We start from the raw sequence: 57,671 nt of genomic DNA on the forward strand, positions 1-57,671 counted from the left end.
TAAGATCCCTCAGAGAAGATGAGGTGGATAGGTCCGGGGTGGAAGCGTGGCGACACGTGCAGCTGACGGATACTAATCGATCGAGGACTTAACCTTAAAAGTTATGAAGTACGGTTGAACTTGAAGTTCAGCGACAATGTTGGTTTTATCCGGTTTTGAACGAACAAGAGTCGTTCATATATGTCTGGTGACGACGGCGAAGAGGTCACACCCGTTCCCATACCGAACACGGAAGTTAAGCTCTTCAGCGCCGATGGTAGTAGGGGGCTTCCCCCTGTGAGAGTAGGACGTCGCCGGGCAACCCATTCCTTTTCGATAAGAATGTCAATAGGTTAGAATTGATCAAGTATAATGAATTTGCAGTTAAAGAACCTTGCATTCTATCGAAAGGTATACATACGGTCCCGTGGTGTAGCGGTTAACATGCCTGCCTGTCACGCAGGAGATCGCCGGTTCGATCCCGGTCGGGACCGCCATCTTAATTTAAACTGTCAACCGATTATGGATTCATTCCAGAATCGGTTTTTTGTTATTTAATTATAGATCTCCACCAAACCCTATGGCTTTCGAAATCGCCTTATTTTCGGTACACTGAAACAAAGTGGAGATGAAAGGATAATACGATGACTATACAATTCAATGTTCGTTCCTTGGCGGAAACTGAACAGATTGCGGATACATTGGCAGGCCTGCTTTCCCCTCCGGACGTCGTGACGTTGGAAGGCGATCTCGGTGCCGGGAAGACGACCTTTACGCAGGCGCTTGCACGCAGCCTCGGCATCACTCGGACGGTGAACAGCCCGACATTTACGATCATAAAGCAATACGAAGGCAAGGTGCCATTTAATCATTTGGACGTCTATCGATTGGCGGACAGCGATGAGGATCTTGGCTGGGACGAGCTGTTTTATGGAGATGCGGTTTCCGTCGTTGAATGGGCACATCTGATCGAGGATGACTTACCTGAAGAACGCTTGGAAATCCGGATCCATCATACCGGAGAAACTTCAAGAAAGATTGTCCTCGTTCCAATAGGGGAGCGTTTTGAAAAGATTTGTGAGGCGATGACGTTATGATATGGTTAGGAATAGATACGGCGAATACACCTTTATCCGTTGCAATTGTGAAAGATGGGGCCATCTTGGCCGAGGTGAATTCGTCGATGGCTGTCAATCATTCGTTGCGGGCTATGCCTGTTATCGAAGAACTGTTTGCGACGGTGAAGCTGCAGCCGAAAGATATTGATGCAATCGCAGTTTCGGAAGGACCTGGCTCTTATACGGGAGTCCGCATCGGGGTGACGATTGCGAAGACGTTGGCCTGGACATTGAAGAAGCCGCTGTTTGGTCTCTCAAGCTTGAAGGTCCTTGCGGCGAATGCTATCTATTTTGACGGGTTGATCTGCCCGATTGTGGACGCACGAAGGAATAATGTGTACGCAGGGGTTTATGAATTCGTGGATGGCGGGTTGACCGACATCGCGGAGGATGGGCATTTTGCGATTGATAATCTGCTGGATGTTTTGGCAAGCAAGGAGCGCCCGGTTCTTTTTGTCGGCAAGGATGTAGCGATGCATGAAGAGCTCATAAGGGAAAGATTGCAGGGGAATGCGGTCATTGCTCCGTTTCCGCTGCAGCTTCCGCGGGCTTCTTCGTTGATTTTCATTGCGGAGCAAAGCGGACAGGAAGAGAATACACATGCATTTACGCCGGAATATCGTCGGATCGCTGAGGCGGAGGCGAATTGGCTGATGCAGCAACGGAAGGAACAGGGCAGTGAATAAACCTATCGAATATCGGAAGATGACTATAGAAGATATCCCGGCGGTTGTCGAAATCGAGCAGGAGGCATTCGCGACGCCTTGGACGCAGGAGATCTTCGAACATGAGATGGCCGGAAATGACTATGCCCATTATATCGTTGCAGTCGTAGACGGCGAGGTGATCGGGCATTTCGGGATGTGGGTCGTGCTGGATGAGAGCCATATTACGAATGTGGCGGTGAGGAAGCATATGAGAGGCCATGGAATCGGCGAGGCGCTTATGCGCAAGGCGATGGAGCTGTGCAAGGTGAATGAGGTTCGGCTGATGACGCTCGAAGTCCGCGTGAGCAATCATACCGCGCAGAACTTATACCGCAAGCTTGGCTTCCAAGATGGCGGCATACGGAAAAACTATTATACGGACGACCATGAAGATGCGCTCGTCATGTGGGTGGAATTGTAATGAATAAAGATATGTATATTTTAGGAATTGAAACGAGCTGTGATGAGACGGCGGCCTCGGTTGTAAAGAACGGACATGAGATCGTCTCGAACGTCGTCGCTTCGCAAATCCAGAGCCAGCAACGGTTCGGCGGTGTCGTGCCTGAAATCGCGTCTCGGCATCATGTTGAACAGATTACGCTCGTCATCGAGGAAGCATTAGCGAAGGCGGAATTATCGCCATCTGATCTGGATGCGGTCGCTGTGACGGAAGGACCTGGGCTTGTCGGTGCATTATTGATCGGCATAAATGCGGCGAAGGCGTTCGCATTTGCCAACGGGCTGCCGATTATAGGCGTCCATCATATCGCGGGACATATTTATGCGAATCAATTGATGCAGCCGATGGAGTTCCCGCTGCTTGCGCTCATTGTTTCCGGTGGGCATACGGAACTGGTCCTGATGGAGAATCATGGGTCGTTCAAATTGATTGGCGAAACGCGTGATGATGCAGCTGGGGAAGCGTATGACAAAGTGGCGCGTGTCCTTGGGTTGCCATATCCGGGAGGTCCGCATATCGATAAGCTTGCGCTTGGGAGCGAGGAAGCGGTCGACTTCCCGAGAGCCTGGCTCGAGCCGGATTCCTATGATTTCAGCTTTAGCGGTTTAAAATCCGCGGTCATCAATTATAAGCATAATCTGGAGCAAAAAGGTGGCGAAGTGAATCCTGCCCATGTAGCAGCGGGCTTCCAGCAAAGCGTCGTCGAAGTGTTAACGGATAAGACGTTAAGGGCAGCGAAGGAATACGGCGTGAAGCAAGTCATCGCGGCGGGCGGTGTTGCGGCGAATAAAGGCTTGCGGGCTTCATTGGACGCTGTGTTTGAAAAAGAAGGGATTCCGTTTTACGTACCGCCGATTTACCTATGCACGGATAATGCGGCAATGATTGCGGCTGCAGGATCTTCAATGTTCGAAAGCGGGAAACGGGGATCAATGGAAATGAACGGCAGGCCGGGCATGGAGCTAGCTTCATGGAATGAATGAACGAATGAATGATGGAAATCGTCGAGATGTGACGATTTCCGTTTTTATTTGTCCTACAACCAATTCGAGTTGTCAAGAGGGAACGTTCGTACTTATGCACAATTGTTGATAAGTTGTGGATTGTTAAAAGATTCTTGTGTATGACCACTTCATGTTTTGGATAACTATGTTGGTAATTGCAACGGAAAATGTGGATAACGTGGATAACTATGTTCATATCCCATTATATCAACGTAGATGATGTTGATAAGGTTGTGGAAATTAAATGGTTGGGCTTGTCGAAAACTAAAAAAGCTGTCGAAAGGTGTCATACCCTTCGACAGCTACAATCAAACTTGTGAATTCAGGTTCTCGAGCTCTTCCTGCAAATTCAGCCATTCCTCCGACAGGTTGTCGTGCTGCATTTGCAGTTCGTCAATCTGTTCCTGCAGCTCCATCAGTTTCACATGGTCATCGGCAAAGGCGGGGTTCAGCAATTCTTCTTGCAGAACAGCGATTTCGGTATCCATTTTGCCGAGGGATTCTTCAACTTCGGCAATCGCCCTTGTCAATCGACGCTCCTGCCGTTTGAATTCCTTATCCTCTTCAGTACGTCCGTTTCTCGGCTGTTTTGGCTGTTCCGAAGTCCTATGTTCCGCCTTCAGCTCTTCCAGCTCGTTTTTCTTTTCAATGAAATAATCATAATCGCCGAGGTACTCGGTGACGCCTGCAGGACCGACATCGATGACCTTTGTCGCGATCCGGTTGATGAAATACCGGTCATGGGAGACGAAAAGGATAGTGCCTGGAAAGTCGTCCAGCGCATTTTCCAACACTTCCTTGCTGTCGAGGTCGAGATGGTTCGTCGGCTCGTCCAGCACGAGCGTGTTCGATTTTTGAAGCATGAGCTTCGCCAATGAAAGACGAGCCTTCTCGCCACCGGACAATGAAGCAACGGGCTTCTCTACGTCCTCCCCTGTGAACAGGAAGCGGCCAAGCACCGAGCGGACATCCTTTTCATTCATCATCGGCCACTCATCCCATAGCTCATGAAGGACTGTCCCCGTTCCGAGGATTGTCGCCTGGTTCTGGTCATAATAGCCGAATTGGACATTCGTCCCGTAGCGGATCGTCCCGTCGATCGGCTCCTGTCTTTTCACGATCGTCTTCAGTAGTGTCGACTTGCCGATTCCGTTCGGTCCGATGATTGCGATCCGGTCGCCTTTGTATGCGTGCATGTTAATATGCTCGGAAACAGGTTTGCCGTTATAGCCGACAGCGATGTTTTCCAATTTGAGCACATCATTGCCGCTTGGCCGCTCGATGGAGAAGGAGAAGCTTGCGGACTTTTCATCCCCGTCGGGCGCGTCCATCCAATCCGTCCGTTCAAGCAGCTTCCGACGGCTTTTCGCCATTTTGGAAGTCGAAGCGCGGGCGATATTCCGTTGGATGAAATCTTCGAGTTTCGCCCTTTCGCTCGTCTCGCGCTCGTACAGCTTCTTGTCCCGCTCATAATTCTTCGCTTTCTCGACCAAATAGGCACTATAGTTGCCGACGTACTTCGTCACTTTCATCCTTGAGACTTCGTAAGTGATCGTCACGATCTGGTCAAGGAAATACCGGTCATGGGAAACGATGAGGATCGCCCCTTCATAGGAGACAAGGTATTTTTCGAGCCAGCCGAGCGTCTCGATATCCAAATGGTTCGTCGGCTCGTCCAAAATGAGGAGATCCGGTTTGCTAAGCAGCATTTTTGCGAGCGCCAGCCGTGTCTTTTGTCCGCCCGACAACAGATTGACTTGCTTCTCGTAGTCCTCTGGATAAAAGCGCATGCCGTGGAGGACCGAACGCATGTCGGATTCATATTGATAGCCGCCCGAATCCTTGAAATCGATTTGAAGCGCATCATAATCCTTCATGACCCGCTCGTATTCTTGCGGATTTTCATAAACGGATGGCTCCGCCATTTGCGCTTCGAGACCGCGCAGCCTTTTTTCCATTTCAAGCAGCGGGCCAAAAACGGTCAGCATCTCCTCCCAGACCGTCAGTGGGGAATCAATGCCCGCGTGCTGTTCGAGATAGCCGATTTGTACACCTTTCGGCATGATCAAGTCGCCGGAATCGGCGGTCATCTCTCCGGCTATGATTTTGAGTAATGTCGATTTGCCCGCGCCATTTCGTCCGACGAGCGCAACCCGATCCCGGTGCTGCACTTCGAGGCGGACATTTTTCAATATGTCAGTTCCTGAAAAGGATTTCGTTATTCCGTTCACTTGTAACACGATCATTCAGCACACCTCTATTCCACTTTAAGTTTAATCGAATGGGCTTGTTGGTGCAATGGTCGGCTTTACATCAGCAAGCATCTAGAGTACGATAAAAAAAGGCTTATTGCACGTACAGGAGGTAAGAGATGACTGGAACGACTCAGAGGATTCCACAGGCGACGTCAAAACGTCTTCCGTTATATTATAGATTCCTACAAAACTTCGCGAACGCAGGCAAGAGGCGCGTCTCTTCCAGCGAGTTGAGCGAGGCGATGAAAATAGATGCCGCCACGATACGCCGCGACTTCTCCCATTTTGGGGCACTCGGACGGAAAGGCTACGGATATGATGTGAATGATCTCCTTCTTTTCTTCCGCAGGGCGCTCGACCAGGATGAAGAGACGGATGTAGCATTGATCGGCGTCGGGAGTTTAGGGAACGCATTTTTAAAGTATAATTTCCAGAAGAACCATAATACGAGAATCGTCGTCGCGTTCGATCCGAAAGCGCCAAGGGAAGGGAAGATGATCAGCAATATCCCGGTTTTCCATCCGGATATGATGGAGGAAAAGATCAAGGAGCTGGGCATTAATCTTGTCATCTTGACGGTTCCGACGAGGGCGGCGCAAGAGATTGCGGATCGGATGGTCGATATCGGCGTGAAAGGGATTCTTAATTTCACACCCGTCCGTCTGACAGCGCCCGACTGGATGCGTATCCACACGATCGATTTGTCGGTGGAGTTGCAGACGTTGATTTATTTCATAAAAAATGACGAAAAACATTCACAAATAGAATGAACTGTTCAATAGTAATACAAGCTGTTTTCATGTAAAATGGAATACATACGAAGGAGGTGTCCGAAATGGCTCCAGGTATTGGAAGTTTACTTATAATCGCAGTCATTGCATTGCTCATTTTTGGACCGAAGAAGTTGCCGGAAATCGGAAAGGCATTTGGATCTTCATTGCGTGAGTTCAAAAACGCGACAAAAGGCCTTGCATCCGATGATGATGAACCAGTGAAAAAAGTGGAAGACAAGAAAAATGATGTGCAATAAGTAAGGATGTCTGTCCGATGAAAGAAAAAAATTTAACAGTCATTGAACATATAGATGAAATTAGAAAACGACTGATGGTAATCGTCGTTTTCTTTGTTATTGCGGTAATCGGCAGCTTTTTCATCGCGAAGCCGATCATCAAGTTTTTACAATCCGAGGCGGGGTATGAGGAATTCCACGCATTCAATGTCGTCGATCCGATTGCGTTGTACTTGAAGGTCATTATCTTTTTGGCAATTGTCCTCATTTCACCGATCATCATGTACCAGTTCTGGTCGTTCATCTCGCCGGGGCTTCATGAGACGGAGCGGAAGGTGACGTTGAGCTATATCCCTTTCGCGTTTATGTTGCTGCTCGTGGGGATTGCGTTTTCCTATTTCGTCCTCGTGCCGTTCGTCATGAACTTCATGAAGGATTTGTCTGCGGAATTAGGGATTACGCAGACGGTAGGCATAAACCAGTATTTCACGTTCCTGTTCCAAATCCTGATCCCGTTCGGAATTGTATTCCAGCTGCCAATCGTCCTTTTATTCCTATCTAGGCTCGGTATATTGGATCCTGCGAAGCTGGTGAAAATTAGGAAATACGCCTATTTCACGCTGTTTGTCATCGCGGCATTCATTACGCCGCCTGATATAATGTCACACTTGTTGGTGACTGTGCCGTTGTTCATACTTTATGAAATCAGCATCGTCATTTGCCGCGTCGGGTATCGGAAGTTCCTAAAGGCAGAGGAAAAACGGAAGCTTGAAGAAATAAAGGCTGAACAACAGCGTCAAATTGACGAAGTGATGGGGAATTTGGAAAAATAAAATGAATCCCGCCTCCCGGGTGATAGAGGCGGGATTTTTTTATTTTGTAATGAAATTCCAAAATGATTCCAGTATGATAGGAAGAGTGGGACTGACATATACATAATACGTAAAGGGGGAATACACATGAATCCATTGCTCTCCATATGGAGCCGGCCGACGGAGACGCTGCGGTATATGCTTGAGAAGAAGTCGATCGGTTATGGTTTTTTAATTTTTTTATTAGGCGCAATCAGTACCGGGGTTATGGCTACGGCAACAGCGGGTTGGTTTAATGGTTTGCCATTATTTTTAATTGTTTTCCTATCCATTGCAACGACTTATGGCGGGTCGTTGATCGGATGGGTGATCGTGTCTGCGTTGTATACATGGATCGGGAAATGGCTTGGGGGGACTGGAAGGTACTCTGACATGATCCATGTGACGCCAGCCTCAACGATTCCGATGATCTGGCTCGCGCCGATGAACTTTCTTATACTAGCGATCTACGGATCCCGTTTATTTGAAGTGCCGACGGGGAATCTCGGGATCACTAATCTGCCGCTCGGGGTATATTTCTTAATGAACTTCATCTCATTAGGTGTGAGCATCTACGGTACGGTGATCTCCTGTAAGGGGATTGGACTTGTCCATAATTTCTCAGCGTGGCGTGGATTGGGTGTCGTTGCAATTCTCATGGGGATTGGCATTGTGCTTGCGATCGTGTTCTCGTTAATTATCGGCATGATCCTCTTTTCTTTATTTTCAACGTTTGGATGAAATGAAAAACGACCTCCCAATGGGAAGTCGTTTTTTTATTGAAGGAAAAAGATAATTGATTGCTTCATGTTTTGAAATTGCTCGAGCTTTTCGTAATTGAGCTGGACGATCATGACGAACCCGTTCATGAGGAAGTGGGAAATCATCGGAGCCCAAATCCGCTTCGTGTGGTGATAAAGGAAAGCGAATATGAAGCCCGGCGCCATATAGATGAGCAGGTGCTCGAGCTCTCCATGGACGGCCGCGAATACAACTCCGCTCACAATCGCCGCGATCCAGAAATTCGTCTTCGTGTAAATGCCTCCGAATAAGACCCGTCTGAAAACGATCTCCTCGAGCAGCGGAGCGAAGATGACAATTGAAAAGATGATGATCGGCGACAGTTTGGCGACGTCGCTCAGCAAGGCGGTATTTTCGGAGCCCGGCTCGATGCCGAGCGCTATTTCAATGATGCCGGCAATCATTTGTCCCGCCATTGCCATGAAGAATCCTAATATTCCCCAGAGGATTGTCATCCAAGGCGTCGCTTTCTTTCCTTTAAAGATATCCCAGAACCGTTTGTTGCGCGTCGTCATGAAAAGGATGATCGGGGCAGCGATCAGGTTGGTGATAAACAGCGCCAAAGCGAAGGCGTAATAGGCTGCGTCCTCCTTTTCCATGCCGTCGGTGTTTTGATAGTAATGGAAGAATCCTTTTGAAACAGGAATACTTCCGAATTGCATTGCTATATATAAGAGAACGATCCAAATAGAGATTTTCCAATTTTTCATTGCCAACTTCCTTTCTTCTATTGTCCATTTTAGCTGTTTCAATGAAGACAAGCAAAGAGAAAAGGAAACGTCGATCGCACTTGACCTATATGCTTTGAAAGGGGGAAGCCTGCCGTTTTGTTTAATGTTAAAACAGATAAGTATTTTGCTTGCAATTTTTGGGCAACTTTATTATGATAATAAATGTATTAGCACTCTAGTTAGATGAGTGCTAAAAAGAAGATAATATGTCGAGGAGGTTGTTTCACTTGTTGAAACCATTAGGTGACCGTATCGTAATCGAACTAATCGAAGCAGAAGAAAAGACGTCTAGCGGTATCGTATTACCGGATTCTGCGAAAGAAAAACCGCAAGAAGGAAAAGTTGTAGCGGCAGGTACTGGACGAGTTCTTGAAAACGGCCAGCGTGTTGACCTGGAAGTGAAAGAAGGCGACCGCATCATCTTCTCAAAATATGCTGGAACTGAAGTTAAATATGAAGGCAATGAATATTTGATCCTGCGTGAAAGCGACGTTCTGGCCATCATCGGTTAAGTCGCCCTTTATAAATAAGTACAATCAAAACCAGGAGGGAATTCATAAATGGCTAAAGAAATTAAATTTAATGAAGACGCGCGCGGCGCAATGCTACGCGGTGTAGATACACTTGCTGACGCTGTTAAAGTGACGCTTGGACCAAAAGGACGCAACGTTGTTCTTGAAAGAAAATTCGGTTCTCCGCTCATCACAAACGACGGTGTAACGATCGCAAAAGAAATCGAGCTTGAAGATGCATTCGAAAACATGGGTGCGAAACTAGTGGCGGAAGTCGCTTCCAAAACGAACGAAATCGCTGGTGACGGTACGACGACTGCAACAGTTCTTGCACAAGCGATGATCCGTGAAGGTTTGAAAAACGTAACGGCTGGCGCTAACCCTGTCGGTATCCGTAAAGGGATCGAAAAAGCGGTAGCAACGGCAATCGAAGAGTTGAAAGGCATTTCCGATGAAATCGAAAGCAAGCAGGAGATCGCACAAGTTGCGGCTATCTCTTCAGGCGACGAAGAAGTCGGCGAATTGATCGCTGAAGCGATGGAGCGCGTCGGCAACGATGGCGTCATCACAATCGAAGAATCAAAAGGCTTCACGACTGAGCTTGACGTCGTTGAAGGTATGCAATTCGACCGTGGGTACGCGTCTGCTTACATGGCGACAGACACGGATAAAATGGAAGCGGTTCTTGACAACCCTTACATCCTGATCACAGATAAGAAGATTTCTAACATCCAAGAAATTCTTCCGGTTCTTGAGCAAGTCGTCCAACAAGGCAAGCCGTTGTTGATGATTGCGGAAGACGTGGAAGGCGAAGCGCTTGCAACACTTGTTGTGAATAAACTTCGCGGTACATTCAACGCGGTAGCTGTTAAAGCTCCTGGCTTTGGCGACCGCCGTAAAGCGATGCTTGAAGATATCGCAATCCTTACAGGCGGGGAAGTCATCACTGAGGACCTTGGCCTTGACCTTAAGTCCGCTGATATCAACCAGCTTGGACGCGCTGCGAAAGTCGTTGTCACAAAAGACCATACGACAATCGTTGAAGGAAATGGAGATTCTGAGCGAATCGCATCACGTGTCGGCCAAATCCGCGTACAACTTGAAGAAACGACTTCCGAGTTCGACAAAGAGAAGCTGCAAGAACGCCTTGCGAAACTTGCTGGCGGCGTAGCAGTCATCAAAGTCGGAGCGGCTACTGAAACTGAATTGAAAGAGCGCAAACTTCGCATCGAAGACGCATTGAACTCAACTCGTGCGGCAGTCGAAGAAGGAATCGTTTCCGGCGGTGGTACAGCGCTTGTGAACGTCTATACAAAAGTTGAAAAACTTCTTGAAAGCACAGAAGGCGACGTTGCAACTGGCGTGAAAATCGTTCTTCGCGCACTTGAAGAGCCGGTTCGCCAAATCGCAACAAACGCTGGTCTTGAAGGCTCCATCGTCGTCGATCGCCTAAAACGCGAGGAAGTCGGCATCGGCTTCAACGCAGCTACAGGCGAATGGGTCAACATGATGCAAGCCGGTATCTTGGATCCTACAAAAGTTACGCGTTCTGCACTTCAAAACGCGGCATCTGTAGCGGCAATGTTCCTATCTACAGAAGCAGTCGTTGCAGATATCCCTGAACCACCAATGGCAGGCGGCATGCCTGACATGGGCGGAATGGGCGGCATGATGTAATAAAGAGAAGATACCCTTGGTAAGTAAGGGTTTTGGGAGTGTTGTTATAACACACGACCACTTTTTGATCACTTCAATGTAAAAAAATGCATATGACTAATTTTAAAGAAGGTCTTTCTTCAGTTTACTAAACTGTTGGGAGGCCTTTTTTCTGTGCTTCTTTTGTCGTATGTGCATAGATGTTCATTTTAACTTAATAAATAATCGTCCAATAAAAAGTTCGTGTCATTTTCTATTTCCGAAACTTTTAAACTTCCTTTGTAAAACCGATTAACGTCGCTATAGAGCAAAAAGGTCCCTGTTGTGACAGGCTGTAATCACTGCTATGATTATAATAAATACCTCGGACTCGCCTACGAAGCTAGACAGACATCGACATCATGTTGTGAATAAGGAAGAGCGTGGAAGAGTATTCTCTTTGGCATTAATTTAAAGCTCCTAGCGTAAATCGCAGATATGAACATCCTGAAAAAGGAGGGCTCGTGTTGAGGATTCATTTGTTGGCTAAAGATAATTTGGAGGCGGAGGGAATTCGTTGGCTTGTTGAATCTCAAATGACTGGAATTGATTTATTCAAATGGGATTCCATCGAAGAATTTGCGAAGATAGGCAATGAAGAGGTGCCGGATTTACTTCTATTAGATATGGATGCATGGATGCAAGAAGGTGAAAGTTTTGGAGAACTGCTTAAAAAAAGTAATGTCCGTTGGTTGGGTATTTCATCTGAGCGCATTTTTCAAACAGCTTACCGTGGTCTTCGTTATCGAGCAGAAGATGTGTTGTTTCGTCCTTTTTCTCCAGTCGACTTAATTAAGCATATTCAACAAATTCGATACCAATTAAGAAGTGAACGGCATCGGCATATAATAGATTCACATAAGGAAGACCAAACAATGAGGATTGACTACTCAGACCTTTTTCTAACGGGAAGTGTGAGTAATCAATCGATCACGATGATTGCGATTGTAACGCCTGATACAACCACATTGCCACGTTTATATGATGAGTTGCATCAGTTTCCATTTACGACGGAACAGCAAATATTTGCGTTATCGGACTGTGTTTTATGTGTTCAGCATACGCAAGAAACCGAATTGTATCAGGAGGAGTATCATGCATTTCTTGCTGGGTGGAAAGAAGATACGGGAGAATCGCTTGCCATTGTGATTAATGACTCCCCCTCTTTACATTCGTTGAAAGAAACGTATGCACAAACAAAGCAACTAAAAGAAAAGATATTTTTTGAGGGTTATGATATTGTTTTGTCGAATAGCGAATATAGAAATTGGTCGGCTATGGATCCTTTTTTGACACCTTTAGAGCAAAGGCAATGGATTGAAATGCTTGAGAAAAGGGACGCGAAAGAGATTCGGAAATGGGTGGAACAGGAATTCTTCACGTATGAGGAACCTTATCCCGATCCTGAAATGGTGCGGATACGTCTGACAAGTGTCCTTGCTCAAGTGCGTCGATATATGAAATCTTATAACATGCGTACGCTAGAGTGGGAAAATTCCTACCATGCGGTTTTTCAACAGATAATTAGGAAACCGGTCATACACGAAATCGTGAAAGAGTTACTTACGTTCATCACGAAACTTCTTTTACATGGAGATGGAGACGTACATTCGCAAGCGGAAGAACAATCACTTGTTGAAAGAGTACAGACATTGATAGAGGCCAACTATTGGGATGCACAATGGAATTTAACTGCTTGTGCAGATGCACTGAGGCTAAACAAAAGTACACTGAGCCGACGATTTTCCGCAGAATCAGGACAATTATTCAGAGATGTGCTACACAAAGTCAGGATTCGGGAAGCTAAACGATTATTAAAGGAGACCGATTTGTCATTGGAGGAGATTTCCAGACTAACGGGCTACTCCAATCAAAGTTATTTCACAATGAAATTTAAACAACTTGAAGGAAGAACCCCTTCCTCCTATCATTTCAATGTTTAAAGGAACTTTACATAGGTAAGGTTCTTTTTTTGATGAAAATAAAAACATATAAAGATAGATAAAACAGAAAAATTGAAACATATTATAAAATTGGATATGAAATACATTTATAAATATATATAGAATATAAAAATGACAACAATTAATAAAAATTAATTAGAATCTTCTATGTATAATGAAGGGACAGAAAAGAGGAGGTTTTTAAAAATGACTACAATAGCTGAAGAAAAAGTGATTCGCTATAGAGGCTCTAATTTGAATACGAAAGGATGGCTTCAAGAAGCTGCACTTCGAATGTTAATGAACAACTTGGATCCTGAAGTGGCTGAGCATCCTGAAAATCTCGTGGTCTATGGTGGGATTGGAAAAGCGGCTCGGAATTGGGAAAGTTTTGATGCAATCGTCAAGTCGCTGAAAGAACTTGAAAATGATGAAACATTGCTCGTTCAGTCAGGTAAGCCAGTAGCTATATTTAAATCACATGCGGATGCACCACGTGTCCTAATTGCGAATTCAAATATTGTTCCTGCCTATGCGAATTGGGAAACGTTCCATGAACTCGATAAAAAAGGGCTAATGATGTATGGACAAATGACTGCTGGAAGTTGGATTTACATCGGTTCTCAAGGAATTGTGCAAGGGACGTATGAAACATTTGTAGAACTTGGGAAAAAGCATTTCAATAGCAATTTGCAAGGAACGATTACGGTAACAGCGGGGCTCGGGGGCATGGGTGGCGCACAGCCACTTGCGGTCACAATGGCTGGTGGTGTTTGCATCGCGATTGAGGTGGATGAGACGCGCATCGACCGTCGTATCGAAACACGCTACACAGATTTGAAAACGGATTCATTGGATGAAGCAATTCGTCTAGCGAAAGAAGCGAAAAAAGAAGGAAAAGCATTATCAATCGGATTGTTAGGAAATGCTTCTGATATTTTACCAGAGATGATTGCACGCAACTTCATTCCAGATGTACTGACAGACCAAACGTCTGCGCATGATCCGTTAAATGGTTATATTCCATCTAAGATGTCACTGGAAGATGCTGAGATACTTCGCATAAATGATCCAGAAGAATATGTGAAACGATCAAAAGCATCCATGGCTAAACATGTCCAGGCGATGCTTGACATGATGGATAAAGGTGCAATTACTTTTGATTATGGGAACAACATTCGTCAAGTTGCAAAAGATGAAGGCATTGAAAATGCGTTCGATTTCCCAGGATTTGTTCCTGCTTATATCCGTCCGCAATTTTGCGAAGGAAAAGGGCCATTCCGTTGGGCTGCATTGTCAGGAGATCCAGAAGATATTTATAAATTAGATGAAGTGATTTTACGTGAATTCAGCTACAATGAACACCTTTGTAACTGGATTCGTATGGCACAGGAGAAAATTGAATTCCAAGGACTTCCTGCCCGTATTTGCTGGTTTGGTTACGGAGAGCGCGCACGCTTCGGGAAAATCATAAATGACATGGTAGCAAGCGGTGAGTTAAGCGCGCCTATTGTTATTGGGCGTGACCACTTGGACTCAGGTTCTGTTGCTTCTCCGAACCGTGAAACAGAAGCGATGAAGGACGGATCTGACGTAGTTGCGGATTGGCCAATTTTAAATGCGATGATCAATGCAGTTGGGGGAGCAACGTGGGTATCGCTTCATCATGGCGGTGGGGTCGGTATGGGTTATTCGATGCACTCGGGAATTGTAATTGTTGCAGATGGGACAAAGGAAGCTGCTGCTCGTATTGAGCGCGTGTTAACTACGGATCCAGGCATGGGGATAGCGCGTCATGTCGATGCAGGTTATGAAATAGCTAAAAAAACAGCTTTGGAGAAAGGCGTTAATATTCCAATGCTCAAAAAAGGAAATGAATTTGAATGAAAAAGATAATTTGGATTAAACATGCTTCCCAGCTGGCCACATTGGCATCTGGGAAGCAAGGCCCGCGGGCAAAAACAGACATGTCGGAACTTGGAATCATTGAAGATGGTAGTCTGTGGATTGAAAACGGTTACATACAAGCTGTAGGAACAACAAGAGAGCTTGAAGGGAAATATGGTGAAAGAGCAGAAGAGGCAGAAATTGTGGATGCATCGGGATGTCTTGTGACTCCAGGTTTAGTGGATCCACATACACATGTCGTTTATGGGGGAAGCCGTGAGCGTGAATTTGAAATGCGTTTGGAAGGTGCGACCTATATGGACATCATGAATGCGGGAGGCGGTATTCATGCAACGACACGTATGACAAGGGATGCATCGGAGGCAGAGTTAATCGAACAAGCAACACGTCGACTTGACTCGTTTCTTGCGCATGGAGTCACAACAGTGGAGGGGAAAAGTGGTTATGGAATGAATCTGGAAACCGAACTAAAACAACTCCGTGTGATGAAAAAGCTTCAAGAAACACATCCGATTGACCTTGTTCCAACTTTCATGGGGGCACATGCCGTACCTCTTGAGTATAAAGGGCGAGAAGATGAGTTCATTGATTATTTAATTGAAAATGTATTGCCAGTGGTGATGGAAGAAGGGCTAGCTGTATTTAATGATGTGTTTTGCGAAAAAGGTGTTTTCACACCTGAGCAATCCGAAAGAATGTTGGAGGCTGGGAAACGGGTTGGACTGATTCCGAAAATCCATGCAGATGAAATCGAGTCTTATGGCGGAGCAGAACTTGCAGCTAAAGTAGGCGCTATTTCAGCTGAACATTTATTAAAAGCATCGGAAGAAGGGATTCAGGCAATGGCTAAATCGGGTACAATCGCTTGCCTTCTGCCTGCTACAGCACTCTATTTACGAGAAGAAGCGGCTGCGGGAAGACGCATGATCGACGAAGGTGTACCTGTGGCCATCTCAACAGACTGCAACCCGGGATCTTCGCCAACAACTTCAATGCCGCTTGTGATGAACTTGGCCTGTATTTCAATGCGTTTAACGCCAGCAGAGGCTTTGACAGCTGCTACATATAATGCAGCCTGCGCTATTAAAAGCGAGGATAAGGTCGGTTCGTTGGAAATCGGCAAGCAAGGTGATGTCGTGTTATGGGATGTTAAAAATTATCAGGAACTGCAATATTTATTCGGTGTGAATCACGTCAAGTCTGTTTGGAAAAAAGGCGTGCAAGTCGTTGGGAAAACAACGAATTAAAGTGAATTAGTCACTTTTTATAGCAAGTTTTAAAATGTAACAGAATCGAAAGGAGACAGGAAATATGGTTGTATTGAATGGACAGACAATGGTTGTATTGAATGGACAGACTTTGAATTTTTCAGAGGTGCATCGCATACTTTATCATGGAGATAAAGTCACTTATTCAGAAGAGAGCATGAGAAAGGTTCAAGAAAGCCGAAGAGCCGTAGAAAAAATCGTTGCAGAAGAAAGAATCGTATACGGGATTACAACCGGTTTTGGTAAATTCAGTGATGTGTTCATCGATAAGGACGATGTTGGGGCACTTCAATTGAATTTAATCCGCTCACATGCTTGCGGAGTGGGCGATCCTTTTCCGGAGGTTGTTTCAAGAGCGATGACTCTACTTCGAGCCAATGCATTATTGAAAGGGTTTTCAGGGGTGCGTCCCGTTGTCATCGAAAGGCTTTTGGATTTAGTTAATGCACATATCCATCCGGTAATCCCGCAGCAAGGATCACTAGGAGCAAGCGGTGATTTGGCACCTTTATCACATTTGGCCCTTGTTTTGCTCGGGGAAGGGGAGGTCTTCTATAAAGGAGCAAGAATCCCTGCGAAGGAAGCGCTGGCTCAAGAAGGGATCGAACCAATCAGCTTGACGGCAAAAGAAGGACTTGCACTTATCAATGGTACACAGGCAATGACTGCAATGGGTGTAGTAGCCTATTTGGAAGCGGAGAAATTGGCATACCAAGCTGAACATATCGCGTCCTTAACGATTGAGAGCTTACAAGGCATCATAGATGCATTTGACGAAGATATTCATCTGGCACGAGGATATAGAGAACAAGTGGAAGTGGCAGAACGAATCCGTAATCTACTGTCCGATAGTAATTTAACAACAAAGCAAGGTGAAATACGTGTTCAGGATGCGTATTCGCTCAGGTGTATCCCTCAAGTGCATGGTGCAACATGGCAGGCGATGAATTATGTAAAAGAAAAATTGCTCATAGAAATGAATGCGGCTACAGATAATCCGTTGATTTTTGATAACGGTGATAAGGTACTATCCGGGGGGAACTTCCATGGACAGCCGATTGCATTTGCAATGGACTTCCTAGCAATCGCCATAGCGGAACTGGCAAATATCTCAGAACGCAGGATCGAGCGTTTAGTAAATCCACAATTAAATGACTTGCCACCATTTTTAAGCCCTGAACCCGGATTACAGTCTGGCGCGATGATTATGCAATACGTTGCCGCTTCACTTGTCTCTGAAAACAAAACATTGGCTCATCCCGCCAGTGTCGATTCGATCCCTTCATCGGCGAATCAGGAAGACCATGTCAGTATGGGTACAATCGGGTCTAGACATGCTTATCAAGTGATAACGAACACACGCCGTGTGCTGGCAATTGAAGCGATTTGTAGCATGCAAGCAGTGGAGTTCAGAGGAAAAGAAAAAATGGCTGCCGCCACGAGGGAGTTCCTTGAAAACGGCAGGAATGTCGTACCTAATATCTTTGAAGACCGAGTGTTTTCTACAGATATTGAAGCGATGAATAAGTGGTTGAAAGATGGGGATTTCAGTTTCTGAGGCGTAATCAATTGGGGGAAGAGTGAGAGGCGAAATTCAATTCACTTTATCGATTAATAAGTCAGGAAAGGAAGACAGCATACTTCGGAATGTGGCCATTAATTTTTATAATCAATGGCCGCTTCCTTTTCCTGGATCAGATTGATTATTTTCAAAGGGATAAAACCATATAAAGAGAAGGGGTGGATTTATGTTAGGTACAGTTGTAATTTCAGTTATCGTAATGTCTGTATTGAGTCTTCTCCGCGTTAACGTTATGTTTGCGATTTTAGTCGCTGCGGGTGTCGCCGGGTTGATGGAAGGCCTGTCCTTGACGGAAACTACGAACATGCTTGTTTCCGGAATGGGGGGGCAAGCGAATACTGCATTAAGTTATGTTTTGCTTGGAATATTTGCTGTCATGATCGGGTACTCAGGAATTACCGGATTTTTGGTAAAAAGACTTGTACACGTGTTAAAAGGGAAACGCTCGATTCTATTATTGACGATTGCCGGAGTCGCTTGTTTCTCCCAAAACCTAGTTCCGATACACATTGCATTCATTCCGATTTTAATTCCGCCATTGCTTCATTTGTTTGATAAAATGAAGATTGACCGTAGAGGTGTCGCGACTGCACTGACGTTTGGATTAAAGGCGCCGTATATTATGATTCCGGCTGGATTTGGACTGATTTTCCACGGAATCATCGCCGATGAAATGAAAGCGAGCGGAATGGAAATCCCTCTTTTGTCTGTCACATATTCAATGCTAATCCCAGGTATCGGTATGATTGTAGGACTTTTAATTGCAGTGTTCATTACTTATCGTAAGCCACGAGAACTGCCACCTAGTGATCTAGGAGTAATCGATAAGATTGATCTACCAGAAGAGACAGTACTGAAATTTTCAAAGCAACACTACCTTACGATTGCTGCAGTTATTGGTGCATTAGTTGTACAATTGGCTTCCGGTTCGCTTGTTTTAGGAGCACTGACTGGTATTGCTTTAATGTATATATTCACAGTTGTTCCGTTTAAATTGGGAGAAAAGGTTGTCAATGAAGGAATTAGCATGATGGGTATGATTGCATTCGTGATGCTCATCGCTTCTGGTTACGCGACAATTTTGAAAGAGACAGGTGCTGTTAATGAGCTGGTCGAGGCAGCGACAGGAATTTTGGGGGATAATAAACTTCTTATTGCTTTCGTGATGCTTCTAATCGGCTTGTTAATCACAATGGGTATCGGTTCGTCATTTGGAACAATCCCCATTATTGCCGCTTTGTTCGTTCCAATCTGTATAGCCGTCGGATTTTCACCATTGGCAACTGCCTCGTTAATCGGTACTGCTGGTGCGCTAGGGGATGCAGGATCGCCTGCATCAGATAGTACGCTTGGACCGACAGCAGGGTTAAATGCAGATGGAAAACATCATCATATTTGGGATACATGTGTGCCAACGTTTATACATTTTAATATCCCTCTCTTTATCTTCGGTCTTATTGCAGCTATGGTGCTTTAAGCAAATAATTCAACGGGCAATGTTTCAGCTAGACAGTAAGATGGAAATAAGGAAGGAGTCCATGTTATGAAACTTGATTTTGTAAAGGTCAGCCCCTCAAAAAACATGACAGTTTTAATAACCAACTATGTTGCACCTACTAATTTTGCAGAAATTGCTAGTACTATTATGGACTATGAATACCTTAATGCAGAACAGGTTGGGTTCATAGTTGAACCGGAAAACAAAGAGTCTGTACTGAGATTAGAAATGTCCGGAGGGGAATTTTGCGGAAACGCAGTATTAAGTGCTGCTGCTTACTGCTCGTATAAAGGGATAAGCAAAAGTAATCGTTTTTTTCTAGAAACGTCTGGTTCCGATTTGCCACTAGAGTGTGTTGTAGAAGAAAAGTCACCTACTCATTTTGTATCTAGGGCCGAAATGCCTCATCCACTATCAACCGATGAAATTGTTGTTAGCCTCAATGGTCGTATTATTTCAGGGAATGTTGTGAGATTAGATGGGATCACTCATTTCTTAACCGATTATTGGCCAAGCGAGGATGATTTTAGTTTGCTAATTGAGGCGGTTACTGAAAAAATTGAAGATAAAGCTATTGGGATAATTCCTTATAGAAAATTAAGGGAAAATGAATATGAAATATGGCCATACGTCTACGTGACAGAAACGGGAAGTAGATTTTTCGAGCAAGCTTGTGGGTCTGGCTCCCTAGCTTTGGGTGTTTATTTGTCAAAGATAAGTAATGACTACAATTTAAGAATCCATCAGCCAGGCGGCATTATTAATGTAGAAACAGGCGATAAAAATTATATTTCAACAGATGTTCGTTTTACCTGTGAAGGATTTGTTAATCTCGACATATAGATATATAACTTGATTCAGTTACCAATTAAAAAGAAGCTCCTCATAAGTCACTAGACTTGTGAGGAGCTTCTTTTCATTCTATTCGTTAGTCTGGAATCTTCTCATAAGCCATCTTTAAGATGACGTCTTTATGTTGAGGATATTTCAGTAACAGCTCTTCCTGTGTAAACAACTCAAAGTCCTCGTACTCAAAGCCAGGTGAGACCATACACCCAACTAAAGAGAATGTATCCGGATCCATCACAGACGATCCGAATATGCTGTTTTTCGGAACTAACGCCTGTGGGACTTCTCCTTCCTCCAAGTTCAACCCTAATTTAATTTCTTTATAGTTGCCATTTTCCTCAATCACATGAATGGTTAGAGGACTTCCCGCATGGTAATACCATAATTCATCAGATTTCAAACGATGGAAATGGGAAATATCTTTTGAAGTTAAAAGAAAGTAAATACTCGTATATAGCTTGCGGTTTCCCTCGAATTTCATCGTAACTTCCTGATCGGAAATCATTTCGGTCGAATGGAATGATTGTTTATAAAAACCGCCTTCCTTATGTGGAGTTAGTCCAAGTTTGGATATGAAAAATTGTGGATCATAGCTATTCACTTCTAAATACCTCCGATTATTATTTAATATATACCAATTTTGCGCTTCATTGTTATTCCTTTCTCTAAAGCATCCCCCTAATTGTACAAAATTAAGAAAGGTGATTACAAACTTTTTAAGATTTCTTTCAGTTTTGGAGTGTTGAAAACACAAGAAAGGCGGATGTTAGCCCTATTTTTTGCTGATAATTCTAGACATTCATATAATTTCCGAACAATGTACTGTATTTTATAATAAACATTCGTCTTTTTATTGACGGGTAGATTTTCTGGTGTTATTATTGGTTTGTAAAAATTGAATGATATTCTCGTATAATATTGGGGATAGGGCCCATAAGTTTCTACCAAGCTACCGTAAATGGCTTGACTACGAGGTTGCGTATATAACAAGAGAAATAAGCATGTTTATTTCTGTTGTCTACCTTCCTGAAGTCAAGCACCGGTATCTACACGGTGCTTTTTTAATTTTTACAAAGACATTCATTCACAGGGAGGATCATTTTAATGATGAACAGTACAAAGAAAATAGCAATGGTATTAGTCCTTGCTTTGATGACTGTTGTTATGGCCGCTTGCGGTAATAGCTCAGCTGATAAAAAGGTAGCGAAGGCGGGAACTGGCGAAGAAGGATTGAAAATTGCGATCGTCACAAGCCCATCTGGCGTGGATGACGGCAGCTTCAATGAAGATAACTATAACGGCATTTTGAAGTTTATCGAAAATAATCCGACTGCGACCGTGAAGGCAGTTAAAGAACCTACGGGTGATCCGGCTGCGGCTGTCCAAGCTGTTGCGGACATTGTGGCAGATTATGATGTCATTGTTACACCTGGGTTCCAGTTTGCGGGCGTTTCCAGCATTGCTGTAGAAAATCCAGATAAGATCTTCATCATGAATGACACGGAGCCAACGCCAGTAGATGGCCAAACTGATTTCGATAATATTTATGCGATGAACTTCGCTGAACAAGAAAGTGGTTTCTTTGCAGGTATTGCAGCAGCACTTGAAACGAAAACAAACAAAGTAGCAGTTGTAAATGGGATTGCTTATCCATCAAATGTTAACTATCAATTCGGTTTTGAATCAGGCGTGAATTACGCGAACAAGGCTTATGGGAAAAATGTTGAACTTGTCGAACTATCCGGTTATGCAGGGACTGATGTCACGGGCGCTGATGTAGGCGGTAACTATGCAGGATCCTTCGCAGATGAAGCAACTGGTAAAGTCATCGGTAATGCATTGATTAAAGAAGGTGCAGATATCATCTTCGTCGCTGCAGGCGGTACGGGCAATGGGGTTTTCACAGCAGTCAAGGAAGCGAAGGGCGATGTTAAAGTAATCGGTGTGGACGTTGACCAATATGATGACGGAGCAAAAGGCTCTGAAAATATCGTGTTGACATCCGCTGTAAAATTTATGGCGATGAACATCGAGAAGTCATTGAATTCTGTTGTCAATGAAACGTTCAAAGGCGGCAACGTTGTTCTTTATGCAGATACAGAGTCGACAGGTTTTATTAAAGAAGAAGGCCGTCACCAACTATCTAAGGATACGCTGAGCAAATTGAATGAGGCTTATGAGTTAGTGAAAGATGGCACGATTGTACCTGCATCCAATTTCAATGAACACACTCCAGAAGCGTTTCCAGGACTATAAGAGTAAATAGAGACACAAAGACAATAGAAGTTTATCAGTTCCTTAATCGAATGATTAGTGAATGATGAACTTCTATTATTTTTCCGGTTATTGAGGAAGGAGAAGAAAGATGTCTGATTATATCGTAGAAATGAAACATATTACGAAACGTTTCCCTGGAATCGTTGCAAATGATGATGTCTCCATTGGCATTAAAAAGGGAGAGATCTTTGCGTTACTCGGAGAGAATGGTGCGGGCAAATCGACATTGATGAGTATTCTGAGCGGGATGTACGAACCCGATGAAGGAGAAGTCTATATCCGTGGAGAGAAGGTTCAAATCAGTTCGCCGAACCATGCGGCAAACCTTAACATCGGAATGGTCCATCAGCATTTTAAGTTGGTCGAGGAATATACGATTACAGAGAATATCATTTTAGGGGTTGAGCCGATCAGTAAATTTGCCGGTCTCTTCCCATATGTCGGCATCCGGAATGCCAATCGTAAAATTGAGGAGCTGTCCAAGAACTTTGGCCTGGAAGTGGATCCTACGAAAAGAATTGCCGATCTTACGGTTTCCATGCAGCAACGTGTGGAAATTTTGAAAGTGCTTTATCGCGAAGCAGAAATCCTTATTTTCGATGAACCAACAGCAGTTCTGACGCCGCAAGAAATCGAATTCCTGCTCGGCATTATCGACGGGCTGCGAAACAGTGGAAAAACAATCATTTTAATCACACACAAGTTGGAAGAAATTAAAAAAGTGGCCGATCGATGTGCTGTATTGAACAAAGGTAAATTGATCGATGTGTTGGATGTGAAGACAACATCAGTCAACCTGATGGCTCAATTAATGGTCGGCAGGGAAGTAAGTTTCGAATCTGAAAAAACACCTGCAGCGTTTAAAGAGGAAGTATTGAAAGTAGAACGATTAACCGTGAAAAATGAGGACGGATTTGAAGTCGTCAAAGACGTTTCCTTTACGATACACAGTGGCGAAATATTTGCGATTGCGGGTGTCGCCGATAATGGCCAGGTTGAAATCGCGGATGCCATTGCCGGATTGACGAAGGCGAACGGCGGAAAGATCGTCCTCAATGGCACGGACATTACGCATGACAGTATACGGAACAGGACGGAAACGGGTATCTCGTATATACCTGAAGACCGGCAGAGATTCGGACTGTTTTTGGATTTTGATTTAGCGACAAATATCGGTTCAAAACAGTACTACAAAAAGCCGTTTTCGACTAAAGGGATTTTAAATAAGCAGGAATTTGAGCAATTCGGCAGCCGGTTGATTGATAAATATGATATTCGAAGCGGACAAGGGATCCACACGCAAGTCCGTTCGATGAGTGGCGGTAACCAGCAAAAGGCTATCATTGCGCGTGAAATCGAATTGCAATCCCCGCTTATGATCTTCGTTCAGCCGACACGGGGAGTCGATATTGGTGCGATTGAAAATATTCATAGGATGATCATCGAACAGCGTGACCAAGGAAAAGCGATTTTACTCGTTTCGTTGGAGTTGGATGAAATTATGAATGTAGCGGATACAATCGGCGTGATCTATAATGGCCAACTTCAAAAGATCGCAAGCAGTGATTCATTAACGACGAATGAAGTCGGCGAATATATGATGGGGGCTAAGCATGAGTAAAGATAAAAAGAAAACAAGCTTAATTTATCGTCTGTTGTGGCCGATACGGAATGAGAGATGGCAGCCGATCACCATTCCGGTCGCCTCTATACTGGTCAGCTTCATTGCGGCGGCAATCGTCATCCTATTGCTTGGCAAAAATCCGATACAAGCATTTTATAACTTGTTCCAAGGGGCAGGAATCTTCCCGAAGGCTTCGTACGCCGGCTACAAGAGCATGCTCACTGATTTCTTGAGTTTGCTGGACGCCATGACACCGCTCGTATTTGCAAGTCTTGCAGTGGCTGTTGCGCTTCGGGCGGGCCTCTTTAATATCGGGGTTTCCGGACAAATGCTCTTTTCCGGTTTTTTAGCGACTGTACTTGTTGGCTACAGTGGGCTCGATGCCTTTATTGCAAAGCCGCTTGTATTGCTCGTCGGAATTGTCGCGGGTGGATTAATGGGTGGATTAGTTGGATGGCTGAAATATAAATTCAACATTCATGAAGTCGTAACGACGATTATGCTGAATTATATTGCTCAATACGTCATCAGCTTCTTCATTCATATGTACTATATTGACCCGGTTTCGAGACAATCCAAGTATGTTTCAGAGGCGGCACGATTGACGTTAGTAAATGTCGAGATTGCTAACTTGAAAATGGATATTCCATTAGGTTTTCTTATGGCGATCATTGTCGCTGTTTTCATCAAGTTCCTCCTGGATAAAACAGTGGTCGGTCTTGAAATTAAAGCAGTCGGATCCAACCGAAATGCAGCAAAGTATACGGGCATTAAGGTCGGCAGCAATATGGTCCTAGCGATGATTCTTTCAGGCGGTTTGGCCGGACTTGCAGGTGTGACGTATTATTTGGGTGACTTTGCATCCATCCAACCAAAGGTGTTAACAAGTCTTGGATTTGACTCCATTGCGGTTGCCCTTTTAGGAAACTCCCATCCAATCGGGATTATTTTTTCTTCATTCTTGATCTCAATTATTGACCAGGGAAGTACGTATATGAGCTCGCAGTCCGGAATCAGACAGGAAATCGCTTCTGTGATCATCGCGTTAATCCTTTTGTTTAGTGCGTGTGGTGCGTATGTGAAGCATAAAGTCAGCCGCTTGAAGGAAAAAGAAGTGGATCGAAAGGACAGTGAATCATAAATGGATACAATACTTATTGATGGATTATCCTTTGCTCTGCCTCTTTTCATCATGGCAATCGGCGGTATTTATAGTGAGAAAAGTGGGATTACCAATTTGGCGCTTGAAGGGTTTCAAGGATTCGGCGCTTTCATCGGGGCCATGTCAGCTGTGTTAATCGCAAATGCTTCAGGTGCAGCGATTGAGGATATGTTCTACGTGGCGTTGCTGTTTGCGATGATCGGCGGAATGGGTTTTTCCATCATTCATGCTGTATTAAGTATTAAATTCAAGGCAAATCAAGTCATCAGCGGTGTTGTCATTAATATTTTGGCATTGGCGCTGACGACTTTCTTAACGACACAGATCAATGCGCTTGTATTTGGAGCCGCTTCGGACAAGTTCCGATTGGGGGTTTCGGATCGTTTCACGATTGAAGGTTTAGCGAATATCCCCGTCATTGGCGCAATATTTACGGATGTGTACCCGTTCGAAGTGATTATCATCGTGATTGCGATTTTTGCCTGGTATGTATTGTATAAAACAAAGTTCGGGCTGCGTCTAAGAGCGAGTGGGGAAAACCCTCAATCCGTTGACGCGGCAGGTGTAAATGTATATAAAATCCGTTTTTCCGCGGTTCTTATATCGGGACTATTATCAGGTCTCGCTGGTATGTGTTTTGCCTATTCCATTTCAGCCCAATTCTCTTCGGGCATTTATATGGGATATGGGTTCTTGGCCATTGCCGCTTTAATCTTCGGCAACTGGAGGATTTTTCCGACGTTGGGAGCTTGTCTGTTATTTGGTTTCGCTAAATCCGGGGGAACGTATATCGCACAAGCAATGGCATTGCCAAGTAGTTTCACCGATTTATTCATGATTTTACCGTATGTATTAACGTTATTGTTATTGATCTTTTTCTCTAAATCTAACCGTGCTCCGAGGGCGTTAGGCGAGATTTATGATAAAGGGAAGAGATAGTTGAATTAATTAATATGAAGAAGTCTTCCGGGAACTTTCGGGAGGCTTCTTTAGTCACTTTAAACATAAAGTTAGCCAGATTGAACAAATCCTGCTATAATTGCATAGCACTCAGAGCGGATTAGAACGGCTTTTCTGGTGCATACTTGGGTTAGTAAATATTTATCAAGAAGGGAAAATGTATCATGAGCAACTATAACGCAGTATCAGCAAAAAATACGGAAAATGCTCCAAGCGGCAACGGTATTTATTCACATTCTGTAGCTTTCTCTCATTACAATAATCTTTCAGCTCAATTGCCGATCGATCCAACAACAGGTAAATTGGTAGCTGGCGGTATCAAAGAGCAAGCTGAACAGTGCTTTTCTAATATTAAGGCTATTGTAGACAGCATCGATCATGTGATGAGCGATATTGTTCGAATCACAGTATTCGTTAAGGATATTAAAGATGTTGACGCTGTAGATGAAGTTTATAAAACATACTTCCCAACTTATGTTCCTGCACGGACAACAGTTGCAGTTGCAGCTTTGCCAATGGATGCTATGGTGCAAGTTGAAGCACTTCTTTCACATGGCGAAGGTTCGATTCCCAACGCACCACAAGCAGGTGACCTTGTTAAGCTTACAAATAACACGGCAAATGCCCCTACAAGCTCCCTATCTACACAAACTGTAGCTTTCTCTCATTACAATTACCTTTCAGCTCAATTGCCGATCGATCCAACAACTGGCCGCTTCGTAATTGGCGGTGTACAAGAGCAGGCTAGACAGTGCTTGAAAAATATCAAGTCGATTTTAGAAAGCATCGACGTTCCTTTTGACGATATCGTTAAAATGACGATCTTCGTTAAAGACCTTAAGGATATGGAAGCGGTAAACGAAGTGTATTCAACATTCTTCCCAGACTCCGCTATCGCTAGGGCTGTTGCCTATGTCCCTGCACGTACAGTAGTTGAAGCTTCAGCTCTACCTATGGGTGCTTTGGTACAAATGGAAGCAGTCGTATCACACGGAGATGGTACGCCTCCACAAGCGATCGAAGACAGACATGGAATCGTTATCTGGGCACGCAACACTGATAATGCACCAAAGAGTTCATTGTCTACACAAACTGTAGCGTTCTCTCATTACAATCACCTTTCAGGTCAATTGCCTTTGGATCCAACAACGGGTAAATTGGTAGCTGGCGGTGTAAAAGAGCAAGCTGAGCAGTGCTTGAAAAATGTTAAAGCAATTATCGAAAGCATCGACCACGTTATGGACGATGTCGTTAAAGTAAATATCTTCGTTAAAGATCTTACGGATATGGATGCTGTAGACGAAGTTTACAAAACATTCTTCCCAGGCGGAACTCCTGCACGAAGAACAGTTGGCGTATCTGCTTTACCTGAAGATGCGTTAATCCAATTCGATGTAGTTCTAGGAAACGCTGAAGGAACACCTCCACAAGCATAATAGGCATTTATAAAAGAAGCTGTCTCTAAATTGAGGCAGCTTCTTTTTTTATAGTGCAGATGAAATATCATCAAAACTTGGCAGAAATCTTAATAACAATAATGGCAATTTTCGATGGGATGCAATCAAGGCATTTGGTCCTTAAGGTTTAACGTTACCGCTATTTTTATTCCACAAAATCTGATACCCGGTTGAGGAGATCGTTCAGAAATACTTTTTCTCCGCCAACGGCTTTGAGTGCTGAGCCGATGGATTGAAGCAAGTTTCCAACGACGGCTACCTGCTGTCCTTCTAAAACAAGAGAAGGTTCAAATGCTTGTTGTGTAGCCCCGATCGACTCCGTAATCAATCCAGTCAACTGAATCCATGCCCCAATCAAGGCTTCGGTTTCTCCTTCGATGTTCTCTTTGCTTAACGCATCCAGCTTCTCTAAGAGTATCACTTCCAATAACACTCCGAATGTTTGTATCCAAACCGCACCTGCGATCTGTTTTTCTATTTTCAATTTTAGTTCTTCTGTTTTTTGGGAATCCATTTTCTCCTTATCCTTTCTTTGCTGTGTATCCACAACACCACTCCCGACCGTCCTTAATGTTTCCCCATATGTTATACGTATGTAAGATGTGCCGTACACCTTAGTCAACCGCCCAAATCAATAATTGGCGGCATCTTTATACTCTAGATCATTTTTAATAGATTGAATCAACATAATTTAATGGTAATATTGTACAGTTCATTGTGCAGTGTCAACAAATCGGAATTTTTCGTTGTTTTACTTAGACAAGGGGTTTGAATTTTATTGGCTACAAGGTCTAACGACTCCCATGTAGGAAGCTTGTATAATGAGGCTGAGCTACTTAAGGTTTGTCTTTATAAATTTATTTACTGGAGGTTTCAAATGGAAAAGGAAAAAGGTGTTAAGAAAAAGTTTCAACTTCCGCATATTTATGTGATCCTATTTACATTCAGTGCGCTGGCGGCCATTTCGACGTACTTCATTCCTGCAGGCCAGTTTGAGCGTGTACCAGGTCCAGAGGGCAGAACATCGATTGATCCGAACTCATTTACACATGTGGAATCTGCACCGATCGGGTTAGCCGAGTTCCTTACTGTTATTCCGCGGGGACTGATTGATGCCGGGGAAATCGTGTTTTTCACGTTTATTATCGGCGGTATGTTTGCGGTGCTGAAAACAACTGGAATCATTGAAGTCGTTGTGGACAGGCTCGCTAACCGTTTTGCGAAAAACAGTATTTTGTTAATCCCGATTTTAACAACCGTATTTGCAATTGGCGCGACATTGATCGGAACCCCTGAGCTTTCGCTCGTTTATATTCCTGTCATTATGCCATTAATCATCGCTTTAGGGTATGACTCCATTGTCGCTGCGGCGATTGCTCTTGTCGGTACGGTCGTCGGATTTACTGTCGGCGTGTTAAATCCGATCAACGTAGGATTATCGCAAAAAATTGTAGGGATCCCAGTGTTTTCAGGATTGCCGTTACGTCTTATTCTTTTTATAATCTGTATCTCGATAGGGATTTATTTCATCATGCGCTATGCCAAAAAAGTTCAGCGGAATCCTTTGGACAGCTATGTGTATGAAGATGACGTAGAAAAAAGGGAGCTTTACAAGCAGAAGGATAAAGTGGAAGCGAAAAGCATGAACACGAGGCAAAAATATGCTTCAGTTGCCGCGTTCATCTTCCTTGGAATCTTAGTCTATGGTGTGCTTCAGCACGGTTGGTTCATGGTGGAGATGGCAGGTCTGTTTATCTTTATGGGCATCGTTGTCGGCCTCATTGCCGGACTTAACGCTACCCAGATTTCCAACGCGTTTACGGAGGGGTTCCGTGACGTGCTCATGGGAGCCATCATTATCGGTCTTGCCCGGTCTGTCGCTGTTGTGCTGGAAGACGGACAAATTATGGATACGATCGTTTACAGCCTCGGTTCAATGGTCGGTGAAATGCCATCTGTCCTTGGTGCAGTAGGGATGTATCTCGTACAGCTGACGATTAACTTTATTATCCCGTCCGGAAGTGGACAAGCCTTAGTCACGATGCCGATCATGGGACCGCTTGCAGACATTATCGGCGTAACAAGACAGACAGCTGTGCTTGCGTTCCAGTTCGGGGACGGCTTTGCCCATATTCTATTCCCGACATCCGGTTACTTCATGGCTGCACTCGTGATCGCGGGCGTATCCTGGCAAAAATGGATTCGTTTCTATATGCCGCTCTTCCTTGTGTTTTCAGCAATCGGAGTCGTCACATTAGTGATCGCGCAGATGATCCAATACACAGGGTGAATTGTGCGGGAATTGTGTGGGTGCCTGTGCAGCGCACTATTCAGATAATGCACTACAATTGCATAAAGTAAAATGAAGAAGCTGACCAACTAAGGATTTGGTCAGCTTCTTTTTGTATTTATATTAATAACGTTGAATATTCATAAATGTGTGCTGCACAGGCACCTTCTTTACCGCTTCTTCAATACTGAACGCCGCTCCGGGAGTGCGTCTTGAAGGCTTCTTCGTCCGGATCGAAGTAATCTTCTGTGTAGTTCGCTACAAATTCTCCCTTGGCGATATAGCCCGCGCCCCATGTCGGGTCCATTGTGAGCCATTCGCCGTCGACCTTCACTTCAACCCATGCGTGGCGGGAGAAATTGAAGCCGGATCCTGCCGTTCCAGCTACATATCTTGCTTCCATGCCGGACGCGCGGAGCAGGGCGAGTGCGAGATACGTGTAGTCTTGGCAAATCCCTTTTTCGAGTTCAAGAACTTTTAGCGCGCTATCATCCCACATGAAGTCGCTGGTTTTCTGTTTTTCTACATCATAGGCAATTGACTTTGCCGTAAATTCATAGATGGCTTTCGCTTTCTCGCGATCTGACATCTCTTCGGTGATGAGCTCTTTCGCAATCGCGATAATTTCAGGTGCATCGGATTGAACTCCCCGTGATGGCAATACATCACGTTGGTCTTCCGTGCCGATGCTTTCGACTGTGAATTTGGCAACGTCATAATAATAGAACTTGGAACTGTTTTTCTCTTTTATTTCTGGAACGCTAACGGTTACGTCATATGTCCCCGGTCCGAAGCGTAAATAGAATTCATCGTCGAATTTGTAGTTGTTAACAGGAATGACGGATAACGCCTCGTCGCCATCTTTTTTCGTCGTAATATAAAGATGGGTCGTCTCTTTTGCAAATGGGGCATCTTTGTCAATCGTGCCTTTAATGCTATAGGTTAAACCGGTCTCTTCACCGCCGGCCGTTGGGTAGGTGAGATTGACCCCTCGTTCAAGATAGGTCGTCATGTAGCTGATCGGTTCTGTGACAAGGTCGGATTCATTGTCGATGTAAAGGATGGTTCCCGCCTGATAATAGTCCTTTTTTTCCTCGTCGGGAACGTAGATTTTAAGTTGATGAACCCCTTTTCCGTAAAATAAAGGGACATCATATTTGAATTCGCCATTTTTAACAGGCAGCACATGTTTCCACGTTTCGCCATCCTTCTTGAGCTCAAGCATCAGCGTCTCGTTTGTCCCTTTGATGGCAGGGATTTTCCCTTTTAGCGCGAAGACTTCGCTTTCTTTTACATACCCGCTAACCGGAGCCTCTATTGATAAGCCGGCCTCCTGGGCAAAGGGGGTATACGTAACATCTCGCTGCATCGCAGGGCTGACGTTAAAGACTATAAACTTTGCAAGGTCATAATAATAGTTTTTCTGCTTGGTGCTCGGGAGCATCACGGTCACTTGGTATTCTCCCTCTCCATTGAACAGCCTAACTTCCTGTTTGAATTTCCCGTCCAGGATCGGAGCATAGTATTCCATCGAATCGTCGGATAGTGCTTCACCTGCAAACCTGATTTTGATCCATGCATAGTTTTCTTTTAATTGGTCCTGATGTTCAACTGTTCCTTCAACGGTGACGTATTCATCCACCGCAAAGTTCTTGTGGGTTGGTTCGAGTAACGCAGCACCTACTTCTTCGGCATAGCCTGTCAGTTCCAAAGGCGTCATGTCCAGTTCAGCGTTTTTCTTTTCCACTGCCGCTTGATAATCAACCTTCTGCTCCTGCTTTACCTCGGGTTCCGGCTGCGATTCTTTTATAGCAGCAGGCTTATTTGTGCATGCGCCCAATAAAAGCAGGCATAGCAATGAAACAATCTGTATATATCTTTTTTTCATAGACGTCGGGTTCCCCCTTGGAATTTTTTTGATATCTCTACTATAGCAAGTTTTCGTAACTAATTCTTAGGCCTGTCGATTGAGGTATTAAGTACTGTTTCGCAAGAGGGCTACCCTAATGTTGTTAATTACTTCTAACTAAATGTTAATAAAACTTTACATAGTGTTAAGAATAATGTACATTTGAAGTGGGAGGAATTGACATGCTGAATAACAAGGTTCGTGAGCTGCGTGCACGTCATGAGTTTACGCAAAGTGATCTTGCCAAAGCTGTGGGTGTCACTCGGCAAACGATTGGCTTTATTGAAAAAGGGGAGTTTTCCCCTTCGGTCACGTTGGCTCTGAAAATTGCGCGGGCACTCCAATGTGATCTTAATGAAGTATTTTGGTTGGAAGGGGAGGAATGAAATGAAGGGTGATATGAGGTATACGTATCCGTTATGGCAAATGGGGTTCATTCTACTGCTGATCGCTCTTACGACGATAATTGGATTGGCGTTGGATTATGAATTGTCAAATGGCAAGGAGAGTTTCCTGTTCGAGTTCAGTTTGGAGGGCGCCGGCTTTTGGAGCCTTGCCGCTTGGCTCGCCGTCCTAGTTATCTATCTACTGTTATTTGGATGGAAAATGCATCTTCATAATAAGCGGAATCCAAGTCGTCAGATGAAATTCATGACTCTGAAGCCGCAGGAATATATGGAGGATGACGAGTTGTTTGAGGAAGTCACTAGGCGTGCGACACAAAAAGTCTATTCTTATTTCACGGTTGCACTTCCGTTCCTGGCAAGCTTCTTTTTGATTTTACCGATTGGGAAGTTTGGCATGCTGAACGCTTTGCTGTTGCTTGCAATCGGACAATACTTTATTTATTACAGGACAATGAGAGGGTATGTGAAAGAAGATACTGAATAACTAGGGGAGAAGCGGATTCATGTATAAAGAAAAGGGGTTTATGGAGTTATTTCCGTATTCGGATGACACAACATTTGAGGATGCCAACCTGCAAGTTCTGAAAAAGGAGCTTCAGAAGGTGAAAATCAATAGTTGCCTTATCATCGAAAATGGTTCCTGTGTATTCGAATACTATAAGAATAAAAAAATGGCGAGCAAGCCGCAAACTCTGAATTCCATCTCGAAGAGTGTCGTATCATTGTTGATCGGAATCGCGTTGGAGGAGGGACTGATTCCGAGTTTGGATACGCCGATCGTTAATTATTTTGAGAGGTTCATGGAGAAGGTCGACGACGAGCGGAAACTGCAGATCACCATCGACCATCTCTTAACGATGACTCCGGGATTTGACTGGCCCGAATTCGGTGAGTGGCAAGCGTTTCCTAAAATGTTTCATGCTCCGCACTGGGTAAAGTATGTGCTAAACAGGCCGCTTACACATAATCCGGGGGAGCATATGAATTATAATACTGGCGCGACGCATCTCCTTACCGCTATTTTGCAACAAGCTAGCGGAATGAAAGCGAGTGCGTTTGCGGAGAAGCATTTGTTCAAGCGATTAGGGATTGGGGAGTACCGTTGGTATGAAGATCCGCAAGGCGTGAACAATGGGGGAAGCGGACTCTGCTTGCGGGTCAAAGATCTTGTCAAAATAGGGTATTTGTATTTGAACAAAGGGATGTGGAGTGATAAGCCAATCGTTTCGGAGCGTTGGGTTGAGGAATCGACCACACCTCTGTTTCTTACCTACAATATAGGACATTACGCGCGCCATTGGTGGACGAATCGCGTTGATCAAAATGAGCCGTGGAGTGAAGAGAACCGCTACTATTTTGCGATGGGATACGGTGGACAATACATTATCATCATCCCTTCCCGCCAAGTAGTGATTGTTATGACGAGCGAAATGTACAACGACACCCATTATCCTAGAAGACTCGCGATGAATACGTTGTTTTCCATGTCGGGTCATTTATAGAATACGAAAATTGATGGGAATCGTTTGGGTTGTTCTTACTCCTGATTTTCCAATCCAAACCTTTTGGCATTCCGAGCACGAGCCCGTTCAGCTTCGATTTCTCGATTACGAGGTTCGGCATTCGTTACCAATGTGTTAAGTAATTTTTGTGTAGCGATAGCCACTTCCTCAACAGCGAGATGTATAGCATCTTCGTTAGCCTTGGATGGCTTGTTAAAACCAGAAACCTTCCGCACATATTGAAGCGAAGCGGCATAAATTTCATCCGTGGTTGCCGGGGGATCAAAATTAAATAGTGTTTTAATGTTTCGGCACATATTGTTTCCCTCATTTGTTTGTTATTTTCCCGATTGTACCATATTCCAGTGAATCGTATCGTTTCCTTTACAGGAGGCTGAAGAAAGTGGACACCTCTTGATTCTGGTATAATGGTAAGAAGACTACGTACGGTGGAGGAAACAAATGAACTTTATTCGTAATCGGCTTTTAGGTTACGGAGTGGATGAGGCCTTGGTTGACCCGCTGTCCTTTGTCATCCTGATCAGTTTCATCACGCTTCTTTGTATTATCGCGAATTTCATTACGAAACATTTGATTATCCGGTTCATCGCGCACATTGTGAGAAAGCATAAAATCGAGTGGGGCAATCTTTTGTTGGAACGGAAAGTGCTTCGGCGATTATCCCATTTTGTGCCTGCTATTATTATTTATTACTTTGCATCTACTTTTCCGACCTATCAAAAGGCGATTGAAACGTTGGCATTGACGTATATAATGATTGTGGCATTCAGTGTCATCAATCGATTGTTGAGCGTCTTCAATGATATTTATCAAACGTATGAAATAGCAAAAACGAAGCCGATCAAAGGCTATGTGCAAGTTGCCAAAATTGTCGTCATTATTGTAGGCGCGATTTTGGTGATCGCCAATCTGATGGGGGAGAGCCCGATTATCCTGCTGAGTGGGATTGGTGCTCTTTCCGCAGTGTTCATGTTGGTGTTTAAGGATTCGTTATTGGGACTTGTGGCGGGGATCCAGTTGTCAGCCACCGAAATGGTTCGGATGGGCGATTGGATCGAAGTGCCGAATTATGGCGCGAATGGGGATATCATTGATATTTCCTTGAATACTGTAGCGGTGCGGAACTTCGACCAGACGGTGACAATGATCCCGAGCTATGCGCTCATTTCGGATCACTTCATCAACTGGCGCGGAATGCAGGAATCCGGCGGCAGGCGTATTAAGCGCGCATTATATATTGATATGTCGAGCATCCAGTTCTGCACGGAAGAAATGATTGAGCATTATAAGCAGATCCACTTTCTATCGGATTATATCGTCAACCGTGAACGTGAAATCGAGGAGTACAACGCTGCGAATCAAATCGACCGTAGTAATCTTGTGAACGGGAGAGCGATGACGAATATCGGGGTCTTCCGGGCTTACATCAGTGAATACCTCCGACGTCATCCGGGCATCCATCAGGAAAAGACGATGATGGTCCGGCAGCTGGCACCGGGGGAGCATGGACTGCCAATCGAGATTTACGCCTTTGCGAATAGTGTTCAATGGACGGTTTATGAGACTGTGCAAGCTGATATTTTTGATCACTTATTTGCCGTTGCAGGGGAATTCGGACTCCGCGTGTTTCAAAATCCGACGGGCAGTGACCTGAAAGCATTGAGCCAGGAAGTAAAGGGCGAATGAATTGTTCGAGAATTGTTTGGGTGCCTGTGCGACACTCAATTCAGACAATGCACTACAATTGCATAAAATAAATAAAGAAGCCGACCAATACTTGGTTGGCTTCTTTCTGCATGACAATAACTTTTATTGAATTGTCATAAATGTGTGGTGCACAGGCACCGCAAAGGGAAATTCATTATATGTAAACATGGGTTATTGTCCAAATTGTTTTATTTGCCTAGCATACTCTACTAAGAGTCTTTGAAAAAGGGGGGTAAATATGAGAAATACAGAAGAAGTTCATAGCGGGCACGAGCATCGCCACGAGCATCGCCGCGAGCATCGCCATGAGCACCGCCACGAGCGTCGCCACCATCGCCACGAGCATCACCATGAGCACATTCATCACCATCATCGTCATATTCCGCACGCTCAACATGTAGGCCATCCAACAGGGCACCATATGGGACACCACGTTATGGGACAGCACGTTATGGAACACCCACAAATGATTCAAAATGTAAATTTGTTCGTTGAAGATCATAACGAGATGGTTCAGCGTTTAAATTTTTCACCGGTAGGTTATCACCCAATGGTTCAACCTATGAATTTCTACCCTGAAGGTCATTATCCAATGGTTCAACCTATAAATTTTTTCCCTGGTCATCACGGATGCCACTGCGATCACATGGGACATTTTAGAGGATTCTAATGTTGAAATCAGACTTGCACTCAATATGCATGTTTGGGTGCCTGTGCAGCAAACTATTCAGATAATACACTACAATTGCATAAAAAAATATAGAAGCCGACCAAATCGATGTTTGGTCGGCTTCTATATGCATTACTATAACTTATATTGAATTGTCATAAATGTGTGGTGCACAGGCACCGAGATTAGCAGCCATCAATACCACAAGCCATTCCTTCGGGGAAATCCGGCTTTTGTTTGCGGAGCTCATCATCGATGATTTGTTCAAGTGTTTCTTTGGAGTGAATGCCTGCAAATTTGGTCTCGCCAATGACAAAAGTGGGCACAGATGTAATATTCGCTTCCTCGTATGCGTGTCGAAGTGCTTCTTGATGGGCTTCTCTGTATGTTCGCGTTTCCAAAGCTTCTCGGTATTCTTTTTCATCCAAGCCGATCTCGCCGGCTAATTGGGTTAACACATTAATGTTGCCAATGTCCTGTTCTTCCTGGAAGAAAGCTCGAAGCATGCGGTCATTGTATTCATTGCCTTTTCCTTTTTCCTTCGCATATTGATAACCTTCGAAGGCCAAATGCGTGTACGGTTGAGGTGACACTTTTGGAAGGGTGATATCGATGCCCATCCGTTCAGCCATCGGATAGACAGACTGTTTCCATGTGCTTTGCAAATAATGTTCCTCGGGCTTTAACGTTTCATTTGGATACGGACGCAACTCAAACGGCATCCATTCAACTTCCACGTCTTTTCCTTTTATTGCTTCTGCTAAAGGTTGTTCTGCAAGAAGACAAAATGGACATACATAATCTGAATACACCTTTATCTTTACTGCCAATAATATGACCTCCCGTGTTTGTATAGCATATCCTCCCCTTAGGGGAATCACAGTTGTCTGTATATTTCTAGCTTAACATAAAGGGAAATGCCTTTCTCCGTCGATGCTTTTGAATGAATAAAGCCCTTGAAAACTCCAGCTGGAGTTCACAAGGGCTTTAGTAATGATCAAATTACCTATTTGATTAACCGTAGGGCATACGGTTCAGGCAGGGAATGCTAACATTTCCTGTTACGGGGTGCATTTATTCAGTTGTAGTTTGTTGCTATCTTACTTTTTAAGCAATCCGAAGAAAGAGTTGTAAGCTGCTACTACTTGATTGTAATAACCAACAAGCTTGTCCCAAACTGTTGTTTGAACTTCTTCTACAACCGTTTCTTCAGCAGCTTCTTCGTCTTCAGCTGGTGCTTCTGCTACATCTTCGTCTTCAGCAGGAACTTCAACAGCGTCGTCGCCTTCAACAGCGTCGTCGCCTTCAACAGCGTCGTCGCCTTCAACAGCGTCTTCACCTTCAACAGCGTCGTCGCCTTCAACAGCGTCTTCACCTTCAACAGCGTCTTCACCTTCAACAGCGTCGTCGCCTTCAACTACGTCGTCGCCTTCAACTACGTCTTCGCCTTCAACAGCGTCTTCACCTTCAACAGCGTCGTCGCCTTCAACTACGTCGTCGCCTTCAACTACGTCGTCGCCTTCAACAGCGTCGTCACCTTCAACAGCGTCGTCGCCTTCAACAGCGTCTTCGCCTTCAACAGCGTCGTCGCCTTCAACAGCGTCTTCACCTTCAACAGCGTCGTCGCCTTCAACAGCGTCGTCACCTTCAACTACGTCTTCACCTTCAACAGCGTCTTCGCCTTCAACAGCGTCGTCACCTTCAACAGCATCGTCGCCTTCAGCTGGCTCTTCCGCTACATCTTCACCTGGTAAGGCAATCCCGAAATAATCTTGAATAGCAAGATCATAGTAATTGAGTAAATTTACATAATTTTGTAAGATAGATTTATATTCATTAACTTGCTCATCTGTTATAATTGAATCGGCTTGGTCAGTTGACGTAGTATCTTCATTGATATTTTCGTCAGCTGGCTTTTCTGTTTCTTCGGCTTCGTCAGCAGGTGCTTCTTCAGCATCCTCTTCGTCAGCTGGTAGTTCTACAGCATCTTCATCAGCAGGTGCTTCTTCAGCTTCCTCTTCATCAGCAGGTGCTTCTTCAGCTTCCTCTTCATCAGCAGGTGCTTCTTCAGCTTCCTCTTCATCAGCAGGTGCTTCTTCAGCTTCCTCTTCATCAGCAGGTGCTTCTTCAGCTTCCTCTTCGTCAGCTGGTACCTCTACAGCGTCCTCTTCATCAGCCGGTGTTTCTGCATCTACTTCTTCATCAGCAGGAGTTTCTACATCAGCATCTTCATCAGCAGGTGCTTCTACATCAGCATCTTCATCAGCTGGAGCTTCTACATCTGCGTCTTCTTCAGCCGGTGTTTCTGCATCTACTTCGTCATCAGCAGGTGCTTCTGCATCAGCATCTTCATCAGCTGGAGCTTCTTCAGCATCCTCTTCATCAGCAGGAGTTTCAGCATCTACTTCCTCATCAGCAGGAGTTTCTACATCTCCTTCTTCATCAGCCGGAGCATCAACATCTCCTTCTTCATCAGCCGGAGCATCAACATCTTCGTCAGCTGGCGCATCTACAGCATCGTCCTCTTCATCTACAGGTGTATCTGTATTTTCTTCGTCATCATTTGGCGTGTCCGTAGCGTCGTCATCACCAGTAGTATCGTCTGAATCATCTTCATCCAGATCAGCAGCTACGAAGTTTTTATTTGCAATTGTACGCATGAATTTACCTTTGTCAGGAGATCCAGGAATACTCGTTGCATAATAGGAAACCTTTTCGCCATGATTTTTAAACTCTGGCTCGCCATTTTCCGCAGCGAACGCCGAACCGCTTGCTCCGAAAATAGCTGCAGTTAGCATCGATGTCGACATGACAAACGGTAAAATTCTCTTTTTCGTGTTCTTCTCATTACGATTCGTTTCGTTAACCAAGATTCATCAAACTCCCTTTTCTTAAATTTTTCGTTCCCGACTACTCAATACTGAAGCGAAATAACATTCATCTTTTTAAGTCGATATGTACATCCGCCTCCTTCTCAGGTGGGTTCGTTTTTTTACTATCCGGATGAAAGCTTTCATTCGGATGTGAGCAGTGTCCCAACTGCACAATACCAACAATAACAAAAGAAAATAACAGGGGTGTGACAACCAATTAACAGATATTCATGGAAATATTAACCTTTGTAATAAAGAGAAAACACATTAAAATACTAAAAAAGGATGTATTCTAATGAATTAGACCCTGGATATCCAATTTATTCCTGCGTTGAAAATACCGTCAAATTGCCTTGCATAGATGTCCCATTACTTTATTGTTATGTTTAACGAATGGTCTTAAGGGTCTAACGTTATGTATTACAAAATATTACGCGGACCTTACGAAACTAGTAATCTATGATATAGTGAAGTAGAAAACTGAAAAGAGTTAACCACTGGGGGAGTCTTTGTAAAAGACTGAGACGTGTATCGATACGCGGACCCTTCGAACCTGATCTGGCTCATACCAGCGTAGGGAAGTGGATCGCACGTCTTCCAAAGGTTATCTTCCGCCGATTTGCGAGCCGCTTCTTCAACGATTGTGTTGAGTGAAGCGGCTTTTTTGGTTTTCTAAAACTATAAAGGAGTGGTTGGAATGACGTTTTGTGAAGAGGTACGGAAGGAATGCAGCGATGTTTGGGAGGCAAGCTTCCACCATCCATTCATTGCGGCGCTCGCTGAAGGGACTTTGCCTGAAGATGTCTTCAAACAGTATGTCCTGCAAGACTCGTATTATTTGAAGCACTTTGCGAAAGTCCATGCCCTGGCAGCTGTGCAGGCTACGGATTTATTGACGGTGCAACGGTTTGCGCAGCATGCGGAGGGAACGTGCGGTGCGGAAATTTCATTGCATGAAGGTTTTTTTGGCCTGCTGGGCGTTACAGATAATGACATTAAAAGTTTCGAACCTGCGCCGACAGCGTATGCCTACACGTCGCATTTGTACAGGGCCGCATTGGAAGGTGACTTGGCCGCGACATTATCAGCGTTGCTTCCATGTTATTGGTTGTATTACGAAATCGGGGAGCGGCTGAAGGACGCGAAACCGAATCATCCGGTTTACGATAAATGGATTGCCACGTACAGTTCTGAATGGTTCGAGCAGGCAACCCGTGAACAGATCGATCGTTTGAATAAACTTACGGAAGAACTTTCGGATAAAAGAAGGGAACAATTGAAAGCCCATTTCATTAAAAGTGTCCATTATGAATTGCAGTTTTGGGAAATGGCATGGACGAAGCAAAAATGGTCGTTTGAAACGGAGGTGCATGCATAATGGCGCAATCTTCATTGCTGCATGAACTGCGTTCGCAAAGCCCGTTGGTTCATTGCATCACGAATATTGTCGTTGCAAACTTTCAAGCGAATGGCTTGCTCGCATTGGGCGCTTCGCCGATCATGGCGGGTGCAATCGAGGAGGCGGCGGAAGTAGCCGCCGTTTCCTCGTGTACATTGCTCAATATCGGCACGCTGGACAGTTCGGTTGTTGAATCAATGATCGCAGCTGGAAAAAGCGCTTCTATTAAAGGGCGGCCACTCGTATTGGATCCGGTCGGTGCGGGGGCGACTGTTTTCCGTAAACGGACAGTTGCAAAACTTCTGGAGGAATTGGAGATTACGCTCATCCGGGGAAATGCCGGTGAGATCGCGTCCATCGCGGGAGTGGAGTGGGAAGCGAAAGGCGTCGATGCGGGGGATGGGTCGGCAAATATTGTGGAAGCGGCAATAGATGTGGCTCGACGCCATCATTGTCTCGTAGTGGTTACCGGTGAGACGGACATCGTGACGGATGGCGAAAAAATCATCCGGATAACGGGCGGGCACCCGCTCATGGCGCGGATCACCGGAATGGGCTGTCTGCTGAGCGCAGTTTGCGCCGCATTCCTTTCTGTCGGTAAACATGCGCTACTTGATGCGGTTGCTTATAGTCTTGCGTTTTACAAGAAGGCGGGGGAATTGGCGGCGGAGCGAGCTTCGGGGCCGGGGGATTTTGCTGTTCATTTCCTGAATGCTATATTCCAAATGGATGATGCTGCAATAGAGCTTGGGCAAATCGTTGTCGAAGAGGGGGTTGTCAAATGACTTACGTTGCACTCACGATTGCAGGTTCGGACAGTGGCGGCGGGGCAGGCATCCAGGCCGATCTGAAAACATTCCAGGAGCTCGGCACGTTCGGAACGTCCGCCTTGACGGCAGTAACTGCCCAAAATACGTTGGGCGTCCATGCGGTTCAACCGATAGGGACGGACATCGTCATTGCGCAGATCGAGGCGGTCCTGCATGATTTTACAGTCGGCGCTGCTAAAACCGGGATGTTGTTTTCAGCGGAAATTATCGAAGCAGTCGCCGATACATTAGACCGGCACGAACGAATTCCTTTAGTTATCGACCCCGTCATGATTGCGAAAGGCGGCGCTTCGCTTCTTCAAGAAACGGCGATTGCGGCTTTGAAGGAGCACCTCATTCCTATGGCTGCCCTTTTGACGCCCAATATACCTGAAGCGGAAGTGCTGACGGGGATAACGATTTTGTCAATGAAAGATATGGAGAATGCCGCGAACCGATTGCTCCGGATGGGAGCCGGGGCGGTACTGCTAAAAGGGGGGCATCGGATCGATATTACTGACGCAGAGGATTTATTTATGTCGGCGGACGACGAGTGTTTCCTTATGAGAAGCAGGCGGATCAAGACAAAAGATACACATGGAACGGGATGCACTTTTGCCGCCGCCATTACGGCAGAGCTTGCGAAAGGTGTACCGATGCGTGAGGCGGTTGTTACCGCGAAGCACTTCATCCATGCAGCAATTGAAGATGGGATTTACCTTGGCAATGGACATGGTCCGACCAACCATGCAGCGCTTAGGAATCGGGGAAATGCTGAACGGAAGGATGTCGAGTTGATTGGAAAACGTTGATGTGACGCTTTATTTCATTATGGGATCGGTAAATGCACAGGAGCCGCTGTCTGTTTTGGAGGATGCGTTAAGAGGCGGAATCACTTGTTTCCAGCTGCGGGAAAAGGGGGCACGTGCACTTGTCGGGATGGAAAAGAAAGCATTTGCGGAGAGCTGCCAACGATTGTGTGCGCAATATGGGGTGCCATTTATCGTGAATGATGATGTGGACCTTGCGGTTGAGATTAACGCGGACGGCGTCCATATCGGGCAGGACGATGCAGAGGCGCGATTTGTCCGAAAAAGAATTGGACCGGGAAAAATATTGGGGGTTTCCGTCCATTCAATAGAAGAAACGGAAGCGGCGATATCGGCTGGGGCGAATTATGTCGGGATGGGGCCTGTCTATCCGACGGTTACGAAAGACGATGCGAAACCGGTGGCGGGTACGGCGATGATTGAGGAAGTCGCGAGGTTGTATCCTGATTTGCCGATTGTCGGAATCGGAGGCATTACGGCAGCAAATGCCGAACCCGTCTTCCGGGCGGGAGCAAGCGGAGTATCTGTCATTTCGGCGATTGCTTCGTCTGCTAATCCCGAAATGGCGGCGAAACGGCTGGAGGAAGTGTCTTTGAAGTGGCGTCGTGAAAGGAGTGTGCTGCGATGAGTACGCGAAAACTTGTCTTGATGACCGTGTTTACGGCGATTGCGGTGGCGGGATCCGTGTTTGTTTCGTTTCCTGCGGGCATTGCACGTGCCTATCCGATCCAGCACGCGGTTAATGTCATCGCCGCGGTTCTTTTAGGGCCAATTCCGGCAGTCATTATTGCATTCATGACTGGCTTGGTGCGCATATTGACGGGGACGGGATCATTGCTTGCCTTTCCGGGAGGGATGATCGGCGCCGCGCTTGCCGGTCTGCTCTATAAGAAGTCGGAGCGGGTATGGCTGGCTGCAATTGGGGAAATCATTGGGACAGGGGTAATTGCGTCCCTCTTCGCGGTTCCATACGCGGCCATTTTGATGGGAACAACGGTCACCGCTTTCTTTTTCATGCCGCCTTTCCTTGTCTCGAGCTTAAGTGGGGCGGTTATAGGGGGTGTCGTGGCGATCAGGCTGCAAGCTGTGCCGATGGGGAGAAGGATAAGAAGTTATTAGTAAAATAAGCAATGTTGCTGGGATTACGATGTTTCGTCTTAGGGTATGAGAACGAAAAATGGGAAAGAGGGGAGCATTGGCATGGGAATCGGCGGAACTGAAGTAAGCGGAAAGAGATTTCCTTTCCTTTTGGCAACGATGAAAGGCATCTCCCAAGTGCTTCTCATCGAAAACTGGGTGACAGGCCTGCTCATATTAACTGCAATCTCAATTACCTCCATACAGCTTGGTTTGATGGCGTTCCTTTCAGCTGCTATCGGAACGCTAATCGGACGCTTTGGCGGCGGGAATCCGTCAAGTGTTGAACGGGGGCTGTATGGATATAATCCCATGTTGACAGGGATGGCGCTCTATCTGTTTCTGGAAGGACCTTTAAGTTGGGGGATTGCTTTATTCGGTGCTGTCATTTCGGCTGCATTTACTGCTTCGGTGATGAGATTTCTGCAGCCTGCCGGTTTGCCGACATTGACATTTCCATACATCGTGACGACATGGCTGTTGATGTTGTCCTCGTATCGATTCGAAACATTTTCATTGACGGACGAATTAATGCCGCAAAATGTATCGCATTGGAAGCTGGAAATTGCCGGCGAGATCCATTGGTTAGGTGCTTTTCTTGACGGAGCCGGCCAAATCTTCTTTCTGCAGGGCATTGTTGCGGGGGTGTTGCTCTTTTTAGCAATCTTCATTGCGGACTGGCAGAAGGGGCTGTATGCGCTAGCCGGTAATTTCATCGGCATGTTTACCGCATACATGCTTGGTGGTGAACATTCGCTCATCGATGCGGGGCTGTACGGCTATAATGCTATTTTGACGGCAATCGCTGTCGGTGTCGTTTTCCGGGATGGGGTGAACCGGCTCTCGCTATTCGGTGCGATAATTGCTTGCGTTTTAACAGTTGTGTTTATTGGAAGTGTCGATACCGTACTTTTGCCGTTCGGATTACCGGCCTTGACGATGCCGTTCGCCCTGAGTACTTCGATTTTTATAGGTGCACGGATGATGATGCGGCACGCATGATAGGGCTCAATTGTTTGAATTGTTCCGGAGTTGTTTGGGTGCCTGTGCAGCAAACTATTCAGATAATGCACTACAATTGTATAAGAAAAATCAAGAAGCCAACCAAATCAAGACTTGGTTGGCTTCTTTCTGTATTTATATGACTTTTGCTGAATTGTCATAAATGCGTGGTGCACAGGCACCGATACAATTCAGGCACAATTATGCTTTCGCTTTTCGGTAGCTGTCGTAGATTTCGATAGCCACGGTCACGATGAGGGTGACGATGATCGTCCACACCGCCCAATCGATGAAATTCTGAACGGAAGACGAATTGATTTCTAGTAAATTTGCCAAATAAGGAATCATTGCTTCGTTGATAAGGGAAGGGTTGAGGGTAATGATCATGAAGACAATCAAGCTGATGACTTTTATGACAGCATTTATGGTTACAAGCCTCATTGTCCACTGTCGTTCCTTCCATTTATAGAGCGCTACTCCTATTTCAAGCAGAGCGATTGGTAAAACGATGGGCAGGTAGGACATCAATACCGATTGATTAAGAGCCGGCATCACCAATTGGAGCCCTTCACCATCTATTGATCGATAGACGCCCGCAAGATGGTTCGCATTGAAATAAAAAACGAGCCAAATTGCAATCCAGACCAGACCAAAAACCGCCTCACCCAGTGGAATCGCCTTTTTCTTCGAAATGACATGGACATGCCTCAATTGTTCGGGAGACCAATCAGTCCCGTACGCTGTAAGGGAGCCGGTGCTTTTTGCCATGCCGATTCTTTCAATGAAAACAAATGTGATAGTCACCCAAAAAAACGTTTGAATGAGCACATTTATGACATTGCCGATGATAATGCCGAGGCTTTTTATTACGACAGAGAGTATGCTTTCTTCTCCTGAAAAAAGGACAATCGTTTCCACGACATGGACTAGGGCGGTAATAAAGATCGCCCATGGGATGATCATTTTCATCGTCCATATATAAGCATCGTAGACTTTCGGGCCGATCAAATGCATCGGTGTATCGCGATAGCTTGCGGCTAGACGCGCGGGATCGCCAAGTTTCAAAAGGGCTTCCTTTACTTCATCCTCTGTGAAATTATCGGGCAGCATATCTTCGATCGTGGATCTGAGCTCAAGGGCGATATCATTCCGTGATTTTTCCGGTAGTCTTCGCGTCACTTCATATATATAGGCATCAATCAGTTTCATCAAATTCATCTCCTTCCAATAATGTTTTCAGTTCCGTAGTCATCGTTTCCCATTCCTTTTTCAACTGCTCATAAATTTCACTGCCGTACTCACTCATTACGTAATACTTTCGGGGTCTGCTTTCCGTCGTGTCCCAACTGCTCGTTAGCAGTTCCTGTTTCTCTAATCGGCGAAGCAGCGGGTATAACGTGCTTTGCTCAATGGCTACGCCTGCCTTCTCAAGACGTTGGACTAATGAATATCCATATTGAGGTGTCCGCAATTGACTCAATACAGCAAGCGTCAACGTTCCTCTTCTTAATTCTGTCGCGAATGATTCTAATAATGGCTCCATAGTTGTCACCTCGTCTTTATATACTATGCATCATACAGTATTATGATTCCGCCAACAATAGGGAAGTGTAAATAATTGGAGAGGGAATGTAATAGCCATTCGCAGTGGGCAGTGAAAAACCCCTCTCAAGTACAGTAATTGTCTTGAGAGGGGTTTCCGATTATGCATTTTAAATTTCATTCAAACGAGACCGCGAAAGTGAACAGCCTAATTGCCATTCAGCAATTGCAGATCATTAATACGTTTCCGTCCAAATCTTGAAAGTTGAAATAAGCAAAATCACCAATACGCTCAATTTCCTTAACAATTGTGATGCCTTTGTTTTGAATAAAATCGTAAGCTTCATCAATATCATTGACGAAGAAGTTAAACAATACATGATCGGAAGGCTTAAGCGTGAAACCGGGATCGAAAGTGTGATCGTCCAAAGTGAGCCCGGTTTCGGATGTGACGGGGATGTTGTAAACAGGAGATGAAACGTTCTCCGCTGAAAAAGGTAATCCGAGTAGGTTGCTATACCATTCTGCAGATTTCTCCAAGTTGCTGACGTGGATAAAAACATTGTTCACCTTGCTGGCGATAGGGGAAGCGATTGAATTCATTGCCATTCCACTCCTTTGCTCATTTCTTATAGTAACAATTCAACAAATCCCCAAAATCCCCTTCTAAATTGTTTGGGAATTGTGTGGGTGCCTGTGCAGCACACTATTCAGATAATGCACTACAATTGCATAAGAGAAATCAAGAAGCCAACCAAATCAAGACATGGTTGGCTTCTTCCTGTATTGATATGACTAATGTTGAATTGTCATAAATGTGTGCTGCACAGGCACCGCAAAAAAAGCATCGCAAAAGGCATTCTGGGAGATTTTATTATATTGTATGTATTCATTATATTTTAAATATTAAATAATCGATAACGTAGAAAGGTAATTGAGAATTAAAGGTTGGGGTGAAAATCTTATTATCCTGTAAATAATATGGAATCGATAAGGATGGATTATCCCTAAAACATGATGTATAAGGGTTTCTGGTGGACAAAAGTGTATCTGTTGACAAAAGGGTGGTTCTATATGATAATGAGTATGTAATTAGAATTATTATAGTTAAGCGGTTGAGAGTGCAACATAATTCTTGCTGCGGTTTAGGTTTTGATGAAATTACCTAGACTAACTATGAAAAATCACACTAGGAGGAATTTTTTTATGTCTCTAATCGGAAAAGAAATACTACCATTCAAAGCGCAAGCTTACCATAGCGGTACAGGCGAATTCATCGAGGTAACTGATGAGAGCCTAAAAGGTAAATGGAGCATCGTTTGCTTCTACCCGGCAGACTTCACATTCGTTTGCCCAACTGAGCTTGGAGATCTTCAAGATCAATATGCAACTCTTAAAGAGCTAGGTGCTGAAGTTTATTCCGTTTCTACGGACACGCACTTTACACATAAAGCTTGGCACGATCACTCTGAGACGATCAGCAAACTTGAGTATATTATGATCGGTGACCCTTCACAAACGATTTCCCGCAACTTCGACGTACTGGACGAAGAAGCAGGCCTAGCAGATCGCGGTACGTTCATCATCGATCCAGACGGTGTTGTGCAAACAGTTGAAATCAATGCTGGCGGAATCGGTCGCGACGCAAGCACGCTTGTCGACAAAATCAAAGCTGCACAATACGTGCGCAACAATCCAGGCGAAGTTTGCCCTGCAAAATGGAAAGAGGGCGAAGAAACCCTTAAACCTAGCCTTGACCTTGTAGGTAAAATTTAATTTCGCGATAGCGAAAATCGGGGGCGGCCCCCTTCCTTTAAGGGATAGGGGCTCCCTTTATTTTTGAATATTTTCGGCTGATGTCTTAGATATTGAACTGAATTTGCGTTTTTTTCGATTCAATATCTAAGGCAATCATGCCGAGTTTTCTATGGGAAAATACAAGTTAAGGAGTAGATTACATGATTTTAGATGCAGATATAAAACAACAATTAGCTCAATATCTTGAATTAATGGAAGGCGATATCCTTCTGAAAGTAAGCGCTGGAGAAGATAAGGTGTCGCGCGAGATGACGTCACTTGTGGATGAACTGGCGACCATGTCATCACGCATTAAAGTGGAGCATGCCGAGTTGGAAAGAACGCCAAGCTTCAGCGTCAACCGCATAGGTGAGGATACAGGCGTTGTATTCGCAGGCATCCCACTTGGACACGAATTCACTTCATTGGTGCTCGCTTTATTGCAAGTGAGCGGAAGAGCGCCAAAAGTGGATGAGAAAGTGATCGAGCAAGTGAAGAAAATTGAGGACAAGCTCCACTTTGAATCCTATATTAGCTTGAGCTGTCAAAACTGCCCTGAGGTTGTACAGGCACTTAACCTTATGAGTGTGTTGAACCCTAACATTTCACACACGATGATTGACGGCGCGGCGTATAAAGAAGAAGTCGAAAGCAAAAACATTCTTGCTGTCCCGACGGTTTACTTGAATGGCGAGCCATTCACGAACGGCCGTAAGACAATCGAAGAGATCCTTGCAGAATTGGGCGGCGGCCCGGATGCATCGGAATTTGCAGATAAAGATCCGTTTGACGTCCTTGTTGTTGGCGGCGGTCCAGCGGGTGCAAGTGCGGCAATCTACGCGGCACGTAAAGGGATTCGCACTGGAATTGTCGCTGAGCGTTTTGGCGGTCAGATCTTGGATACGGCTGCAATCGAGAACTTCATTAGCGTGAACCGCACGGAAGGTCCAAAACTAGCGGCTAGCCTTGAAGAGCACGTGAAAGATTATAAAATCGACGTGATGAATTTGGTTCGTGCGAAGCGTTTGGAGAAGAAAGATCTCATTGAAATCGAATTGGAAAACGGTGCTGTCCTGAAGAGTAAATCCGTCATCCTTTCAACAGGTGCACGCTGGAGAAATATCGGCGTTCCTGGAGAAGCCGAGTTCAGGAATAAAGGCGTTGCGTATTGCCCTCACTGTGACGGTCCTTTATTCGAAGGAAAAGACGTTGCAGTTGTCGGCGGTGGGAACTCCGGTGTCGAGGCGGCAATCGACCTTGCGGGTATCGTCAACCACGTAACTGTTCTTGAATTCAACGACGAGTTGAAGGCGGATTCCGTACTTCAAGAGCGTCTGCACAGCTTGCCGAATGTCAAAGTCATTACAAATGCTCAGACGAAAGAGATTACCGGTACGGACAACGTAAACGGCATCACGTATATTGAGCGCGAGTCCGGTGAAGAAAAGCATATCGAGCTAGCTGGTGTGTTTGTCCAAATCGGTCTTGTGCCGAACACGGATTGGCTAGGCGATTCTGTTGAGCGCAATAAATTCGGCGAGATCCTTGTCGACAAACGCGGCGCGACGAATGTCCCTGGCGTATTTGCTGCAGGAGACTGCACGGATAGCCCGTTCAAGCAGATCATTATTTCCATGGGTGCAGGCGCGACTGCATCATTGGGCGCGTTTGATTATCTCGTTCGGAATTAATTAAGGAACATTCATAGAGTGCAAAGGAACAGGTCTGAAAATGGACCTGTTCTTTTTTATAGGAATTCCTGCTCGGTTTGTTGTCAATACGTCCCATTTTAGGTGGTCGGTAAGGGCTCTTTTACGTGAATCTAGTTTTATGGCACACAAAATAGTGAATTGTATAGGTGTCAATACTTTACTAGAGGGAGCGTGTGGAAATGAAAAAATGGATTTCGCTTACAATGATTCTTGCCTGTGCTTTTGTTTTCGCAGCATGCGCCGATGGGAAGAATGACTCGGCTCCAGATGAAGCGGAAGATGGCGCGGTCGATGAGGGGAAGACTACTGACCCGGTTGAATTGGATTTAGTCGAGGATGAGAAATTGCCATCTGTGAAAGTCAATCTGATGGACGGCAACGGAAAGCCGGTCGGAACGGCGGAATTGACCGAGGAAGAGGACGCGTTGCGGATCATGGTGGAAGCGGAGAATTTGCCTGAAGGCTTACACGGTTTTCATTTCCACGAAAAAGGGGTCTGCGAAGCGCCGGATTTTGAGTCTGCGGGAGGACATTTCAATCCGACAGATGCGAGCCACGGACTTGACCACGAAGACGGTCCGCATGCCGGCGACTTGCCGAACTTGGAAGTCGGGCCGGATGGTACTGTGAAGGAAGAATTCTTTGTTGAAAACCTAACATTATTGGCCGGAGAGGAAAATTCCCTATACCATGAAGGCGGCACATCCCTCGTCATCCACGCTGAAGCAGACGACGGAAAAACCCAACCATCCGGAAACTCCGGCGACCGCATCGCATGCGGCGTCGTGGAGTGATGTGGAGTATTCAGAATCTTTCGGGTGCCTGTGCAGTAAACAATTCAGATTATGAACTACAATTGTATAAAATAAATCAAGAAGCCAACGTAATCAACCCTCGTTGGCTTCTGTTTGTATTTATATAAGTCTCATTGAATTGTCATAAATGTGTCTTACACAGGCACCGCTTGGAGGATGGGTTTGATTTTGCGGAGGATGTAGAGGCTGAGTGCTGTCCAGATCCAGCTGTAGAGCAGGGTGAATGCGAGGATGAGGAGCAGGGTGATTGGGTTGAATGATGAGGAGACGGTTGGGCCGAAGACGGGAAAGCCGAGTGCGTATAAGGGGATGCAAATGCCGATGCATAGTAGGAGTGCGTTTGTGAGGACGACGTGCAGTCGCTTATTCAGTTTGCGAAGTGTCCAGCCTAACCCTAGACCGAGCAGCCCCGTTGTGAAAGGGAAGATGAGCAACTCGCTCGGCTGCAGTGAGAGTAATAAAAGGATCGTTAAGATATAGGTGAAGATGCCTGAGCGTAGCGACATGAGGGCGACGATCATGATGGGGGCGGTGGCGAAGGGGCTGATGGCAAATCCGATGGCGGGCAGCAATCCGCCTGCTGCTTGTAAAATGGCTGTCAGTGCTGCCATCAATGCCATGAAGAGCAGTCTTTTCGTCGGTCGCCATCGCTTAAGAATACGGTGGATGTATTTTGGATGCGATGGGAGTGATGTCGTGAAAGGCATGGTCTCTCTCCTTTTTGTAAACAAGCTTTATCTTTATTTTATTGGCCAAGTCACTTTTCCGTGCGGGTTCCGAGGTGCCGGAAAGGTGGACGTTGGAATAGAGTAATAAGGAAAAGGGGAGAGGGGATAGACGTCTATGGCTGAAAATGTCCGGGAACAATCCCGTCCGAATGAACAACGATTGCCGCAACGAAAATTGGCGCCTGAAGATATCCTATTGCCGCCTGGCTATAAGGTCGAAGTGTTTGCGACCGGTTTAACTGCACCTATCAATTTGACGTTTACAAGTAAAGGTGAAATGCTCGTCGCCGATGCGGGAATAACGGACGGGAATGGAAAGGTTTTGAGGCTGACGGAACAAGGTTTCACTGTCATAGCGGATGGATTTCATCCTCCGTTGACGGGAATTACGGAACATGAAGGGATTATTTACGTTGCGCATCGGCGTTACGTGACGATCATCCAGCCTGATGGGAAGAAAAAGGACATCATCGAAGGGCTGCCGAGCAATGGCGACCATCATAACAACCGGGTCGTTTTTGGGCCGGACGGGAAGATGTATTTTGGCCAAGGGACCGCGACGAATAGCGGGGTGGTTGGCAAGGATAACGGTTGGGTGAAAGCGCATCCGTTCTTTCATGATTATCCCGGCGGCCGGATCACGCTTGCGGGCGAGAATTATCAAGCATCCGGATTTTTGAAAGACTACCAGGACCGGGTGCAGACGACCGGTGCCTATGTACCTTTTGGGGTGGAGACCTATCCGGGGCAAGTTGTCGATGGAGTCACTCGCGCAAGCGGCAGCATATTGCGGGCAAACCCGGATGGGTCGGAGCTGGAGTTGGTGGCATGGGGATTGCGGAACCCGTTCAGGCTAAGGTTTGACAGATATAATCGGCTGTTTGCCGCGAACCATGGGATGGATGTGCGGGGAAGCCGTCCGGTTGCGAACTCACCGGATGAATTTCAGTGGATCCGGCCAGGATACTGGTACGGGTTTCCGGACTTTACCGGAGGGTTGCCGGTGACGATGCCGCAATTCCGACCTGAAGGAAAACCGCAGCCGACTTTCTTATTGGCGGAACATCCGATGCAGCCGCCATATCCGGTCGCAAGCTTCCCGGCCCATTCTGCAACAATGGGTTTCAGTTTTAATGAAAACTCATCCTTTGCTCCAATCGGGGACGTATTCATTGCGGAGTTCGGGGCGAATGCACCTGGCACGACGGGAGGGAAACCACTGCCGCTTGTCGGGCATCGCATCTCCCGAATCGATATGACGTCGGGGCAAGTATACCCCTTTGCAATCAATCGAACGGGAATGGTGGCCTCCATGACAAATGGCGGCGGATTCGAACGGCCGATCGACGCGGTGTTCGACGCAAATGGCGCGCTCTATGTCCTCGATTTCGGCCAATTCTCAGGAGCCACCGCTGCCCCAGGCACAGGCGTCATTTGGAAAATTGACCGAAGCTGATGGGGAATTGTGTGGGAATTGTATGGGTGCCTGTGCAGCACACAATTCAGATTATGCACTACAATTGCATAAATTAAATGAAGGGGTCAACGTTATCAATCTTTCGTTGGCTTCTTTTTGTATTTATATAAATCTCGTTGAATTGTCATAAATGTGTGGTGCACAGGCACCGTTAAATTCCGTTAAATTCTTAATGACAATTGGAAATATTGTGCTATTCTATAACGAAAGAAGGGGGGCGTTTGTGATGAAATTTCCTGAATTGGAAACAGAACGGCTGCGTCTTGTCGAAGTGAAAATGGAGCATGCCGAGGGCTTATTCGATAACTTATCAAATCCGGCAGTGATACGGTATTACGGAAGGGATCCGATGACTGAACTGGCGGCAGCGGAAGAGATGGTTGAACATTTCAGAAATGTTTATTCAGCAGGGCATGGAATTCGTTGGGCTATGATTCGAAAAGAAGATAACCGTTTCGCGGGGACGATCGGTTTGAATAACCTTTCCAAAGGAATGAAGCGGGCGGAAGTCGGATTTGAGATCCATCCGGATTTTTGGCGAACCGGTATGACATCGGAGGCATTGGAAGCGGTATTGCAATATTCATTTAAAGAATTAGGCCTGAACCGTATGGGGGCCGTCACTTTCATGGATAATGTGGCATCCATCAGTTTATTGGAAAAGCACGGGTTTGAACAAGAGGGAATCCTTCGCAGTTATCTTTTCCAAAATGGACAATCGCACGATGCACGCGTATTTTCGGTTTTGAAAAATTAATGAGGTTGATTACCGACTATAGGGAGGGTGCCGTTTGAAAACGTTTTTTGCGTACAATTGGCAAGTCAGAGAGGATTGGTATCGCTGGTGTGAAGAGGTCGAGGAAAAAGAGTTGCTCCGAACCCGGACCGGTGGGGTGGGCAGCATTTTAGAGACATTATTCCACATTATCGATGTGGAGTGGAGCTGGATCCGCCTGTTGCAGGGAAAACCGGATTTTCAGGAGAACTTTGAGGATTTTAAAAGCCTTCAGAGAGTGCGGGAGCTGGATGCGCGGTTCAAGCCTGAAGTGGAGGAGTTTGTCCGGAATTGGGAGGAGAGCATGGAGCATAATCTGCTGCAGGAAACGATGCCCGATGGTCGTATCGTGACAGATGCCTGGGGCGAGGTCATGCGGCATATGATTGCACATGAAATCCATCATATCGGACAACTGTCGGTATGGGCAAGGGAGATTGGGAAGAAGCCGGTTTCCCCTAACGCAATCGGTCGGGGGCTAATCCCGCATCGGGTTGATAACTGAATTGTTTGGGTGCCTGTGCAGCACACAATTCAGATAATGCACTACAATTGTATGAAAAAATTGAGGAAGCCATCCAAATCAATTATTTGGTCGGCTTCTTTATGTATATATATCACTAGGTTTGAATTGTCATAAATGTGTGCTGCACAGGCACCGCTTTTGGGCACCGGTTTGGATAGCACCGTCTTGGAAGAACTCGGAATTAAACTTTGTGGTTTTTTCTTTCGTTGTGGGGTACTACAATGGTAGGGGAGATTATTTGGAAGTTGGTGATGTGATTGTTCAAGGTAAGGAAGGAGCAGGTGTTTAGTGTTCTGAAGGTATTGTTTCCGCTTGTGCTCTTGGCGCTGGCCGTTTTTGAAATTCAAAAGACGGTGCGTGGAACAAATATCGAGATGCTCCGGACGGAAATGGCACAATTGCAGCCTTGGGAACTTGCACTTATCGTTGTCGTTTCTTTTTGCGCGATCGCACCTATGCTATATTATGACGTAATTCTCGTTAAAGTATTGGGAATAAAAATGAGGACCCGGAGCATTTTACGTAATTCCTTCATTGCCAATACGTTTTCGAATCTGATCGGCTTTGGCGGTCTTGTCGGTGTCATGCTTCGCAGTTATTTTTATTCGGAGTATAAGGAAGAGAAGGAAGGCGTGTTGAAAAACATTGCTTCTGTCACCTTGTTTTACTTAACTGGGATTTCATTGTTGGCGTGGATTATCGTTTTCTTTTATCGTGATTTTCCGTTGCTGCAAGAGACGAAATGGCTGTTGATTGCGGTCGTGGCGGTTAGTTTATATTTTCCGGTTTTCATCGGCATTTTTATGACCCGCTATCGGAAAGCGGATGCGCCTTCTCTGAATTCCAACATGGCTGTTCGGCTCGTGCTCGCTTCAGTGCTTGAATGGGTTTGCGTTTTTTTAGTGATTTGGATGCTGACTATTTTGTTAGAGATTCCGATCGGACTATCGGCGCTGATCCCAATTTTCTTGATTGCCGCCTGTGCGGGGATTGCCAGTTTGATTCCCGGAGGGCTTGGCTCGTTTGACCTTGTTTTCCTATGGGGAACACAAAGTTTGGGGATTGCCGATGAAAAAGTGCTGTTCCTGCTCATTTTGTATCGGATGGGTTATTTCATCCTGCCATTCCTGGCCTCGACCCTTTTATTTGTAAAAAGGTATTGGGAACAGTGGAATCGTTCGTGGGATGACGTTCCGACGGTTATTGTTCAAAAACTTAGCCATATGCTCGTAACGGTATTCGTATTCGTCGCAGGGATTGTGCTGTTGCTATCCGCAGCTGTTCCTGGCGTGTTCAGCCGTCTCAGAATTACTCAGGAATTCATATCCTCTCCCATTATGAATGTCTCCCACCAATTGACGGTGGCGGCCGGTTTCGTTCTGTTAGGCTTATGCAGGGGAATCAATTCAAGAGTGAAAAGGACGTTTCACCTCACCATTGTTGTGTTGATCAGCGCGGCGCTGTTCTCGATTTTCAAAGGTTTTGATTATGAGGAAGCCATTTTCCTGCTCATTGTAATGGGATTGCTCTTGGCATCCAAACGTCAGTTTTACCGGGCAAGTTATGTCGTAACGTGGGGCATTGCCCTTTTTGACTTGGCTGTCGTGGCCATCATAACTGGAATGTATGTATTCATCGGTTATTTGAATATGCCTTCATCCAAGTTTCGTATTCCGACTGCGCTGAACGATTTGATCATCACGGATTCCCGTGACTTGTTTTACAGTGCTCTCATCGGGATTGTTATTGCTTTTGCCATTCTTTTTATTGGCCACTACATTCACAAGCCAAAGAAGATGGAAATGCTTTCTTCGATTGACGAGGAGGAAAAAATTAAGCTTCATCTTCTGACGTATAAGGGGACAGAGTTTTCCCATCTGATCTTTCTGCATGACAAATACGTTTATTGGAATAAAGAAGAGAGTGTTTTATTTACTTATCAAACCTATGCGGATAAAATTGTGGTGCTTGGAAATCCGGTAGGAAGGGTATCGGATTTTCCATCCGCCATGGAAGAGTTTTTGGAGTGGGCGGATCTGTATGGTTATACCCCTGTGTTTTACGAGGTGAACAATAAAATCCTGGCTTCCTTGCACGAGTATGGATTCGGGTTTTTCAAATTGGGCGAGGAAGCCTATGTCGATTTGGAGCAGTTCACATTTGCCGGAAAGAAGATGAAGGGAAGCAGAGCGGTTAAAAATAAGTTTGAACGGGAAAATTACTCCGTCGAATTATTGAGCCCTCCCTATTCGTCAGACGTCATGGATGAATTGGAAGAAGTGTCGGTGAAGTGGCTGCAAGGAAGAGCAGAGAAAGGCTTTTCGCTTGGGTTTTTCGATCGGGATTACTTGAACACATCAGAAATTGCAGTCCTCCGGGATGCGGAGAGGATTCTGGGGTTTGCCAGTCTTATGCCGATGTACGATAACGGCGAGCGGATTTCTGTTGACCTCATGCGTTTTAAACCGGAAGCGCCGAATGGAACGATGGACTTCATTTTCTTATCTCTATTCGAATGGGCAAAAGCAAAGGGCTATCGCATATTCAATATCGGAATGTCGCCGTTGTCAAATGTCGGTCGGTCCAAGTATTCATTCGTCAGTGAAAAAGTGGCGGCCCAAATCTTCTTGCACGGCCAGTATTTCTATCATTTCAAGGGATTGAAAAACTTCAAGCAGAAATACGCAGATTTCTGGGAATCCAAGTATGTCGCCTATCGAAAAAAATCTTCATTAACATTCACCATGGCCCAAATCACATTACTAATCGGCAAGCGAAGATGAATCGTGTGAGAATTGTTTGGGTGCCTGTGCGGCAAACAATTCAGACAATGCACTACAATTGAATAAAAAAAATGAAGAAGTCAACCATATCAATCTTTGGTTGGCTTCTTTCTGTATTTATATTACTTTTATTGAATTGTCATAAATGTGTGGTGCACAGGCACCGAAATTAGGCACCGGATGCCGCCTCGCTTCGTAAGATAAAGGAGGTGCGAAAAATTACTATAGGGAAAAGGAGAATCGGATTGTATGGTTCAAATGGATACGATATGCAAGCAGTTCGGAGAAATTCTGCATGGCAAAAGCAAGGTGGAAAAAGGCGTTTGTACTGTATCGTTACATCGGGCGTTCAAGGCGACCGTTCAAGGGAAACCGAGCACATCCGTCGTACCCGCCGATGTGCTATTCGAATCGCTCGATCAAAATGGGGTAGCGTTGAATTTGGCGGAAATCGCTATCTTGCAAGAAGAAATCCCGGCATTCACGCACTCATTGACAAACCAAGGCCTCATCGTCAGTGCATTGCATAACCACTGGGTATTTACGAACCCAACAATTATATATATACACATCCAGTCCGTCGAACCGCCTCTCGATTTTGCAAGAAAAATGGCGTACTCCTTCCGGTTTTTGAGCAGTCCACCCGTTTCCGGGTAAATTGTGTGGGAATTGTGTGGGTGCCTGCGCGGCAAACAACTCAGTAAATACACTGCAATTGAATAATGCAATAAAGAAACCAACCATATTTGGTTGGCTTTTTTTGCATTTATATTCACTTCAGTGAATTGTCATAAATACCTGTTGCACAGGCACCTGTTGTTACACTGTTGGTGCAGGAGCGCCGAACGCCGCCCATTCTTCTCGGGCGGGACCATACACTCCAATTACGCGTAACCCAGCTTGGCGCATGAGTACTGTCATTTGCCCACGATGGTGTGTTTGATGAGCCGTTAAAATACCGAGTACAGTACCAACTGACCATTGCTCTCCATACATCTCTTTTACTTCTGCAAGAGATTCGTCCGTCCATTGTTCTTTGATTGCGGCAATCATCGCTTCATTGGACGTGCGATAGGCTTCGGCAATTTCAGACGCAGTTTCCGGAACGGGTAAGTTGTGGTCCGTTGCCTCAAACTGAAGGCCTGTGCGCGACATCATTTCACCGAGTGTTGTCACAATATGCCAAGCAATGCGACCGAGTGTGCGGTCTTCAGGTGTAACCTCCGTCTGTAGTGATTCATCTGTTAACGTATCGAGTAGTTTCTGTGTTGAATTACTTTCATGTCCCCAATGAATAAGAAAATCTTTAG

The 57,671-nt window shown here is 45.3% G+C and carries 55 protein-coding genes, 1 tRNA gene, 2 rRNA genes and 2 riboswitches (1 of these 60 running past the window's edge); of the genes, 44 read left to right on the forward strand and 14 right to left on the reverse strand.

What is annotated here, in order from left to right; genetic code table 11:
* The 7 genes from ACFPTP_RS05125 to tsaD form a co-directional block, all read left to right on the forward strand.
* Positions 1–96: ribosomal RNA gene (locus ACFPTP_RS05125) — 23S ribosomal RNA — on the forward strand; the annotation flags it as partial.
* Positions 97–183: 87 nt separating this feature from the next.
* Positions 184–299: ribosomal RNA gene (rrf, locus tag ACFPTP_RS05130) — 5S ribosomal RNA — on the forward strand.
* A 101-nt stretch (positions 300–400) separates the two neighbouring features.
* Positions 401–476: transfer RNA gene (locus tag ACFPTP_RS05135), tRNA-Asp, on the forward strand.
* A 147-nt stretch (positions 477–623) separates the two neighbouring features.
* Entirely contained in the window at positions 624–1,076 is a 453-nt protein-coding gene (gene tsaE / locus ACFPTP_RS05140) for a tRNA (adenosine(37)-N6)-threonylcarbamoyltransferase complex ATPase subunit type 1 TsaE (RefSeq protein ID WP_381442739.1), read from the forward strand.
* Positions 1,073–1,783, forward strand: coding sequence for a tRNA (adenosine(37)-N6)-threonylcarbamoyltransferase complex dimerization subunit type 1 TsaB (gene tsaB, locus ACFPTP_RS05145; RefSeq protein WP_381442741.1), 711 nt, complete (start codon positions 1,073–1,075; stop codon positions 1,781–1,783). Before tsaE ends, tsaB begins: the two co-directional genes overlap by 4 nt.
* Positions 1,776–2,225, forward strand: coding sequence for a ribosomal protein S18-alanine N-acetyltransferase (gene rimI, locus ACFPTP_RS05150; RefSeq protein WP_381442742.1), 450 nt, complete (start codon positions 1,776–1,778; stop codon positions 2,223–2,225). Before tsaB ends, rimI begins: the two co-directional genes overlap by 8 nt.
* Entirely contained in the window at positions 2,225–3,247 is a 1,023-nt protein-coding gene (gene tsaD, locus ACFPTP_RS05155) for a tRNA (adenosine(37)-N6)-threonylcarbamoyltransferase complex transferase subunit TsaD (RefSeq protein ID WP_381442744.1), read from the forward strand. Before rimI ends, tsaD begins: the two co-directional genes overlap by 1 nt.
* A 329-nt stretch (positions 3,248–3,576) precedes the next feature.
* Here the strand turns inward: tsaD and ACFPTP_RS05160 are convergent, their stop codons facing one another.
* Positions 3,577–5,514, reverse strand: a complete 1,938-nt coding sequence (locus ACFPTP_RS05160) for an ABC-F family ATP-binding cassette domain-containing protein (protein ID WP_381442746.1) — start codon at positions 5,512–5,514, stop codon at positions 3,577–3,579.
* 125 nt (positions 5,515–5,639) lie between these two features.
* Here ACFPTP_RS05160 and ACFPTP_RS05165 point away from each other — a divergent pair, with 125 nt between their 5' ends.
* The 4 genes from ACFPTP_RS05165 to ACFPTP_RS05180 all read left to right on the forward strand — a co-directional run bounded on the left by ACFPTP_RS05165 (position 5,640) and on the right by ACFPTP_RS05180 (position 8,124).
* The gene (locus ACFPTP_RS05165) at positions 5,640–6,293 is read left to right on the forward strand and encodes a redox-sensing transcriptional repressor Rex (protein ID WP_381442747.1); all 654 of its coding nucleotides are present in this window, start codon (positions 5,640–5,642) and stop codon (positions 6,291–6,293) included.
* Between the two features lie 65 nt (positions 6,294–6,358).
* Positions 6,359–6,553 carry a twin-arginine translocase TatA/TatE family subunit gene (locus ACFPTP_RS05170; protein ID WP_381442749.1) on the forward strand — a complete coding sequence of 65 codons (195 nt, stop codon included), beginning with the start codon at positions 6,359–6,361 and terminating at the stop codon, positions 6,551–6,553.
* 17 nt (positions 6,554–6,570) lie between these two features.
* Positions 6,571–7,365, forward strand: a complete 795-nt coding sequence (gene tatC / locus ACFPTP_RS05175; RefSeq protein ID WP_381442751.1) for a twin-arginine translocase subunit TatC — start codon at positions 6,571–6,573, stop codon at positions 7,363–7,365.
* Positions 7,366–7,491: 126 nt separating this feature from the next.
* On the forward strand, positions 7,492–8,124 hold the full coding sequence (locus ACFPTP_RS05180) for a YIP1 family protein (protein ID WP_381442752.1): 633 nt from the start codon (positions 7,492–7,494) through the stop codon (positions 8,122–8,124).
* A gap of 35 nt (positions 8,125–8,159) precedes the next feature.
* Here the strand turns inward: ACFPTP_RS05180 and ACFPTP_RS05185 are convergent, their stop codons facing one another.
* Positions 8,160–8,894 carry a CPBP family intramembrane glutamic endopeptidase gene (locus tag ACFPTP_RS05185; RefSeq protein ID WP_381442753.1) on the reverse strand — a complete coding sequence of 245 codons (735 nt, stop codon included), beginning with the start codon at positions 8,892–8,894 and terminating at the stop codon, positions 8,160–8,162.
* A 248-nt stretch (positions 8,895–9,142) separates the two neighbouring features.
* Here ACFPTP_RS05185 and groES point away from each other — a divergent pair, with 248 nt between their 5' ends.
* The 8 genes from groES (at position 9,143) to ACFPTP_RS05225 (ending at position 20,164) form a co-directional block, all read left to right on the forward strand.
* The gene (gene groES, locus ACFPTP_RS05190; RefSeq protein WP_147059641.1) at positions 9,143–9,427 is read left to right on the forward strand and encodes a co-chaperone GroES; all 285 of its coding nucleotides are present in this window, start codon (positions 9,143–9,145) and stop codon (positions 9,425–9,427) included.
* Positions 9,428–9,475: 48 nt separating this feature from the next.
* Positions 9,476–11,104, forward strand: coding sequence for a chaperonin GroEL (gene groL, locus ACFPTP_RS05195; protein WP_381442755.1), 1,629 nt, complete (start codon positions 9,476–9,478; stop codon positions 11,102–11,104).
* A gap of 485 nt (positions 11,105–11,589) precedes the next feature.
* The gene (locus ACFPTP_RS05200) at positions 11,590–13,065 is read left to right on the forward strand and encodes a helix-turn-helix domain-containing protein (protein ID WP_381442756.1); all 1,476 of its coding nucleotides are present in this window, start codon (positions 11,590–11,592) and stop codon (positions 13,063–13,065) included.
* A gap of 207 nt (positions 13,066–13,272) precedes the next feature.
* Entirely contained in the window at positions 13,273–14,952 is a 1,680-nt protein-coding gene (gene hutU, locus ACFPTP_RS05205) for a urocanate hydratase (protein ID WP_381442758.1), read from the forward strand.
* Positions 14,949–16,220 carry an imidazolonepropionase gene (hutI, locus tag ACFPTP_RS05210; protein WP_381442759.1) on the forward strand — a complete coding sequence of 424 codons (1,272 nt, stop codon included), beginning with the start codon at positions 14,949–14,951 and terminating at the stop codon, positions 16,218–16,220. Before hutU ends, hutI begins: the two co-directional genes overlap by 4 nt.
* 88 nt (positions 16,221–16,308) lie before the next feature.
* Positions 16,309–17,799, forward strand: coding sequence for a histidine ammonia-lyase (hutH, locus tag ACFPTP_RS05215; RefSeq protein WP_381443112.1), 1,491 nt, complete (start codon positions 16,309–16,311; stop codon positions 17,797–17,799).
* Between the two features lie 190 nt (positions 17,800–17,989).
* Positions 17,990–19,300 (forward strand): Na+/H+ antiporter family protein, encoded by a 1,311-nt coding sequence (locus ACFPTP_RS05220; protein ID WP_381442761.1) that lies wholly within the window; start codon positions 17,990–17,992, stop codon positions 19,298–19,300.
* A 66-nt stretch (positions 19,301–19,366) separates the two neighbouring features.
* Positions 19,367–20,164 (forward strand): histidine racemase CntK family protein, encoded by a 798-nt coding sequence (locus ACFPTP_RS05225; RefSeq protein ID WP_381442762.1) that lies wholly within the window; start codon positions 19,367–19,369, stop codon positions 20,162–20,164.
* 85 nt (positions 20,165–20,249) lie between these two features.
* On the opposite strand, the gene ACFPTP_RS05230 is transcribed toward ACFPTP_RS05225, so the two are convergent.
* Positions 20,250–20,771 (reverse strand): cupin domain-containing protein, encoded by a 522-nt coding sequence (locus ACFPTP_RS05230; protein WP_381442764.1) that lies wholly within the window; start codon positions 20,769–20,771, stop codon positions 20,250–20,252.
* Positions 20,772–21,058: 287 nt separating this feature from the next.
* A riboswitch (purine riboswitch) is annotated at positions 21,059–21,160 on the forward strand.
* A gap of 114 nt (positions 21,161–21,274) precedes the next feature.
* Here ACFPTP_RS05230 and ACFPTP_RS05235 point away from each other — a divergent pair.
* The 5 genes from ACFPTP_RS05235 to ACFPTP_RS05255 all read left to right on the forward strand — a co-directional run bounded on the left by ACFPTP_RS05235 (position 21,275) and on the right by ACFPTP_RS05255 (position 27,629).
* The gene (locus ACFPTP_RS05235) at positions 21,275–22,426 is read left to right on the forward strand and encodes a BMP family lipoprotein (protein ID WP_381442765.1); all 1,152 of its coding nucleotides are present in this window, start codon (positions 21,275–21,277) and stop codon (positions 22,424–22,426) included.
* 109 nt (positions 22,427–22,535) lie between these two features.
* Positions 22,536–24,068, forward strand: a complete 1,533-nt coding sequence (locus ACFPTP_RS05240) for an ABC transporter ATP-binding protein (protein WP_381442767.1) — start codon at positions 22,536–22,538, stop codon at positions 24,066–24,068.
* On the forward strand, positions 24,061–25,212 hold the full coding sequence (locus ACFPTP_RS05245; protein WP_381442768.1) for an ABC transporter permease: 1,152 nt from the start codon (positions 24,061–24,063) through the stop codon (positions 25,210–25,212). Before ACFPTP_RS05240 ends, ACFPTP_RS05245 begins: the two co-directional genes overlap by 8 nt.
* Positions 25,213–26,172, forward strand: coding sequence for an ABC transporter permease (locus ACFPTP_RS05250; RefSeq protein WP_381442770.1), 960 nt, complete (start codon positions 25,213–25,215; stop codon positions 26,170–26,172).
* Between the two features lie 185 nt (positions 26,173–26,357).
* The gene (locus ACFPTP_RS05255) at positions 26,358–27,629 is read left to right on the forward strand and encodes a RidA family protein (RefSeq protein ID WP_381442772.1); all 1,272 of its coding nucleotides are present in this window, start codon (positions 26,358–26,360) and stop codon (positions 27,627–27,629) included.
* A 166-nt stretch (positions 27,630–27,795) separates the two neighbouring features.
* On the opposite strand, the gene ACFPTP_RS05260 is transcribed toward ACFPTP_RS05255, so the two are convergent.
* Entirely contained in the window at positions 27,796–28,197 is a 402-nt protein-coding gene (locus ACFPTP_RS05260; protein ID WP_381442773.1) for a DUF6944 family repetitive protein, read from the reverse strand.
* Between the two features lie 330 nt (positions 28,198–28,527).
* Between ACFPTP_RS05260 and ACFPTP_RS05265 the strand changes: the two genes are divergently transcribed.
* Positions 28,528–29,940, forward strand: coding sequence for a YfcC family protein (locus ACFPTP_RS05265; RefSeq protein WP_381442774.1), 1,413 nt, complete (start codon positions 28,528–28,530; stop codon positions 29,938–29,940).
* 181 nt (positions 29,941–30,121) lie between these two features.
* Here the strand turns inward: ACFPTP_RS05265 and ACFPTP_RS05270 are convergent, their stop codons facing one another.
* Positions 30,122–31,828: a transglutaminase domain-containing protein gene (locus ACFPTP_RS05270; RefSeq protein ID WP_381442776.1), complete on the reverse strand. Its 1,707-nt coding sequence runs from the start codon at positions 31,826–31,828 to the stop codon at positions 30,122–30,124.
* A 203-nt stretch (positions 31,829–32,031) separates the two neighbouring features.
* Here ACFPTP_RS05270 and ACFPTP_RS05275 point away from each other — a divergent pair, with 203 nt between their 5' ends.
* Genes ACFPTP_RS05275 through ACFPTP_RS05285 form a run of 3 tightly spaced genes read left to right on the forward strand, consistent with a single transcriptional unit; the run spans position 32,032 to position 33,758 of the window.
* Complete coding sequence (locus ACFPTP_RS05275; protein WP_381442777.1) at positions 32,032–32,235, forward strand: helix-turn-helix transcriptional regulator; 204 nt, start codon at positions 32,032–32,034, stop codon at positions 32,233–32,235.
* A 1-nt stretch (position 32,236) separates the two neighbouring features.
* The gene (locus tag ACFPTP_RS05280) at positions 32,237–32,740 is read left to right on the forward strand and encodes a hypothetical protein (RefSeq protein WP_381442779.1); all 504 of its coding nucleotides are present in this window, start codon (positions 32,237–32,239) and stop codon (positions 32,738–32,740) included.
* A gap of 19 nt (positions 32,741–32,759) precedes the next feature.
* On the forward strand, positions 32,760–33,758 hold the full coding sequence (locus ACFPTP_RS05285; protein WP_381442780.1) for a serine hydrolase domain-containing protein: 999 nt from the start codon (positions 32,760–32,762) through the stop codon (positions 33,756–33,758).
* 35 nt (positions 33,759–33,793) lie between these two features.
* On the opposite strand, the gene ACFPTP_RS05290 is transcribed toward ACFPTP_RS05285, so the two are convergent.
* Positions 33,794–34,075 (reverse strand): DUF2277 domain-containing protein, encoded by a 282-nt coding sequence (locus ACFPTP_RS05290; RefSeq protein ID WP_381442781.1) that lies wholly within the window; start codon positions 34,073–34,075, stop codon positions 33,794–33,796.
* Positions 34,076–34,220: 145 nt separating this feature from the next.
* Here ACFPTP_RS05290 and ACFPTP_RS05295 point away from each other — a divergent pair, with 145 nt between their 5' ends.
* Positions 34,221–35,465 (forward strand): mechanosensitive ion channel family protein, encoded by a 1,245-nt coding sequence (locus ACFPTP_RS05295; protein ID WP_381442783.1) that lies wholly within the window; start codon positions 34,221–34,223, stop codon positions 35,463–35,465.
* Positions 35,466–35,682: 217 nt separating this feature from the next.
* On the opposite strand, the gene ACFPTP_RS05300 is transcribed toward ACFPTP_RS05295, so the two are convergent.
* From ACFPTP_RS05300 to ACFPTP_RS05310, 3 genes are all read right to left on the reverse strand, one after another.
* Positions 35,683–35,892 (reverse strand): hypothetical protein, encoded by a 210-nt coding sequence (locus ACFPTP_RS05300; RefSeq protein WP_381442785.1) that lies wholly within the window; start codon positions 35,890–35,892, stop codon positions 35,683–35,685.
* Positions 35,893–36,341: 449 nt separating this feature from the next.
* Complete coding sequence (locus ACFPTP_RS05305) at positions 36,342–36,986, reverse strand: DsbA family oxidoreductase (protein WP_381442786.1); 645 nt, start codon at positions 36,984–36,986, stop codon at positions 36,342–36,344.
* A 270-nt stretch (positions 36,987–37,256) separates the two neighbouring features.
* On the reverse strand, positions 37,257–39,026 hold the full coding sequence (locus ACFPTP_RS05310) for an ICP22 family protein (RefSeq protein WP_381442787.1): 1,770 nt from the start codon (positions 39,024–39,026) through the stop codon (positions 37,257–37,259).
* A 492-nt stretch (positions 39,027–39,518) separates the two neighbouring features.
* A riboswitch (TPP riboswitch) is annotated at positions 39,519–39,626 on the forward strand.
* 100 nt (positions 39,627–39,726) lie between these two features.
* Here ACFPTP_RS05310 and tenA point away from each other — a divergent pair.
* From tenA to ACFPTP_RS05340, 6 genes are all read left to right on the forward strand, one after another.
* The gene (gene tenA / locus ACFPTP_RS05315) at positions 39,727–40,407 is read left to right on the forward strand and encodes a thiaminase II (RefSeq protein ID WP_381442789.1); all 681 of its coding nucleotides are present in this window, start codon (positions 39,727–39,729) and stop codon (positions 40,405–40,407) included.
* Positions 40,407–41,213, forward strand: coding sequence for a hydroxyethylthiazole kinase (thiM, locus tag ACFPTP_RS05320; RefSeq protein WP_381442791.1), 807 nt, complete (start codon positions 40,407–40,409; stop codon positions 41,211–41,213). The genes tenA and thiM overlap by 1 nt, the downstream gene beginning before the upstream one ends.
* Positions 41,210–42,049, forward strand: a complete 840-nt coding sequence (gene thiD, locus ACFPTP_RS05325; protein WP_381442792.1) for a bifunctional hydroxymethylpyrimidine kinase/phosphomethylpyrimidine kinase — start codon at positions 41,210–41,212, stop codon at positions 42,047–42,049. The genes thiM and thiD overlap by 4 nt, the downstream gene beginning before the upstream one ends.
* 19 nt (positions 42,050–42,068) lie before the next feature.
* Positions 42,069–42,695 carry a thiamine phosphate synthase gene (gene thiE, locus ACFPTP_RS05330; protein WP_381443113.1) on the forward strand — a complete coding sequence of 209 codons (627 nt, stop codon included), beginning with the start codon at positions 42,069–42,071 and terminating at the stop codon, positions 42,693–42,695.
* The gene (gene thiW, locus ACFPTP_RS05335) at positions 42,692–43,186 is read left to right on the forward strand and encodes an energy coupling factor transporter S component ThiW (protein WP_381442793.1); all 495 of its coding nucleotides are present in this window, start codon (positions 42,692–42,694) and stop codon (positions 43,184–43,186) included. Before thiE ends, thiW begins: the two co-directional genes overlap by 4 nt.
* Positions 43,187–43,267: 81 nt before the next feature.
* Positions 43,268–44,206, forward strand: a complete 939-nt coding sequence (locus ACFPTP_RS05340) for an urea transporter (protein WP_381442795.1) — start codon at positions 43,268–43,270, stop codon at positions 44,204–44,206.
* A gap of 201 nt (positions 44,207–44,407) precedes the next feature.
* Here ACFPTP_RS05340 and ACFPTP_RS05345 read toward each other — a convergent pair whose 3' ends face one another.
* The 3 genes from ACFPTP_RS05345 to ACFPTP_RS05355 form a co-directional block, all read right to left on the reverse strand.
* Positions 44,408–45,415, reverse strand: coding sequence for an HAAS signaling domain-containing protein (locus tag ACFPTP_RS05345; RefSeq protein WP_381442796.1), 1,008 nt, complete (start codon positions 45,413–45,415; stop codon positions 44,408–44,410).
* Positions 45,402–45,749 carry a PadR family transcriptional regulator gene (locus ACFPTP_RS05350; RefSeq protein ID WP_381442798.1) on the reverse strand — a complete coding sequence of 116 codons (348 nt, stop codon included), beginning with the start codon at positions 45,747–45,749 and terminating at the stop codon, positions 45,402–45,404. The genes ACFPTP_RS05345 and ACFPTP_RS05350 overlap by 14 nt, the downstream gene beginning before the upstream one ends.
* A 218-nt stretch (positions 45,750–45,967) precedes the next feature.
* Positions 45,968–46,351, reverse strand: coding sequence for a VOC family protein (locus ACFPTP_RS05355; protein WP_381442799.1), 384 nt, complete (start codon positions 46,349–46,351; stop codon positions 45,968–45,970).
* Between the two features lie 603 nt (positions 46,352–46,954).
* Here ACFPTP_RS05355 and ahpC point away from each other — a divergent pair.
* The 3 genes from ahpC (at position 46,955) to ACFPTP_RS05370 (ending at position 50,051) form a co-directional block, all read left to right on the forward strand.
* On the forward strand, positions 46,955–47,524 hold the full coding sequence (gene ahpC / locus ACFPTP_RS05360) for an alkyl hydroperoxide reductase subunit C (protein WP_381442801.1): 570 nt from the start codon (positions 46,955–46,957) through the stop codon (positions 47,522–47,524).
* Positions 47,525–47,706: 182 nt separating this feature from the next.
* Positions 47,707–49,236 carry an alkyl hydroperoxide reductase subunit F gene (ahpF, locus tag ACFPTP_RS05365; RefSeq protein ID WP_381442802.1) on the forward strand — a complete coding sequence of 510 codons (1,530 nt, stop codon included), beginning with the start codon at positions 47,707–47,709 and terminating at the stop codon, positions 49,234–49,236.
* A 200-nt stretch (positions 49,237–49,436) separates the two neighbouring features.
* Positions 49,437–50,051: a superoxide dismutase family protein gene (locus ACFPTP_RS05370; protein WP_381442804.1), complete on the forward strand. Its 615-nt coding sequence runs from the start codon at positions 49,437–49,439 to the stop codon at positions 50,049–50,051.
* Between the two features lie 155 nt (positions 50,052–50,206).
* Here the strand turns inward: ACFPTP_RS05370 and ACFPTP_RS05375 are convergent, their stop codons facing one another.
* Positions 50,207–50,578, reverse strand: a complete 372-nt coding sequence (locus ACFPTP_RS05375) for a hypothetical protein (protein WP_381442806.1) — start codon at positions 50,576–50,578, stop codon at positions 50,207–50,209.
* On the opposite strand from ACFPTP_RS05375, the gene ACFPTP_RS05380 reads away from it, so the two are divergent.
* The 6 genes from ACFPTP_RS05380 to ACFPTP_RS05405 all read left to right on the forward strand — a co-directional run bounded on the left by ACFPTP_RS05380 (position 50,559) and on the right by ACFPTP_RS05405 (position 57,018).
* Positions 50,559–50,885, forward strand: a complete 327-nt coding sequence (locus ACFPTP_RS05380) for a hypothetical protein (protein ID WP_381442807.1) — start codon at positions 50,559–50,561, stop codon at positions 50,883–50,885. The genes ACFPTP_RS05375 and ACFPTP_RS05380 overlap by 20 nt on opposite strands.
* A 30-nt stretch (positions 50,886–50,915) precedes the next feature.
* Positions 50,916–52,256, forward strand: coding sequence for a PQQ-dependent sugar dehydrogenase (locus ACFPTP_RS05385; protein ID WP_381442809.1), 1,341 nt, complete (start codon positions 50,916–50,918; stop codon positions 52,254–52,256).
* A 247-nt stretch (positions 52,257–52,503) separates the two neighbouring features.
* Positions 52,504–53,034, forward strand: a complete 531-nt coding sequence (locus ACFPTP_RS05390) for a GNAT family N-acetyltransferase (protein ID WP_381442810.1) — start codon at positions 52,504–52,506, stop codon at positions 53,032–53,034.
* 34 nt (positions 53,035–53,068) lie between these two features.
* The gene (locus ACFPTP_RS05395) at positions 53,069–53,557 is read left to right on the forward strand and encodes a DinB family protein (RefSeq protein ID WP_381442811.1); all 489 of its coding nucleotides are present in this window, start codon (positions 53,069–53,071) and stop codon (positions 53,555–53,557) included.
* 278 nt (positions 53,558–53,835) lie between these two features.
* Positions 53,836–56,361 (forward strand): bifunctional lysylphosphatidylglycerol flippase/synthetase MprF, encoded by a 2,526-nt coding sequence (gene mprF, locus ACFPTP_RS05400; RefSeq protein ID WP_381442813.1) that lies wholly within the window; start codon positions 53,836–53,838, stop codon positions 56,359–56,361.
* A 249-nt stretch (positions 56,362–56,610) separates the two neighbouring features.
* Positions 56,611–57,018, forward strand: coding sequence for a DUF1259 domain-containing protein (locus tag ACFPTP_RS05405; RefSeq protein ID WP_381442815.1), 408 nt, complete (start codon positions 56,611–56,613; stop codon positions 57,016–57,018).
* A 162-nt stretch (positions 57,019–57,180) separates the two neighbouring features.
* Here the strand turns inward: ACFPTP_RS05405 and ACFPTP_RS05410 are convergent, their stop codons facing one another.
* Positions 57,181–57,671 carry the 3' portion of a DinB family protein gene (locus ACFPTP_RS05410; protein WP_381442816.1) on the reverse strand. Its footprint extends 13 nt past the window's final position, so 491 of the gene's 504 nt are visible here — the last part of the coding sequence; the start codon falls outside the window, past its right edge; the stop codon is at positions 57,181–57,183.

The sequence above is a fragment of the Sporosarcina koreensis genome, assembly GCF_042655825.1.
GTDB classification, from domain to species: Bacteria; Bacillota; Bacilli; order Bacillales_A; family Planococcaceae; genus Sporosarcina; species Sporosarcina koreensis.

Bases quoted from the DNA above. Each gene is read 5' to 3' on its own strand.
- tsaE (WP_381442739.1), top strand. From the start codon at position 624: ATGACTATACAATTCAATGTTCGTTCCTTGGCGGAAACTGAACAGATT.
- tsaB (WP_381442741.1), top strand. From the start codon at position 1,073: ATGATATGGTTAGGAATAGATACGGCGAATACACCTTTATCCGTTGCA.
- tsaD (WP_381442744.1), top strand. From the start codon at position 2,225: ATGAATAAAGATATGTATATTTTAGGAATTGAAACGAGCTGTGATGAG.
- ACFPTP_RS05160 (WP_381442746.1), bottom strand. From the start codon at position 5,514: ATGATCGTGTTACAAGTGAACGGAATAACGAAATCCTTTTCAGGAACT.
- ACFPTP_RS05165 (WP_381442747.1), top strand. From the start codon at position 5,640: ATGACTGGAACGACTCAGAGGATTCCACAGGCGACGTCAAAACGTCTT.
- ACFPTP_RS05170 (WP_381442749.1), top strand. From the start codon at position 6,359: ATGGCTCCAGGTATTGGAAGTTTACTTATAATCGCAGTCATTGCATTG.
- tatC (WP_381442751.1), top strand. From the start codon at position 6,571: ATGAAAGAAAAAAATTTAACAGTCATTGAACATATAGATGAAATTAGA.
- ACFPTP_RS05180 (WP_381442752.1), top strand. From the start codon at position 7,492: ATGAATCCATTGCTCTCCATATGGAGCCGGCCGACGGAGACGCTGCGG.
- ACFPTP_RS05185 (WP_381442753.1), bottom strand. From the start codon at position 8,894: ATGAAAAATTGGAAAATCTCTATTTGGATCGTTCTCTTATATATAGCA.
- groL (WP_381442755.1), top strand. From the start codon at position 9,476: ATGGCTAAAGAAATTAAATTTAATGAAGACGCGCGCGGCGCAATGCTA.
- hutU (WP_381442758.1), top strand. From the start codon at position 13,273: ATGACTACAATAGCTGAAGAAAAAGTGATTCGCTATAGAGGCTCTAAT.
- hutI (WP_381442759.1), top strand. From the start codon at position 14,949: ATGAAAAAGATAATTTGGATTAAACATGCTTCCCAGCTGGCCACATTG.
- hutH (WP_381443112.1), top strand. From the start codon at position 16,309: ATGGTTGTATTGAATGGACAGACTTTGAATTTTTCAGAGGTGCATCGC.
- ACFPTP_RS05220 (WP_381442761.1), top strand. From the start codon at position 17,990: ATGTTAGGTACAGTTGTAATTTCAGTTATCGTAATGTCTGTATTGAGT.
- ACFPTP_RS05225 (WP_381442762.1), top strand. From the start codon at position 19,367: ATGAAACTTGATTTTGTAAAGGTCAGCCCCTCAAAAAACATGACAGTT.
- ACFPTP_RS05235 (WP_381442765.1), top strand. From the start codon at position 21,275: ATGATGAACAGTACAAAGAAAATAGCAATGGTATTAGTCCTTGCTTTG.
- ACFPTP_RS05240 (WP_381442767.1), top strand. From the start codon at position 22,536: ATGTCTGATTATATCGTAGAAATGAAACATATTACGAAACGTTTCCCT.
- ACFPTP_RS05245 (WP_381442768.1), top strand. From the start codon at position 24,061: ATGAGTAAAGATAAAAAGAAAACAAGCTTAATTTATCGTCTGTTGTGG.
- ACFPTP_RS05250 (WP_381442770.1), top strand. From the start codon at position 25,213: ATGGATACAATACTTATTGATGGATTATCCTTTGCTCTGCCTCTTTTC.
- ACFPTP_RS05255 (WP_381442772.1), top strand. From the start codon at position 26,358: ATGAGCAACTATAACGCAGTATCAGCAAAAAATACGGAAAATGCTCCA.
- ACFPTP_RS05265 (WP_381442774.1), top strand. From the start codon at position 28,528: ATGGAAAAGGAAAAAGGTGTTAAGAAAAAGTTTCAACTTCCGCATATT.
- ACFPTP_RS05270 (WP_381442776.1), bottom strand. From the start codon at position 31,828: ATGAAAAAAAGATATATACAGATTGTTTCATTGCTATGCCTGCTTTTA.
- ACFPTP_RS05275 (WP_381442777.1), top strand. From the start codon at position 32,032: ATGCTGAATAACAAGGTTCGTGAGCTGCGTGCACGTCATGAGTTTACG.
- ACFPTP_RS05280 (WP_381442779.1), top strand. From the start codon at position 32,237: ATGAAGGGTGATATGAGGTATACGTATCCGTTATGGCAAATGGGGTTC.
- ACFPTP_RS05285 (WP_381442780.1), top strand. From the start codon at position 32,760: ATGTATAAAGAAAAGGGGTTTATGGAGTTATTTCCGTATTCGGATGAC.
- ACFPTP_RS05290 (WP_381442781.1), bottom strand. From the start codon at position 34,075: ATGTGCCGAAACATTAAAACACTATTTAATTTTGATCCCCCGGCAACC.
- ACFPTP_RS05295 (WP_381442783.1), top strand. From the start codon at position 34,221: ATGAACTTTATTCGTAATCGGCTTTTAGGTTACGGAGTGGATGAGGCC.
- ACFPTP_RS05300 (WP_381442785.1), bottom strand. From the start codon at position 35,892: ATGGCCTACATGTTGAGCGTGCGGAATATGACGATGATGGTGATGAAT.
- tenA (WP_381442789.1), top strand. From the start codon at position 39,727: ATGACGTTTTGTGAAGAGGTACGGAAGGAATGCAGCGATGTTTGGGAG.
- thiM (WP_381442791.1), top strand. From the start codon at position 40,407: ATGGCGCAATCTTCATTGCTGCATGAACTGCGTTCGCAAAGCCCGTTG.
- thiD (WP_381442792.1), top strand. From the start codon at position 41,210: ATGACTTACGTTGCACTCACGATTGCAGGTTCGGACAGTGGCGGCGGG.
- thiE (WP_381443113.1), top strand. From the start codon at position 42,069: ATGGGATCGGTAAATGCACAGGAGCCGCTGTCTGTTTTGGAGGATGCG.
- thiW (WP_381442793.1), top strand. From the start codon at position 42,692: ATGAGTACGCGAAAACTTGTCTTGATGACCGTGTTTACGGCGATTGCG.
- ACFPTP_RS05340 (WP_381442795.1), top strand. From the start codon at position 43,268: ATGGGAATCGGCGGAACTGAAGTAAGCGGAAAGAGATTTCCTTTCCTT.
- ACFPTP_RS05345 (WP_381442796.1), bottom strand. From the start codon at position 45,415: ATGAAACTGATTGATGCCTATATATATGAAGTGACGCGAAGACTACCG.
- ACFPTP_RS05350 (WP_381442798.1), bottom strand. From the start codon at position 45,749: ATGGAGCCATTATTAGAATCATTCGCGACAGAATTAAGAAGAGGAACG.
- ACFPTP_RS05355 (WP_381442799.1), bottom strand. From the start codon at position 46,351: ATGAATTCAATCGCTTCCCCTATCGCCAGCAAGGTGAACAATGTTTTT.
- ahpC (WP_381442801.1), top strand. From the start codon at position 46,955: ATGTCTCTAATCGGAAAAGAAATACTACCATTCAAAGCGCAAGCTTAC.
- ahpF (WP_381442802.1), top strand. From the start codon at position 47,707: ATGATTTTAGATGCAGATATAAAACAACAATTAGCTCAATATCTTGAA.
- ACFPTP_RS05370 (WP_381442804.1), top strand. From the start codon at position 49,437: ATGAAAAAATGGATTTCGCTTACAATGATTCTTGCCTGTGCTTTTGTT.
- ACFPTP_RS05380 (WP_381442807.1), top strand. From the start codon at position 50,559: ATGCCTGAGCGTAGCGACATGAGGGCGACGATCATGATGGGGGCGGTG.
- ACFPTP_RS05375 (WP_381442806.1), bottom strand. From the start codon at position 50,578: ATGTCGCTACGCTCAGGCATCTTCACCTATATCTTAACGATCCTTTTA.
- ACFPTP_RS05385 (WP_381442809.1), top strand. From the start codon at position 50,916: ATGGCTGAAAATGTCCGGGAACAATCCCGTCCGAATGAACAACGATTG.
- ACFPTP_RS05390 (WP_381442810.1), top strand. From the start codon at position 52,504: ATGAAATTTCCTGAATTGGAAACAGAACGGCTGCGTCTTGTCGAAGTG.
- ACFPTP_RS05405 (WP_381442815.1), top strand. From the start codon at position 56,611: ATGGTTCAAATGGATACGATATGCAAGCAGTTCGGAGAAATTCTGCAT.